This window comes from Pseudomonas sp. XP1 (assembly GCF_053557675.1).
Map to the genome: position 1 here is coordinate 110,886 of NZ_JBNRIJ010000001.1, position 52,609 is coordinate 163,494.

General features: G+C 64.6%; 41 protein-coding genes and 1 pseudogene. 23 read left to right on the forward strand and 19 right to left on the reverse strand.

Going from position 1 to position 52,609, the window contains the following annotated elements; genetic code table 11:
• Window positions 1-8 precede the first annotated feature (8 nt).
• The 5 genes from ACK1U9_RS00450 to ACK1U9_RS00470 form a co-directional block, all read right to left on the reverse strand.
• Complete coding sequence (locus tag ACK1U9_RS00450) at window positions 9-1,298, reverse strand: MFS transporter (RefSeq protein ID WP_371916245.1); 1,290 nt, start codon at window positions 1,296-1,298, stop codon at window positions 9-11.
• Between the two features lie 226 nt (window positions 1,299-1,524).
• Complete coding sequence (locus ACK1U9_RS00455; protein WP_108480517.1) at window positions 1,525-3,204, reverse strand: FAD-dependent oxidoreductase; 1,680 nt, start codon at window positions 3,202-3,204, stop codon at window positions 1,525-1,527.
• 34 nt (window positions 3,205-3,238) lie between these two features.
• The gene (locus ACK1U9_RS00460; protein WP_046613952.1) at window positions 3,239-3,559 is read right to left on the reverse strand and encodes an NIPSNAP family protein; all 321 of its coding nucleotides are present in this window, start codon (window positions 3,557-3,559) and stop codon (window positions 3,239-3,241) included.
• A complete protein-coding gene (locus tag ACK1U9_RS00465; protein ID WP_153670583.1) occupies window positions 3,544-5,277 on the reverse strand; it encodes an FAD-dependent oxidoreductase in 1,734 nt (577 codons plus the stop codon). Before ACK1U9_RS00465 ends, ACK1U9_RS00460 begins: the two co-directional genes overlap by 16 nt.
• Before the next feature lie 4 nt (window positions 5,278-5,281).
• Window positions 5,282-6,091: a shikimate dehydrogenase family protein gene (locus tag ACK1U9_RS00470; RefSeq protein WP_108480515.1), complete on the reverse strand. Its 810-nt coding sequence runs from the start codon at window positions 6,089-6,091 to the stop codon at window positions 5,282-5,284.
• A 155-nt stretch (window positions 6,092-6,246) separates the two neighbouring features.
• Between ACK1U9_RS00470 and ACK1U9_RS00475 the strand changes: the two genes are divergently transcribed.
• Window positions 6,247-7,017, forward strand: coding sequence for an IclR family transcriptional regulator (locus tag ACK1U9_RS00475; protein WP_085601375.1), 771 nt, complete (start codon window positions 6,247-6,249; stop codon window positions 7,015-7,017).
• Between the two features lie 211 nt (window positions 7,018-7,228).
• On the opposite strand, the gene ACK1U9_RS00480 is transcribed toward ACK1U9_RS00475, so the two are convergent.
• From ACK1U9_RS00480 to ACK1U9_RS00510, 7 genes are read right to left on the reverse strand one after another with little or no spacing between them, the layout of a single operon-like run.
• Window positions 7,229-8,272: an ABC transporter substrate-binding protein gene (locus tag ACK1U9_RS00480; RefSeq protein WP_108480514.1), complete on the reverse strand. Its 1,044-nt coding sequence runs from the start codon at window positions 8,270-8,272 to the stop codon at window positions 7,229-7,231.
• Window positions 8,269-9,402 (reverse strand): NAD(P)/FAD-dependent oxidoreductase, encoded by a 1,134-nt coding sequence (locus ACK1U9_RS00485; RefSeq protein WP_108480513.1) that lies wholly within the window; start codon window positions 9,400-9,402, stop codon window positions 8,269-8,271. The genes ACK1U9_RS00480 and ACK1U9_RS00485 overlap by 4 nt, the downstream gene beginning before the upstream one ends.
• Window positions 9,399-10,757 carry an FAD/NAD(P)-dependent oxidoreductase gene (locus ACK1U9_RS00490; RefSeq protein ID WP_108480512.1) on the reverse strand — a complete coding sequence of 453 codons (1,359 nt, stop codon included), beginning with the start codon at window positions 10,755-10,757 and terminating at the stop codon, window positions 9,399-9,401. The genes ACK1U9_RS00485 and ACK1U9_RS00490 overlap by 4 nt, the downstream gene beginning before the upstream one ends.
• Entirely contained in the window at window positions 10,754-11,044 is a 291-nt protein-coding gene (locus ACK1U9_RS00495) for a (2Fe-2S)-binding protein (RefSeq protein ID WP_108480511.1), read from the reverse strand. Before ACK1U9_RS00495 ends, ACK1U9_RS00490 begins: the two co-directional genes overlap by 4 nt.
• Before the next feature lie 14 nt (window positions 11,045-11,058).
• Window positions 11,059-11,853 carry an ABC transporter permease gene (locus ACK1U9_RS00500; protein WP_025339622.1) on the reverse strand — a complete coding sequence of 265 codons (795 nt, stop codon included), beginning with the start codon at window positions 11,851-11,853 and terminating at the stop codon, window positions 11,059-11,061.
• A gap of 4 nt (window positions 11,854-11,857) precedes the next feature.
• Complete coding sequence (locus ACK1U9_RS00505) at window positions 11,858-12,727, reverse strand: ABC transporter permease (protein WP_108480510.1); 870 nt, start codon at window positions 12,725-12,727, stop codon at window positions 11,858-11,860.
• Window positions 12,724-13,743, reverse strand: a complete 1,020-nt coding sequence (locus tag ACK1U9_RS00510) for an ABC transporter ATP-binding protein (RefSeq protein WP_108480509.1) — start codon at window positions 13,741-13,743, stop codon at window positions 12,724-12,726. Before ACK1U9_RS00510 ends, ACK1U9_RS00505 begins: the two co-directional genes overlap by 4 nt.
• A gap of 248 nt (window positions 13,744-13,991) precedes the next feature.
• On the opposite strand from ACK1U9_RS00510, the gene ACK1U9_RS00515 reads away from it, so the two are divergent.
• Window positions 13,992-14,819 (forward strand): IclR family transcriptional regulator, encoded by an 828-nt coding sequence (locus ACK1U9_RS00515; RefSeq protein WP_039613319.1) that lies wholly within the window; start codon window positions 13,992-13,994, stop codon window positions 14,817-14,819.
• 103 nt (window positions 14,820-14,922) lie between these two features.
• Here ACK1U9_RS00515 and ACK1U9_RS00520 read toward each other — a convergent pair whose 3' ends face one another.
• Window positions 14,923-16,776: an ABC transporter ATP-binding protein gene (locus ACK1U9_RS00520; RefSeq protein ID WP_046613943.1), complete on the reverse strand. Its 1,854-nt coding sequence runs from the start codon at window positions 16,774-16,776 to the stop codon at window positions 14,923-14,925.
• A gap of 354 nt (window positions 16,777-17,130) precedes the next feature.
• On the opposite strand from ACK1U9_RS00520, the gene ACK1U9_RS00525 reads away from it, so the two are divergent.
• From ACK1U9_RS00525 to bcsC, 9 genes are read left to right on the forward strand one after another with little or no spacing between them, the layout of a single operon-like run.
• A complete protein-coding gene (locus tag ACK1U9_RS00525; protein ID WP_085601380.1) occupies window positions 17,131-18,612 on the forward strand; it encodes a BcsE family c-di-GMP-binding protein in 1,482 nt (493 codons plus the stop codon).
• Complete coding sequence (gene bcsF / locus ACK1U9_RS00530; RefSeq protein ID WP_085601381.1) at window positions 18,609-18,794, forward strand: cellulose biosynthesis protein BcsF; 186 nt, start codon at window positions 18,609-18,611, stop codon at window positions 18,792-18,794. The genes ACK1U9_RS00525 and bcsF overlap by 4 nt, the downstream gene beginning before the upstream one ends.
• Window positions 18,787-20,406 (forward strand): cellulose biosynthesis protein BcsG, encoded by a 1,620-nt coding sequence (gene bcsG / locus ACK1U9_RS00535; protein WP_108480508.1) that lies wholly within the window; start codon window positions 18,787-18,789, stop codon window positions 20,404-20,406. The genes bcsF and bcsG overlap by 8 nt, the downstream gene beginning before the upstream one ends.
• Complete coding sequence (bcsR, locus tag ACK1U9_RS00540; protein ID WP_025339608.1) at window positions 20,403-20,621, forward strand: cellulose biosynthesis protein BcsR; 219 nt, start codon at window positions 20,403-20,405, stop codon at window positions 20,619-20,621. The genes bcsG and bcsR overlap by 4 nt, the downstream gene beginning before the upstream one ends.
• Window positions 20,618-21,325, forward strand: coding sequence for a cellulose biosynthesis protein BcsQ (gene bcsQ / locus ACK1U9_RS00545; RefSeq protein WP_108480507.1), 708 nt, complete (start codon window positions 20,618-20,620; stop codon window positions 21,323-21,325). The genes bcsR and bcsQ overlap by 4 nt, the downstream gene beginning before the upstream one ends.
• Complete coding sequence (gene bcsA, locus ACK1U9_RS00550; RefSeq protein ID WP_108480506.1) at window positions 21,322-23,931, forward strand: UDP-forming cellulose synthase catalytic subunit; 2,610 nt, start codon at window positions 21,322-21,324, stop codon at window positions 23,929-23,931. Before bcsQ ends, bcsA begins: the two co-directional genes overlap by 4 nt.
• Window positions 23,931-26,210: a cellulose biosynthesis cyclic di-GMP-binding regulatory protein BcsB gene (gene bcsB / locus ACK1U9_RS00555; protein ID WP_375136300.1), complete on the forward strand. Its 2,280-nt coding sequence runs from the start codon at window positions 23,931-23,933 to the stop codon at window positions 26,208-26,210. Before bcsA ends, bcsB begins: the two co-directional genes overlap by 1 nt.
• Window positions 26,210-27,325 (forward strand): cellulose synthase complex periplasmic endoglucanase BcsZ, encoded by a 1,116-nt coding sequence (gene bcsZ / locus ACK1U9_RS00560; protein WP_449109593.1) that lies wholly within the window; start codon window positions 26,210-26,212, stop codon window positions 27,323-27,325. Before bcsB ends, bcsZ begins: the two co-directional genes overlap by 1 nt.
• Window positions 27,313-30,831 (forward strand): cellulose synthase complex outer membrane protein BcsC, encoded by a 3,519-nt coding sequence (bcsC, locus tag ACK1U9_RS00565; RefSeq protein ID WP_449109594.1) that lies wholly within the window; start codon window positions 27,313-27,315, stop codon window positions 30,829-30,831. Before bcsZ ends, bcsC begins: the two co-directional genes overlap by 13 nt.
• Before the next feature lie 58 nt (window positions 30,832-30,889).
• On the opposite strand, the gene ACK1U9_RS00570 is transcribed toward bcsC, so the two are convergent.
• Window positions 30,890-31,807 carry a LysR family transcriptional regulator gene (locus ACK1U9_RS00570; RefSeq protein WP_046613933.1) on the reverse strand — a complete coding sequence of 306 codons (918 nt, stop codon included), beginning with the start codon at window positions 31,805-31,807 and terminating at the stop codon, window positions 30,890-30,892.
• 120 nt (window positions 31,808-31,927) lie between these two features.
• Between ACK1U9_RS00570 and ACK1U9_RS00575 the strand changes: the two genes are divergently transcribed.
• From ACK1U9_RS00575 to dapA, 10 genes are all read left to right on the forward strand, one after another.
• Entirely contained in the window at window positions 31,928-32,686 is a 759-nt protein-coding gene (locus ACK1U9_RS00575; protein ID WP_196173386.1) for a 5-oxoprolinase subunit PxpA, read from the forward strand.
• Between the two features lie 90 nt (window positions 32,687-32,776).
• Window positions 32,777-33,664, forward strand: a complete 888-nt coding sequence (locus ACK1U9_RS00580; RefSeq protein ID WP_108480501.1) for a 5-oxoprolinase subunit B family protein — start codon at window positions 32,777-32,779, stop codon at window positions 33,662-33,664.
• Window positions 33,661-34,632, forward strand: coding sequence for a 5-oxoprolinase subunit C family protein (locus ACK1U9_RS00585; RefSeq protein WP_108480500.1), 972 nt, complete (start codon window positions 33,661-33,663; stop codon window positions 34,630-34,632). The genes ACK1U9_RS00580 and ACK1U9_RS00585 overlap by 4 nt, the downstream gene beginning before the upstream one ends.
• A 220-nt stretch (window positions 34,633-34,852) precedes the next feature.
• Window positions 34,853-35,725, forward strand: coding sequence for a type IVB secretion system protein IcmH/DotU (gene icmH, locus ACK1U9_RS00590; RefSeq protein ID WP_108480499.1), 873 nt, complete (start codon window positions 34,853-34,855; stop codon window positions 35,723-35,725).
• 14 nt (window positions 35,726-35,739) lie between these two features.
• Window positions 35,740-37,818, forward strand: a complete 2,079-nt coding sequence (locus ACK1U9_RS00595) for a type VI secretion system Vgr family protein (protein ID WP_108480498.1) — start codon at window positions 35,740-35,742, stop codon at window positions 37,816-37,818.
• Window positions 37,818-38,741, forward strand: a complete 924-nt coding sequence (locus tag ACK1U9_RS00600; RefSeq protein ID WP_108480497.1) for a hypothetical protein — start codon at window positions 37,818-37,820, stop codon at window positions 38,739-38,741. The genes ACK1U9_RS00595 and ACK1U9_RS00600 overlap by 1 nt, the downstream gene beginning before the upstream one ends.
• Entirely contained in the window at window positions 38,738-41,965 is a 3,228-nt protein-coding gene (locus tag ACK1U9_RS00605; protein ID WP_449109595.1) for a T6SS effector BTH_I2691 family protein, read from the forward strand. The genes ACK1U9_RS00600 and ACK1U9_RS00605 overlap by 4 nt, the downstream gene beginning before the upstream one ends.
• Window positions 41,952-42,770 carry a DUF6708 domain-containing protein gene (locus ACK1U9_RS00610; RefSeq protein ID WP_449109596.1) on the forward strand — a complete coding sequence of 273 codons (819 nt, stop codon included), beginning with the start codon at window positions 41,952-41,954 and terminating at the stop codon, window positions 42,768-42,770. Before ACK1U9_RS00605 ends, ACK1U9_RS00610 begins: the two co-directional genes overlap by 14 nt.
• The gene (locus tag ACK1U9_RS00615; protein WP_196173383.1) at window positions 42,767-43,024 is read left to right on the forward strand and encodes a PAAR domain-containing protein; all 258 of its coding nucleotides are present in this window, start codon (window positions 42,767-42,769) and stop codon (window positions 43,022-43,024) included. Before ACK1U9_RS00610 ends, ACK1U9_RS00615 begins: the two co-directional genes overlap by 4 nt.
• A 387-nt stretch (window positions 43,025-43,411) precedes the next feature.
• Window positions 43,412-44,278 (forward strand): 4-hydroxy-tetrahydrodipicolinate synthase, encoded by an 867-nt coding sequence (gene dapA / locus ACK1U9_RS00620; protein ID WP_108479772.1) that lies wholly within the window; start codon window positions 43,412-43,414, stop codon window positions 44,276-44,278.
• Between the two features lie 201 nt (window positions 44,279-44,479).
• Here dapA and ACK1U9_RS00625 read toward each other — a convergent pair whose 3' ends face one another.
• Window positions 44,480-46,156: a M24 family metallopeptidase gene (locus ACK1U9_RS00625; protein ID WP_449109597.1), complete on the reverse strand. Its 1,677-nt coding sequence runs from the start codon at window positions 46,154-46,156 to the stop codon at window positions 44,480-44,482.
• Window positions 46,157-46,234: 78 nt separating this feature from the next.
• Here ACK1U9_RS00625 and pdxR point away from each other — a divergent pair, with 78 nt between their 5' ends.
• Window positions 46,235-47,734 carry a MocR-like pyridoxine biosynthesis transcription factor PdxR gene (gene pdxR / locus ACK1U9_RS00630; RefSeq protein WP_108479795.1) on the forward strand — a complete coding sequence of 500 codons (1,500 nt, stop codon included), beginning with the start codon at window positions 46,235-46,237 and terminating at the stop codon, window positions 47,732-47,734.
• A gap of 275 nt (window positions 47,735-48,009) precedes the next feature.
• Here the strand turns inward: pdxR and ACK1U9_RS00635 are convergent, their stop codons facing one another.
• Both ACK1U9_RS00635 and ACK1U9_RS00640 read right to left on the reverse strand, forming a co-directional pair.
• Complete coding sequence (locus ACK1U9_RS00635; RefSeq protein ID WP_108479796.1) at window positions 48,010-49,254, reverse strand: DUF1835 domain-containing protein; 1,245 nt, start codon at window positions 49,252-49,254, stop codon at window positions 48,010-48,012.
• Between the two features lie 189 nt (window positions 49,255-49,443).
• Window positions 49,444-49,776: a tetratricopeptide repeat protein gene (locus ACK1U9_RS00640; protein WP_230386317.1), complete on the reverse strand. Its 333-nt coding sequence runs from the start codon at window positions 49,774-49,776 to the stop codon at window positions 49,444-49,446.
• Window positions 49,777-50,097: 321 nt separating this feature from the next.
• Here ACK1U9_RS00640 and ACK1U9_RS00645 point away from each other — a divergent pair, with 321 nt between their 5' ends.
• A complete protein-coding gene (locus ACK1U9_RS00645; protein ID WP_046613919.1) occupies window positions 50,098-51,723 on the forward strand; it encodes a methyl-accepting chemotaxis protein in 1,626 nt (541 codons plus the stop codon).
• A 112-nt stretch (window positions 51,724-51,835) separates the two neighbouring features.
• On the opposite strand, the gene ACK1U9_RS00650 is transcribed toward ACK1U9_RS00645, so the two are convergent.
• Window positions 51,836-52,156, reverse strand: a complete 321-nt coding sequence (locus ACK1U9_RS00650) for a hypothetical protein (RefSeq protein ID WP_015270018.1) — start codon at window positions 52,154-52,156, stop codon at window positions 51,836-51,838.
• A gap of 135 nt (window positions 52,157-52,291) precedes the next feature.
• A pseudogene (locus ACK1U9_RS00655) lies at window positions 52,292-52,609 on the reverse strand (hypothetical protein); the annotation flags it as partial.

Consider the following 52,609-nt stretch of genomic DNA (forward strand, 5'->3'; position numbering starts at 1 on the left):
TAGCGCGTTCAGGCGCTCTCGATCTTGCGCGGCGCCATGAAGTACATCCACACCAGCGCCAGGAAGTACATCGCCGGGATCATGGTGAACAACACGGCATAGTTGTTGTTGGTAGCGGTCAGCACGCTACCGACAATCTGCGTCATGAACATCCCGCCAATCGCAGCGCACATGCTGCCGAAACCGAACACCGTGCTCACCAGGTGCTTGGGCGTGTAGTCCATCACCAGGCTCCAGATATTCGCCGTCCATGCCTGGTGTGCGCCCACCGCCAGCGAGATGGCCGCCACCGCGACCCACAGGCCACTGGCGTTGGCGGCAAAGATGACGCTGACCATGGTGCAGGCGAAGATCAGCATCGACACCAGCCGCGCCGTGGTAGCGCGCACGCCACGGCCGATGAGCCAGGAAGACAGGATGCCGCCGCCAATGCTGCCGAAGTCTGCCGTCAGCCAGATGATGATCAGCGGGATACCCATCTGGGTCACGTTGATGCCCAGGCTGTACTGCTGGTTGAGGAACGGTGGCAGCCAGTACAAATAGAACCAGAACACCGGTGCGGTAATCGCGTAAGCCACCGCGAACGCCCAGGTGCCACGCAGGCGCAGGATGCGGCTGAACGGCACGCGGGTCGGCTCGGGCTCGTCATCCTGCTGGATGTACTCCACCTCGCTCTGGCGCACGCGCGGGTGATCTTCAGGGTTGTAGTACTTCAGCACCCACAGCACCACCCACACCAGGCCCAGGCTGCCCATGGCGATGAACGCGGCCTGCCAGCCCCACACAGCCAGAATCAGCGGCAGCAGGGCGGGGGTGACCATGGCACCGACGTTGGTGCCGGCGTTGAACAGGCCGGTAGCGATGGCTCGTTCGCCAGCCGGGAACCACAGGCGCACGGTCTTCACGCAGGCCGGGTAGTTGGCGGCCTCGGTCAGGCCGAGGATGAAGCGGCAGACCATGAAGCCAGCCGCCGAGGTGGCCAGGCCGTGAGCGCCGGTGGCCAGGCTCCACAGCAGCACGGCGAAGAAGAACGCGCGTTTTACCCCGACCTTGTCGATCAGCCGGCCTTGCAGCAGGAAGCCGACCGCGTAGCCGACCTGGAACCAGAAGTTGATGTTGGCGTAGTCCATGGCCGTCCAGCCCATTTCCTTGGCCAGGACGGGCTGCATGATGCCGAGCGCGGCACGGTCGATGTAGTTCAGGGTGGTGGCGAAGAACACCAGGGCCAGCATGCCCCAACGGGTCTTGCCGACGCCGAAGGCGCCGCGAAGCTTGTCGCCGATCGAACCCTGGTGCATCCGGGGGGCGGCGGGGGTGATCTTGGAGTGGTTCATAGACTGCTCGTTTCTTGAAATTGTATTAGCTGCGGTGCTACAGGTGCGTGACTAAGTCCCAGGCAGGGGGCACGCAAGGCCGGTGCATGGTGAGCAGTGGAGGCGGCAGCGTCAATTCGAGGTAGGGGCTAGTGTTCGGTTACCGAACGTTTGCGTTGGGCCTGCGGGCGAAGCAAGGGGCAACGTAAACTCAGGTGGTCAAGGTACTCAACGCTCTTGCGGCCAGATAACCGAATGTCATCCCCGGCCCCAAGGTAATACCGCCACTCGGGTAATGCCCGCCCATCACACTGTCCATGTCGTTGCCCACCGCATGCAACCCGGGGATCGGCCGCGCATGGCGGTCCAGTACCCGGGCCGAGGCATCCGTGCCCAGGCCGGCGAAGGTACCCAGGCTGCCCGGCAACAGTTTCACTGCGTGGAACGGACCGTGCAGCAGTGGCCGCAGCGATGGATTGGGGGCTTGCAGCGGCTCGCCTTGGGCACGGTTGTAGGCCGATACACCACGCCGGAAAACCGGATCTTCACCCTGGGCTGCATGGCGGTTGAAACCGTTCACCGTGCGCTGCAACTGCGCGGCGTCGATCCCGCAGCGCTGCGCCAGTTCCTCCAGCGTGCGACCGCTGTGCAGGTAACCGCAGCGTTGATAGTGGCGGGTGGGGAAAGGGAAGGGCTTGGCCCAGCCGATACCATAGCGACGTTGCGCGGCATGGTCGCAGATCAGCCATGCTTCCGGCGCTTCCCCCTGCGGGGTGGCGGCGAACAGCGCGTTCATGAAGTCGTGGTAGCAATCTGCCTCGTTGACGAAGCGCCGGCCATCGCGGCGCACGGCGATGAAACCGGGCTTGGCACGATCGATCAAGTGCGGGAAATGGCCGAAACTGCCATCGCTGCGCGGCACCCGCGACACAGGTGCCCAGGCACCCGCATGGGGCGCAGTCACCTGGACCAGGCCACCGGCCTGTTCGCCCAGGCGCAGGCCGTCACCGCTGTTTTCCCTGGGGGCTGCGGAGTAATGCTGGGTACCTTCCGGCGCATGCGGCATCAGTTGCGCGATGCGCTGGCGATCATGCGCAAAGCCACCGCAGGCCAAAACCACACCGCGGCGGGCGTTGATCATCTGGCCATCGGCAAACTGTGCGCCGCTGACCCGGCCATCGCCCAGCAGGCGACTGGCCGGCTTGTCGGTCAGGAGCGTCACGCCAAGGTCCAGGGCGCTGCGCAGCAGCCGTGCCACCAGGGCATTGCCATTGACCAGGTGCAGGCCGCGCCGGTGCAGCAGCAGGTCGCGACCATGGCGCAGCAGGCGTTTGCCCACATGCAGCGCGGCCGCGGGCGAGCGCGTGGCGTTGAAGAAGGCGGCCATGTCGGCGCCGCCGGCAATGCCCATGCCGGCCAGGCTGACGATGTCCAGCGGTGGGCGCAGCTTGTGCAGCCAGGGCCCGAGCAGGCGCCCGTCGTATGGCAGCGCACACAGCGATCGGCCACCGCGCGCGCTGCCGTCGCCTTCGCGCATGTCGGGCATGCGGCTGCCGCACTGGAACTGTACGGCGGTATGTTGCTGGAAGAACGCCACCATCTCCGGGCCATGGTGCAGGAAGGCGCGCTGGCGCGGGTCCAGTTCGCTGACGTGGGTTTGCTCACGCAGGTAGCGCTCCGGGGCATCGTCGGTCTCGACGATGCCTTCGGCAATGGCCAGCGGGTTGCGCGGTATCCACAGCCAGCCCCCCGACCAGGCGCTGGTGCCGCCCAACTGGCTGGCTTTTTCCGCGACGATCACCTGCAGGCCGTGATGGGCGGCAGTAACGGCGGCAGCCAGGCCAGAGGCGCCGGAGCCGATGACGAGTACGTCACATTCGAGGGGTTGCATGTTGGGGTCCGCTCAGGCGTAGGAGGAAGAGGTTTTACTGCAGCGGCGAAAAACCGGTGGGCCGCAGCAGGCGTGACTGCAAGTGCAACACCGCGCCCAACTCGCGGTTGCGCCTTGAAAACTCTGCCCAACGCGGGTCCGCTGCCATGGCTGCGCGGCGTGCCATGCGTTCGTCGAGGCTGGCATAGCCCCAGACATGCACCACCTGGTTGACTTCGCCGAACTCGCTGGTGAAAAAGCCGACCAGGTTACCCAGGTGCTCGCGTTGCACCTCCAGCGCGTGGCTTTGGTACAGGCTCAGCCAGTCGGCCATTTTCAGTGGGTCGAGGGTGTAGGTTCTCAGTTCGTAGTACATGCTGGAGTCTCCATGTGGGTGGTTGGCGCCTGCAGGCGCGCGGCGATGTGGTTGGCAGCGAGCCAGCCGAAGGTGAGGGCAGGGCCCAGGGTGATACCGGGGCCAGGGTAGGTGCCTTTCATCAGTGAGTTCATGTCGTTGCCGACTGCATACAGCCCGGCAATCGGCTGGCCATCGCGGTTCAGCACGTTGGCTTGAGCGTTGGTCACCAGCCCGCAGGCCGAACCGAGGTCGCCGGTGTGGATGCGGATGGCGTAGAACGGGCCGCTGGTCAGCGGCGCGAGGCATGGGTTGGGCATGTGTTGTGGGTCGCCCATGTAGCGGTTGTAGCTGTTGCCGCCTTTGCCGAACGCGCGGTCGATGCCGTTGCGTGCGTCGGCGTTGAACTGCTCCAGGGTCTGCATGAACACCTGTGGGTCGACGCCAATGGCCTTGGCCAGGGCCTGCGCTGTTGCGGCGCGGTACAGGTAGCCGGCGTCGATCAATGCCTGGTTGTCCACCGGCTTTGGCCGCGCCAGGCCCAGGCCGTAGCGGTTCATCGCCTCGGCGTCGCAGACCAGCCAGCAGCTGGCGATGCCTTTGGCGAACATGGTCTGCACGAAGTGGTGGTAGGAATCGGATTCGTTGACGAAGCGTCGCCCGTCCGGGCTCACCGCGATCACGCCTGGTTTGGCGCGGTCGGTGACCAGGTGCGGGAAGCGTTCATGCTCGCCACTGGCATGCCGCAATTCGGAAACCGGTGCCCAGAAGAAGTTGGCCACCAGGCCTTCGCCCTGGGCCGCGGCCACGGCTTGGCCAAGGCGCAGGGCAGCGCCGTCATTGGTGGGCGGTGACATGGTCAGGTGCGGCGCTTGCCGGGCCGGCCGGTAGCTGTCGGCGAGCGCGCCTGCAGCGAACCCGCCCATGGCGCACACCACTCCACCCCGCGCCAGCACCCGCTCACGGCGCCCTTCGCGTTGCACCACCACGCCGGTGACCACGCCGCGTTCGACGATCAGTTCCAGGGCTTCGCTGCGTAACCACAGCTGCGTGCCATGGGCGAAGGCGCTGCTGGCCAGGCGGGCGATCAAGGCGTTGCCGGTGGTAAGCCGCGTGCCGCGCGGGTGGCTCAGGCGGTCCCGCGCATAACGCGCCATCAGCTTCAGGCAATGCCACAGCGACCGGGGCGAGCGGCGGATACTGAGAAAATGCTGGATATCCACGCGGTTGACCATCATGCCGCCAAACAGCAGCATGCCGGGCGGCGGCATCTTCAGGTTCTTGAAGTGCTGCCCGAGCTGCTTGCCGTCGTACTCGACCATTTCCAGCGCCCGGCCAAACTGGGTGGCACCCGGGGCGTCCGGATAATAGTCCGGCGAGTGCGGGCGCAGGGCATAGCGCAGTTCGGTGTTCTGCTCCAGCCAGCGCAGCGCCTGGTGGCCATGCTCGATGAAGGCGTCGGCCAGGGCGGGATCGTAGCCGTCGCCGATGACCTGCCTGAGGTAGGTGCGGATGGCCTCGGGGGAGTCCACCGCACCGGCGGCGCGGGCTTGATCGGTACCGTAGAGCCACACCGCCCCGCCGGAAATTGCCGAGGTGCCGCCAAAGTGTTCGGCCTTTTCCACCACCAGCACTTTCAGCCCATGGCGCGCGGCCGTGGCGGCAGCGGTAAAGCCACCGGCGCCACTGCCCAGCACGACCAGGTCAAAGTTGTGTTGCGCATGTTCATGCGTCGGCATGGCTTCAGATCTCCAGCGGCGTGACGCCCATGAAGGCGCCCAGGTGCCCGAGTTGGGCGAAGGCCATTTCCGGGCCGGTCTGGACTGTGCAGCCAACCTGGCGTGCCCGGTTGAGCAGTGGGGTGATCTCGGGCGAGGTGACCACGTCGGCGACCAGGGTTTCGGGCTGCAAGGTGGCGAGCAGGGCGGCAGGCAGCGGCAGCTCCGCGCTACCGCCCATGCCGACAGGGGAGGCGTTGACCAGCAGGTCGAAGCCTTCCAGCCCGTCGACCCGGGTGGCGAGTTCGACCTTGGGGAAGGCATTGCCGAGCAGCTCGCAAACAGCGCCCACGCGTGCGGTGCTGGGGTCGCTGAGGGTGACGCTGGCGATGCCGGCCTCGCCCAGTGCATAGGCAATGGCACTGCCGACCCCGCCACAACCGATCACCAATGCCCGCTTGCCTTCCGGCTCGAAACCATGTTTGCGCGCAGCACCGAGGAAGCCGGCGCCGTCCACGTTGTCGCCCAGCAGGCGACCGTCACGCTCACGGCGAATCACATTGACCGAGCCCAGCGCGGCTGCACGTTCGCTCAGGCCATCAAGGCGGCTGGCCAGGGCCTGCTTGTATGGCACGGTGACCACGCACCCACGCAGGTTCTGCCAGCCGCGCAGGGTACCGGCGAAGGTATCCAGTGCAGCCTCATGCAGGTCGATGGGCAGCATGGCCAGGTTGCAGTTGTTGTTGGCGAACCAGGTGTTGAAGTTGTCCGGGGACTTCACCTGGGCAATGGGCGAACCGACGATGGCGACCAGTTCAGTGGAACCACGAATCATGCTGACCTCCTTATTGGCGTTGTTATGGAGGCCAAGGGTGAGGCAAGGGGGTCGTTGGCAACAATGCGCTGATCGGGCGTTTAATGCGATAATCGCATCCTTGATCCGGTTATCGCGGTAATCGGCTGTTTTTGCCCTGCTTGCGAGTCGAATAGATGAACACCCCCGCTATCCATCCTCGTGACTTGATCGCCGGCTTGCAGAAAGGCCTGGCGCTCATGCAGCTGTTCAGCGCCGAGCAGCCGCGCCTGAGCGTGCCGCAGGCGGCCAGGCTGTCCGGCCTTACCCCCAGTGCCGCGCGGCGGTTTCTGTTGACCTTGGTGCACGAAGGGTTTGCCGAAACCGACAGCCGTGAGTACTGGCTTACGCCCAAGGCGCTGCGCCTCGGCCAGGCGTATGTGGACTCGGCGCAATTGCCGCGCATGCTGCGGCCGATCGTCGAGCAGGTGGCGAGGCAGACGCAGGAGCATGTGTCGGTGGGTACCCGTGATGGTGACGAGATCATCCACCTGGTACGCAGCCGCTACAGCCATGTGGCCTCGTTGTCGATCCGGCCGGGTTCGCGGGTGCCGATGTATTGCACCGCCGGCGGGCGTGTCTGGCTGGCCTGGCTGGATGAGGGAGAACGGGATGCCTACTTTGCGCGTAACCCGCTGCGGGGGTTGACGCCTTATACGCAGACGGACCGGTTGCAACTGGAGGCGGAGTTGCTGCGGGTGAGGGAGCAAGGGTTCTGTATCGTGGACCAGGAGTATGAAGTCGGCATGCGCGTGCTAGGTGTGCCACTGCTGGACCGGGCCGGCCGGCTGAAAGCGACATTGACAATCACCACCCATGCTTCGCGGTTGAGTGTGGATGAAATACGCTTGCGGTATCTGCCGACCCTGTACGAGGCGCAGGCGTTGTTGCGGCCGGTGCTGGATTGAGGTGTTAGGGTTTGGAGGCGTGTTGCCTTCTTCCCGGGAAACTAGATCTCATAGAACTGAACATGATTCATTGAGCTAGCCGGGACCCTGTGGGAGCGGCTTCAGCCGCGAACACCGGCGCAGCCGGTGCCATGCACCGCGCTGGATTCTTCGCGGCTAAAGCCGCTCCCACAGGGTACGCAAAGGGGTGGGAGCGGCCCAGGCCATCGGCTTATCTTTCGATCTGGCGGTTCCAGCGCGCGTTCCACTCGGGGCGCTGGGTATTGACCTGTTCCCAGTCGATGGTCACGGCGGTCTGCAGGTAGGTCTGCATGGCTTCGACCTGGCCACGGGTCTTGTCGCTGGTGGGCGTGTTGGGGTTGGACGGGATCTGGTCACCCAGCTCCAGTGCCGGCGACTGCGCCTCGGGGCTGAGCAGGAACTCGGCGAGCTTCTGCGCAAGCTCCGGCTGGTCGTTGTTGGCCGTGACGCATTCGGCCTGGTTGAGCACCACGGCACCTTCCTTGGGCGCGGCGTACTCCACCGGGATGCCTTTGAGCTTCAGCGCCGTCACCTGGGTGGGGGTGAGCGGGAACAGCGCGGCTTCGTCGGTTTGCACCATTTCCGAGAGCTTGGCCGAGTTGGGGATGTACTCCAGCACGTTCGGGCCCACGTTCTTCTGCCAGGCGGCGAAGCCCGGGTTGACGTCGGTATCGCTACCGCCGTGCAGGCGGTTGTACATCAGGAAACCATGCAGGCCGAAGGTGGACGATGCCATCGACTGGAATACCACCTTGTCCTTGAAGCGCGGGTCGGCCAGGTCGTTCCATGAGGTAGGCGCTGCCCAGCCATTGGCCTTGAACAGGCGGCTGTTGTAGGCAAGCCCGGTCACGCCCAGGCTGACTGCGGCGGCCTTGTCCTTGATCAAAGCCTTTTCCGGCAACTGGGCCAAGGTCGGGTTGGGTTTGAGCGTGCTGCACAGGCCCATGCCGATGGCGCGGTACATGATGCCGTCATCCAGCACCATCACATGGATCGACGGCTTGTTCGGCGTGGCCTGGACCTTGGCCAGGATGTCGGCCGAGGTGCCGGGAACGATCACCACCTTCACCCCGTTGGCCTGCTCGAACCTTGGCAGGATATTGTCGCTGAACAGCCGCTCCATGGTGCCGCCGTTCATGCCCAGGTACAGCGTGGGTTGGGCCATGGCGGGCAGGCAGGCGAACAGGCCGGGCACGGTGCAGAACAGGGCGAGCAAACGTTGCTTGTGCGTCATGACAGGTTTTCCTTGTAGTGGTTGGGCTGAAAGCGGTTGATGGAAAAAGCCGCCAGGCTGAGTGCCGGCGCGCCGTGCAGGATGCATTGCGCCAATGCTTCACCAGCGGCCGGGCCAATCTGGAAGCCGGCACCGGCAAAGCCGAAACCATGCAGCAGGCCAGGCTGGCGCAGGCTGGGGCCGAGCACCGGTTCGTCATCGGGCAGGTAACCCTCGGTGCCGCTCCAGGTGCGTATGGCCTGGGCGCCCGCCAGTGCCGGGTACAGCTCGGTGGCGTTGCGCAGGATGTCGAGTACTGCGGCCTGGCCCGGGCGTGCGGTGGTCGGGGTCAGGGCAAAACCGCGCCCGCCGCCCAGCACGCAGTTGCCACGCGCGACCTGGCGGGCGTAGATGCCGCCGCCTTCGACCCCGGTGCTGGCGGTCATGAACAGCGGCAGCGGCTCGGTAACCAGCATGGCCGGGTGGGCCGCGGTCAGCGGCACCGGCTCGCCGAACCGCTCGGCCAGTTGCGCCGACCAGGCGCCGGCGCAATTCAACAACCAGGGCGCCTTGAAGCCTTGGCCGCTGCTGGTGTGTACGCTGAAGCGGTAGCCGTCGTGACCCACCTCCAGCACCTTGCACTGCTCATGCACCTGGGCGCCGCTGCGCCTGGCCGCCTGGGCGAAGGCCGGTGACACCAGCCGTGGGTTGGCATGGCCGTCTTCGGGGCAGTACGAGGCGCCGACGGCGATATCGCCCACCCAGGGGAAGCGCTGGCGCAGTTCGCGTCGTTCAAGCAGTTGCAGGCGCAGGTCAAAAGCCTGGGTACGCCGGGCATAGGCCTTCAAGGCATCGAAGTCGGTTTCGCTGCGTGCCAGCTTCAGGTGGCCGCTGCGGGCGTATTCGCCATCGATGCCGATCCACTCGCGCAGATTCCCCCAGATGGCATGGGCGCGCATCGACAATGGCAGCTGCGCCAACGAGCGGCCCTGACGGCGCACACCGCCGTAGTTGACCCCGCTGGAATGCGAGCCGCAGAAGTCGCGTTCCAGCAATGCCACTTGCCGACCAGCGCGGGCCAGGGTCAAGGCAGCGCTGCTGCCGACGATGCCGCCGCCGACGATGATGGCATCCACTTCGATCAGCTTCATGGTTTTATCTCCAGGCCAAAGGGCAGGGGCTTGACCGGAGCCTGGCCACGCAGGCGCCCGACCTGGTCAATGGCCCGACCGCTTTCGCAGGCGATCAACTCGGCGGCAGCAGCACCGCACACGCGGCCCTGGCAGCGGCCCATACCGACTCGGCACATGGCTTTGACCCGGTTGATTTCCCAGTGCCCGGCACGCACGGTGGCGCGGATTTCCCCGGCGCTGATCTGCTCGCAGCGGCACACGGTGAGCTGGTCCGGGGCTTGCCGTGCCCACTGCTCGGGAAACGGAAAGGCCTGCTCCAGCCCCTGGCGGAAGCGCTGCAGGGTGGCCAGGCGCCTTTCCAGTTGCTGCTGGCGCTGCGGGTTGCCGGGCTTGCTGAGGTCGGCCAGCAGTGTCAGGGCGGCCAGTTCACCGCTCATCTCGGCACCGTCGGCACCGAGGATGCCGGCACCGTCGCCTGCCAGGTATACGCCGGGGCTGCTGGCCCGGCCCTGGGCATCACGTACCGGTAGCCAGGCGCGGTTGAGCGCGCTCCAGGCGAACTGGCAACCCAGCAGGTCGGCCAGTTGGGTTTCACTGCGCAGGGCGTGGGCGAATGCCATGGCGTCGCACGGCAGGTCGTGTTGCTGGCCATTGCTCAACCAGCGCACACCGCTGGCGCGTTGCTCGCCGTCGATACCCAGCAGGGTCACGCCCTGGTGCACGGGCACACCCTTGCGGGCCAGCCAGGCTCGGTAGTACAGGCCCTTGGCAAAGGTGCCCGGTTGCAGAAGCAGGCGTGGCAGGGCACGCACCTGGGCGCTGAACGGTGAGGTGTCGAGCACCGCGCTGACCCTGGCACCGGCCTTGGCATACTGGTAGGCCACCAGGTACAGCAGCGGCCCGCTGCCGGCCAGCACCACCCGCTCACCGATCGCGCAGCCCTGGAACTTCAGGGCGATTTGCGCAGCGCCCAAGGTATAGACCCCAGGCAGGGTCCAACCGGGTATCGGCAACACCCGGTCGGTGGCACCGGTGGCGACGATCACCCGGTCGAACGCCAGGCGGTCGGCCAGGTGGCCCTGTTGCAAGGTGTCCAGCACTTGGTTCTCGGCGTTCCAAACCAGGGTGTCCGGGCGGTAGTCGACCTGCCCGCGCAGTTGCTCGAGGGTGTTGTGCAGGGCTTGGGCCTTGCCGGCCTCGAAGCCGTACAAGGCTTTGGCCGAGCGGCGAAAATTGGCCGGCTGCTGGCGGTAGATCTGCCCGCCGCCGCGGCTGGCCTCGTCCAGCAGCACCGGGCGCTGGCCGTGGGCTACGAGGGTTTGCGCGGCGCGGATGCCGGCCGGGCCGGCGCCGATGATCACGATCGCACTCATGGCTGGCGCCCCGGGTCGCGGGTCACGCACTGGCCCGGTTCCAGAAAGGTCGAGCAGGCGCGTACCCGGCGGCCATCCTGCAGGCGTACCCAGCAGTCCTGGCAGGCGCCCATCAGGCAGAAGCCGGCGCGTGGTTCGGCGTTGAAGTCGCTGCCGCGCAGGTGCTCGGCATTGGTCAGGATGGCAGTCAGCAGGGTATCGCCGCTCATGCCTTTGGCCGGTTGGCCGTCGAGCAGGAAAGGCACAGGCTCGCGGTCGTGTTCGGCCACGCGCTTGAACAGGGGCATGGGAGCGTTCCTTGTCATTGCTTGCCCACCAGCACGCGGTCCAGGCCATATACGCGGTCCAGGGCGACCATGGTCAGGGCGGTGACGGCGATCACCAGCGCCGAGACGGCGGCCATCATCGGGTCGATGGATTCGGTGGCGTATACGTACATGCGCACTGGCAGGGTCTGGGTGGCAGGCGAGGTGACGAAGATCGACAGGGTCACTTCGTCGAAGCTGTTGATGAAGGCCAGCAGCCAGCCGCCGGCTACACCGGGCAGGATCATCGGCAGGGTGACCTTGCAGAACAGCGTGACCCGGCCAGCGCCCAGGCTTTGCGCAGCCTGCTCGGCACTGCGATCGATTCCGATGGCTGCAGCCAGTACCAGGCGTAGCACGTAGGGGGTAATCACCACGACATGGGCGAACACCAGCCAGGCGAAGCTGCCATTGACCCCCAGCAGGGCGAACAGCCGCAGCAAGGCCACACCCAGCACCAGGTGCGGGATGATGATCGGCGATAGCAGCAGGCCGTTGAGAAAGCCTTGGCCGGGGAAGCTGTAGCGGGTGATCGCCAGGCCCGCCGGCACGGCGATCAGAGTGGCCAGCGAGGCAGCCAGGGCCGCGAGTTTCAGGCTGTTGTAGAACGCATCGAGGAAATCGGCACGCTCGAACACGGCGCTGAACCAGCGCAGCGAGAAGCCGGCAGTGGGCAGGCTCAGGGTGTTTTCCGGGGTGAATGCCACCAGGCACACCACCACCAGCGGGGCGAGCATGAACAGCATCACCAGGGCGTGAAAGGACAGGGCCAGCGGGCCGTTACGGGTCATCGGTTCAGACTCCAAGTGCGCGTTTGTAGCGGCGTTCGACCAATCGGTTCCAGCTGAGCATCACCAGCAGGTTGATCAGCAGCAGGGCCACGGCGATGGTTGCACCCATCGGCCAGTTCAGTTCGGCCAGGTACTGGTCGTAGATCATGGTGGCGACCATCTTCAGGCGGCGACCGCCCAGCAGGCCTGGGATGGCGAACGAGCTGGCGGCCAGGCCGAACACGATCAGCGTCCCCGACAGCACGCCGGGCATGATCTGTGGCAGCACGATGCGGCGGAACACCGTCCACTGGCTGGCACCCAGCGAGAGCGCAGCCTGCTCGGCAGCCGGGTCGAGTTTCTGCAGCGAGGTCCACACCGGGATGATCATGAACGGCAGCATCACGTGGACCAGGCCGATGATCACTGCAAACGGCGTATACAGCAGCTTCACCGGCTGCCCGCCGAGAGCAGTGATGCCCTGGTTGACCAGGCCGTCGGCGCCTAGCAGCAGGCTCCAGCCGAAGGCTCGCACCACCACCGAAATCAGCAGCGGGGTCAGCACCAGGATCAGGAAGATCGAGCGCCACGGCGCGCCCATGCGGCTGAGCACCAAGGCCTCGGGGATGCCGATCAGCACGCAAAGCAGGGTGACCAGGGCACTGATCCAGAAGGTGCGGAAGAAGATCTCGTAGTAGTAGGTGTCGGTCACCAGGCTCAGGTAATGGCCGAGGGTGTACTGGCCGGCCTGGATGCCGCTGCTGTAGTCGAACGCGTTGAACGACAGCAGCACGGTCAGCCCCAATGGCACCACCAGCAAGGCCAGGAACAACAGCAGCGCCGGGCTGCTCAAGCCATAGCCCCAGGCGCTGCTGCGCAGCTTTGCCGTGCTCATGCCGCCACCTCGCCAGCGTTCAGCACCCGCAGCAGGGCATCGTTCCAGTCCAGGCCGACCTGTGTGCCTTCATCCAGCGGTGTGTTGCCGTCGTTGGCACGCACCACGGCCAGGTTGCCCAGGGCGGTGTCGACCCTGTACAGCCATTGGCTGCCGAGGAAGTAGCGGCAGCTGATGCGGCCTGCGAGCTTGCCGCTGCCGGCCGGGCCGAGGCTGATCTTTTCCGGGCGCAGGCTGAGGGTCAGCGGGCCCTGGGCATCCGCCTGCGGTTGCCCGCCGGGGCCGGTTACGCCGCGCAGGCGGTTGGCCTTGCCGACAAAGTCGGAAATGAAAGGCGTGCCCGGGTGTTCATACAGGCGGTAGGGGTCATCGACCTGGGTAATGCGCCCGGCTTCCATCACCACCACCCGGTCGCTGATCGACAGCGCCTCGGCCTGGTCGTGGGTGACCATCAAAGTGGTGATGCCGACCTCGTTCTGGATACGGCAGATCTCGAACTGCATTTCTTCACGCAGGTGGGCGTCCAGGTTGGACAACGGTTCGTCCAGCAGCAGCACCGGCGGTTCGATCACCAGTGCACGGGCCAGGGCCACCCGTTGACGCTGGCCACCGGAGAGTTCGCGCGGGTAGCGCTCGGCATGTTTGTCCAGGCGCACCAGCGCCAGGGCCCGGTCGACCCGGCGGGCTATGTCGGCGTTGGCCACCTTGCGCATGCGCAGGCCGAAGGCGACGTTGTCGCGCACGGTCATGTGCGGGAACAGCGCGTAGCTCTGGAACACCACGCCCAGGCCTCGGCTGGCCGGCTTGGCGTGGGTGATGTCGCGGCCGTCGAGGACAATGCGGCCGCTGGTGACCTCGACGAAGCCGGCAATCATTTGCAGGGTGGTGGTCTTGCCGCAGCCCGAAGGGCCAAGCAGGGAGACGAACTCGCCTTTCTCTATGGCCAGTGACGAGCTGGCCACTGCCTCCGTGGCGCCATAGCGCTTGCAAAGCTTGTCGATCAACAGAAAGGTCATGGCTGTGCTCCATCGCAAACGGAACCGGAGTAAACCGGCAGTTTCAGGGTGGGCAGAGCGCCAGCGGCGAAAAGCAATGCTTTACGGACGTTGGCGCTCGCTGCTGTGGCGGCGGCCGATGTTGTGATATCGCCCTATGGACCGGAGAGTAGGGCAATGATTAGGATGGCGACAAAGGGTAATTTCACTGGGTGACAGCTATTTTGAAATTATTCCGCTGACTGGAATTTTCTAAGGTTTGACGAAAAATGGATTCCGATAAACGAAATGAGCAGGCCAAGGAAGTAGGCGTCAGTGCAGTGTCGCGTTTGTTCGCCGTGTTGCGTGCGCTGGGAGATTGCGGTGGCGAGGGCGAGAAGGTCAGCCAACTGGCGCAGCGGGTTGGCCTGGCGCAACCCACCACCCACCGCCTGCTGCGCAGCCTGATTGAAGAAGGCATGGTCGACCAGTGCGCGACCAGCAAGCGCTACCGGCTGAGCCTGGATTTTTTTGCCTTGGCGGCCAAGGCCGGGCAAGCCGGCAACCTGCGCGATGTGGTGCGCCCCAGCCTGCTGCGGCTGTCGGCCTCGCTGGGCGATTCGCTGTTCCTGCTGGCGCGCTCAGGGTTCGATGCGGTGTGCCTGGACCGCAGCGAAGGGCCATACCCGATTCGTACCTTCACCGGTGATATCGGCGGCCGTGTGGCCTTGGGGGTGGGGCAGGGCAGCCTGGCAATCCTGGCCTTTCTGCCGGAGGAGGAGCGCGACGAGGTGATCCGCTACAACCTGCCGCGGCTGAAGGATTTCCACCATTACGACGAAGTCATGCTGCGCGCCGAAATCGACAATGTGCGCAGCCTCGGTTATGCCGGGCGCAATACCGGAGTGCTCGATGGCATGGCCGGCCTGGCGGTGCCGATCCTCGATCGTAACGGCCATGCGGTGGCGGCCCTGAGCGTGGCGACCATCAGCGATCGCCTGGGGCCCAACCGCATGCCGACCGTGGTAGCGCTGCTCAAGCGCGAGGCCGCGGCGATTGGCGAGCGGGTCAACCCGTTCGACCCGGTGCTGCGCCGGCCTTCGCATGTGTTTGGTTGAGGGCCGGGATTGAGCTCAGTCCATCGTCGTGATGGAAAACTGATGGAGGTCGACGCATGGCACCGGCTTTGCCGGTGTTCGCCGGGCCCGCTCCCATACAGGCCTACTCCATCGCCTCGGCCACGCCCTGGTCCTCACCCAGGAACCCGCCGCTCTGGTGCTGCCACAACCGCGCATAAGTCCCATTCTTCGCCAGCAGTTGCGCATGGGTGCCTTGTTCGATGATGCGCCCTTCATCCATCACGATCAGCCGGTCCATGGCGGCAATCGTCGACAACCGGTGGGCGATGGCGATGACGGTCTTGCCTTGCATCATTTCATCCAGGCTCTCCTGAATGGCCACTTCCACTTCCGAGTCCAGCGCACTGGTGGCTTCGTCCAGCAGCAGGATCGGCGCGTTCTTCAGCATCACCCGGGCAATGGCGATGCGCTGGCGCTGACCACCTGACAGCTTGATGCCGCGCTCTCCCACCAAAGTGTCGTAACCGGTGTTGCCCTGGCGGTCGCTGAGCTGGCTGATGAAACCATCGGCCTGGGCATTGGCCGCAGCGGCGCGAATCTGCGCTTCGGTGGCATCGGGGCGGCCATAGGCGATGTTGTCGCGAATCGAGCGGTGCAGCAGCGAGGTGTCCTGAGTGACCATGCCGATGGCGCTGCGCAGGCTGTCCTGGGTGACCTTGGCCACGTTCTGCCCGTCGATGCGGATTTCCCCACGGTCCACGTCGTAGAAGCGCAGCAGCAGGTTGATCAAGGTGGACTTGCCGGCCCCGGAGCGGCCGACCAGGCCGACTTTTTCGCCCGGGCGGATGTGCAGGCTCAGGTCGTCGAGCACCTGGCGCTCGCCGTTGTAGTTGAAGCCGACCTTGTCGAAACTCACCGCGCCGCCCTTGGTTACCAGTTCGGTAGCGCCGGGCGCATCCTTCACCTTGGGGCCGCGGGTGAGGGTGGCCATGCCGTCCTGCACGGTGCCGATGTTCTCGAACAGCGAGGTTATCTCCCACATGATCCAGTGCGACATGCCGTTGATACGCAAGGCCATGGCGGTGATCGCCGCCACCGCCCCGGTGCCGACCTGGCCCTGGTGCCACAACCACAGGGCATAGCCACCGGCAGCCATGATCAGGCCCACCACCAGTGCCTGGTTGACGATTTCGAACTGGCTGACCAGACGCATCTGGCGAAAACCGGTCTGCTTGAAATCCTCCATGGCTGCGCGTGCGAAATGCGCTTCGCGGTTGGCGTGCGAGAACAGTTTTACCGTGGTGATGTTGGTATAGGCGTCAGAAACCCGCCCGGTCATCGATGATCGGGCGTTGGCCTGCTCCTGGCCGACCTTGCCCAGGCGCGGCACGAAATACAGCATGGCCAGGCCGAACAGCACGACCCAGGCAATGAATGGCAGCATCAGCTTCAGGGCAAAGCCACCGGCCAGGGCGATGATTGCGATGAAGTACACGCCGATCCCGGGCAGGATCTCGATGAGGGTGAACAACACATCGCGAACCGCCAGCGCCGTCTGCATCACCTTGGTGGTGACCCGGCCGGAAAACTCGTCAGAAAAGAACGACAGGCTCTGGCGCAGCATCAGCCGGTGAAAGTCCCAACGCAGGCGCAGCGGCAAGTTGATCGCCAGTACCTGGTGCTGAAGCATGGTGCGCAGCGCCACCAACCCGATGCTGACCAGCAGGACGATGCCGATACCCCAGAGCACCCGGGTTTCTTCGGGGCCGATGTTACCGCCGGCCTGCCAGGCCGAAAGCAGGTCCACGACCTGGCCGAGGAAGGCGAACAGCCAGGCTTCGTAGATCGATACCCCGGCACTGAGCAGTGCAAGTGCCAGGATGTAGCCGCGCGCCCCTCGGGTGCAGGCCCACATGAAGCGCAGCAGGCCAACGGGTGGCGGAGGTATCTCGTCGGGTGGGAAAGGGTCGAGCCAGCGCTCAAAGATACGAAACATGCTTGTCTCCGGAAGATCAATTCTTGCCTGGCCGGTGGCCATGACCCAGCGATGCATTCGCTGTCGACAAGCCGGGCGTGGGCTGCAGGGCAGCCCCGGCAAGCCGACAGACCTTAACTGACTGACACTGGCCCAACGCTTGTTGTTAACAAAAGTTTGCAAATTATTACATTTCCGCTTGATTTCATTTTGCCTTACTGCTGTAGAATTGACGGCTTTTAAAGATAGATGTCTTGTTTGCCGTTTTTTTGACGTGCGTCATGTGCGCTCAGCGGCAGGCAAGTCAAAGTTTCCCTTCAACCCGCCTCAATTTACTTTTGCAGAGCCAGTGTTTTGACGAACGGAACGCCGTGGTTGGCTATCTCCGGCTTAGACGCCGAAAGCAACCAGCTTCATGTACAAGGACTGTATTGGTTGGCCTGTGATAACGCAGAAGACGCCACCTTGCTATGCCGCCAAGTGGTCGAGGGGCTGCCGGAGCACGCGCGCGCAGCCCTGATCGCCGATGCGCAAGCGATCGGTGATGTGCTGGGTGCGCTCGATGCCGCGCAGGGCCCCGGCGAACTGGCGCTGTACGAAGCCAACCCGCAAGCCGCCCGGCACCTGGTCGATGACCTGCCGCGTATCGACGCCGCCGGGCGTGTGCTGGTGCTGCTGGCGCCTGCCGAGGTCTGGGGTGCTGGCAACATCGAAGGCTGGTGCAACGCGCTGCGCCCGGTCCTGTTGGCCGAGGCATCGCTGTTGCTGGTCATCAGCAGCGGCCAGAGTGCCGGGCTGGTAGAACGCCTGCGTGCGTTCAACCAGGGCGTCGATGGCCTGGCCCAGGTGTATCGCGGCAAAGGCGGGGTGCGCTACCTGCAGCATTTCTGGAGCAACCCGCTCGGCAAAACCGGTACGCGCGACGTGGAACTGGCGCGGCTTGAAACAGGCTTCGCCGCCGCCGGGGCGCCGCAGGCCCCCAGCGACACCGGTGGCGACGAGCTGTTGTACCTGGCCCAGCGCCCGGTACTGGAAGGTGCGCCAGCCTTCTCCGAGCACTGGCAGGTCTGCGAGAGCCTCGAGGAACTGGGGGCCAAAGCTGGCAGGGCGGTTTCCGCCACGGTCATCTTCGCCATGGACGGCGGGCAGCGCCTGGATAGCCTGGCGCGCCAGTTGCACCACTTGCGCCAATTGCGTGGCAATGCCCTGAAGCTGGTGGTGCGCGAGATGGCACCGACCCTGCGCTACCAGGATGAACAACTGCTGCTGGCCTGCGGGGCCAGCCAGATCGTGCCGTTCGGTGCCAGCCTGTCGCGCTTCCTGACCATGGTCGAGAGCATCCAGGGTTACCTCTGGCGCCGGCGCCTGCCAAGCGATTTCGATGCCTTGCTCGCACGCCTGCGGCCGCTGGCCATTTGTGGTCTGGTGGCGCCGCGCGCGTTCGCCGAAGCCGTGCAGACCATGTGGCACGGGGTGCGCAACGGCGAAATCGCCCACCAGTTGCTGGTATTGCGCCCGGCCCCTGGCCTGACCCCGCTGCAAGCCTGCTCGCGCACGGTGTTCCGCCGTGACGGCGACATCGCCTGCGTGGTGGGCGATGTGCTGTTCCTGTTCCTTTTCGCCTGCCGCTCCGAAGGCGTCGAGCAAGCCCTTGACCACATCTTCCAGTTGTCGTGGAAAGAGTTGTTCATCAGCCAGGAGGTGCTTGCCGGTGTCGACAGCCTGGCCACCCCGGCCTTCCTCGACGACCGCGTGCCACAGCCACCCCGGCTTGACGCGGCGGCACAGTTGACCGCCCAGGCCAGGCCGGCCCTGGCGCCGCGCCGGGTGGCCCTGGGCAAGCGGGGTACAGCATGAACTTCGCGCAACTGCTGCAAGTGGTCGGCATTACGGCGCTGGTCACCTTGGCGCTGGCCCTGCTGCTGTTACGCCTGCGCGCCACGCTGCGCGGCTGGTTGCGCCGCCGCCTTCCACCCCGTTACCTGAAACCGCTGGGCGTACGCCACCGCGCTGCACGCCAGGAACCCCGTAATGACTAATTTATCCGCCACCCTCCCGGTACCGGCCCGCTGGCCTGGACTGGGCGGGTGGAACCTCTATTTCCTGGCCAAGTTCCTGTTGGTCGCCCTTGGCATGCTCGACTTTCAGGCGCTGCCGAACCTGTTGTTCGCCGCGTTTCTGCTGGTGCCGCTGCCAGGCAGGTGGCTGCGAATCGCGCGGCAACTGGTGGCCGTACCGGTTGGCATCGCATTGTTCTACCAGGACACCTGGCTGCCACCCTTCAGCCGCCTGCTGGCGCAGCCGGGGGTGTTCGATTTCTCGTGGGACTACCTGCTCGAACTGCTCGGCCGCTTCATCAACTGGAACTTGCTGGGCGCGCTGGCACTGTTGCTGGTGGGTTACCTGTACCTGCGCCATTGGCTGCGGCTGAGTACCCTGAGCCTGCTGGGGCTGGCGTGGCTGGCGATCGGCGGCCTGCCAGCGCTGGGGTTCCACCCGGGCCAGGCGCCTGGCACCGCGGCTGCCAGCCCCACCGAGCAGGCGCAGGCCACCGTGGTTGCCGACAATGCCACGCTCGACAGCTGGCTCGAGCGGTTCTTTGCCAGTGAGCGTGAACGGGTGACAGCATTCCCGGCCGTGAAGGCCGATGAGCAGCCGTTCGATCTGCTGGTGATCAACATCTGCTCGCTGGCCTGGGATGACCTGTCTGCCGTGGGGTTGCGTGACAACCCGTTGTTTTCGCGCCTGGACGTGATCTTCGACCAGTTCAACTCGGCCACGTCCTACAGCGGGCCGGCGGCCATCCGCGTGCTGCGTGCCAGCTGCGGGCAGTCGTCCCACGCCGGCCTGTACCAGCCTGCCCCGGAGCAGTGCCTGTTGTTCCAGAACCTGGCCAGGCTCGGCTTCCAGAGCAACACCTTGCTCAACCACAGCGGCCGCTTCGACAATTTCATCGGCGACATCACCCAGCAGCACATGCCTCAACCCGGCCTGCGCAACACCGATTTCCCGCGGGCACTGGTCGGCTTCGACGGTTCGCCGATCGCCAGCGACCTGGAGGTGCTGCGCCGCTGGTGGGGCCAGCGCAAAGGCGCGCCGGCCGAGCATGTGTCGCTGTTCTACAACAGCATCAGCTTGCATGACGGCAACCGGATCGTCACCGCCGACGGCGGTACCCGCGTGGCTGATTACGCAACGCGCGCCACCCGGCTGTTCGGTGAGCTTGGCAGTTTCCTCGATGAACTGGAGCGCAGCGGCCGCCGCGTGGTCGTGGCCATTGTCCCGGAACATGGCGCCGCGCTGCATGGCGACCGCATGCAGCTGTCGGGCATGCGTGAAATCCCCACCCCATCGATTACCCATGTGCCGGTCGGCCTGAAGTTCATCGGCATGGGCCAGCCTGCCCGCAACGAGCCGCTGCACGTCTCGGCACCCACCAGCTACCTGGCGCTGTCCGAACTGATCTCGCGCGTGTATGCGGGCCTGGGCCAGCAGCAGGTGCTGGATGTGCCCAGCCTGCTGAGCGACCTGCCGACCACCGAACAGGTCGCGGAAACCGCAGGTGCGCAGGTAATGAACTACCAGGGGCGTGCCTACATGCGCCTGCAAGGCCAGCCCGACTGGCAACCTGTTCCGAAGGAGCGCCAATGATCACTGGCAAGGCAGACCCTGCCGACCGCAGCGACGATATCGCCCAGTTGCGCCAGCATCTGGACATGCCGGACCTGAACTACCAGGACATTTCGTTGCTGGTGGGTGTCCAGCAGGCTTTGCAGCGCTGGCCGCTGCTGGGTGAAAGCTGCCGGAGCAGCGCCCAGGGCACCTTGTACACGGCGGCGCCGCGGCGCCAGGTACTGTCGCCATGACCAGCCTGGCGTTGCACGGCGTTCGCGGTGGCCTGGGGCGCAGTGCCTTGCTGGCGGCACTGGGGCATGCGTTGCAGGGCGTAGGTGAGCGGGTGCTGCTGGTCGACCTGTGCCCAAGCAACCTGCTCGGCCTGCACTTCAACCTGCCCCTCGACACGCGCGAGGGCTGGGCGCTTGCCGAGCGGGAAGGGCGGCCATACATCGATGCCATGTATGAGGTGCTCGATGGCCTGTGCCTGATGCCGTTCGGCAGTCTGCCTGCCGGCAAGCGGCTGCCTTTGCCCGACGCTGAGGCCTGGCGCGCGCGCCAGGCCGAGCTGGCCGAACACTTCGACTGGTTGCTGTTCGACCTGCCGCAACTGCCGACCGATGCCGCTGGCCAAAGTGTCGAGACTGACGTGCGTGTGTTGGTGGCCGAGGCCGAAATGGCCAGCCACCTGCTGCTCGGGCGCCGGCAGGTCGAGCACTACGACCTGTTGCTGGTCAACCGCTACGACCCCGCCAGCCGCTTGCAGAGCGACCTGCTGATGGTGTGGCGCGACCTGTTCCGTGATCGCCTGCCGATCCAGGTGGTGCACCGCGACGAGGCGTTTCTCGAAGCCCTGGCGCACAAGGCACCGCTTGGCCACTACGCGCCGCAGAGCCTGGCTTGCCGGGACGTGCAGAGCCTGGCGGTGCGCTGCCTGACGAGGCGCCAGTCGTGACCCTGACCCCTCTGTCGGCCTACGCCTGGTTCCGCACACGTGGTGCGCGGCAGCCGGTCGCGTGGCTGTTTACCCTTGGCGTGTGGCTGGCCTTCCTGCTCCTGCGCCTGGAGTCGCCTGCCTGGCAAGCCCTGCTGGCCGAGCGGCAGCGGCTGTACCCGCAACTGGCGGGCAAGCGCCCCAGCCTGGGCGACCCGCTGCGCCTGCTGATTCAGAGCCTGTGGCTGCTGGTCCGGCGCCAACCGCTGCCTCGCCAACCAGGGTTTTCCCGCCGTGCCTGGGGGGCAGTGCAGGCGCAGCTGCGCGGTATGCGCCAGGTGCTGCGCCGCCACCATGGCCTGCTGATCGACCGCCTGCAGCAGCTGCCTGCGCGCTACCGCGCCAGCGCTTTCAGGCAGCGAGCCTCGGCACGCCTGCGCGGCTTGAGCGTGTTCGCCCGGTGGGTTTTCTACGGTGTGCTGACCCTGGGCGCCATCGGCCTGGCCGTGTTGTGCGTCACCGAACCGTTCGGCTACCTGGCGCAGCTGGTGTTCATCTGCCTGTTGCTGGGCATCGCCCTGCTGGTGCGGCACATGCCGGGTCGTTTCCCGACCTTGATGCTGATCGTGCTGTCGACCCTCATCTCCTGCCGCTACCTGTGGTGGCGCTATACGTCGACCTTGAACTGGAACGACACCACGGGCCTTGTGTGCGGGGTGATCCTGCTGGCGGCAGAAACCTATTCGTGGTTCGTGCTGATCCTGGGCTACATCCAGACCAGCTGGCCGTTGCAGCGCAAGCCGGCGAACCTGCCGGCTAATCCGGCGCACTGGCCGACCGTCGACCTGATGATCCCCACCTACAACGAAGACTTGTCGGTGGTACGCACCACGGTGCTCGCTGCCCTGGGCCTGGACTGGCCGCGCGAGTGCCTGCGCATCTATATCCTCGACGACGGCCGGCGTGAGGCGTTTCGTGCGTTCGCCGACGAAGTGGGGGTGGGCTACATCGTGCGGCCGGACAACAACCACGCCAAGGCCGGCAACCTCAACCATGCGCTGGGCGTGACCGACAGCGAGCTGATCGCCATTTTCGACTGCGACCACGTGCCGGTGCGTTCCTTCCTGCAAATGACCGTGGGCTGGTTCCTCAAGGACCCGAAGCTGGCGCTGGTGCAGACGCCGCACCATTTCTTCTCGCCCGACCCGTTCGAGCGCAACCTGGGCTCGTTCCGCCGGCGCCCCAATGAAGGCGAGCTGTTCTACGGCCTGATCCAGGATGGTAATGACATGTGGAACGCGGCGTTCTTCTGCGGCTCGTGTGCCGTGCTGCGCCGTACCGCGCTGGAGAGCATCGGCGGCTTCGCCGTCGAAACCGTGACCGAAGATGCCCATACCGCCTTGCGCATGCACCGCCAGGGTTGGTCATCGGCCTACCTGAGCATTCCGCAGGCGGCCGGCCTGGCCACCGAGAGCCTGTCGGCGCACATCGGCCAGCGCATTCGCTGGGCCCGGGGCATGGTGCAGATCTTCCGTACCGACAACCCGCTGTTCGGCCGTGGGCTGAGCCTGTTCCAGCGGGTGTGCTATGCCAACGCGATGCTGCACTTCCTGGCCGGCCTGCCAAGGCTGGTGTTCCTGACCGCGCCGCTGGCGTTCCTGTTGCTGCATGCCTACATCATCTACGCACCGGCGCTGATGATCCTGCTGTACGTGCTGCCGCACATGATCCACGCCAGCCTGACCAACTCGCGCATGCAGGGCAAGTACCGGCAGACCTTCTGGGGCGAGGTCTACGAGACCGTGCTGGCCTGGTACATCGCCCGCCCGACCACGGTCGCGCTGTTCGCGCCGAAGAAGGGCAAGTTCAACGTCACCGCCAAGGGCGGCCTGATGGAGCAGGAGCAGTTCGACTGGCGCATCGCCCAACCCTACCTGTGGCTGGCGGCGCTCAACGTGGCGGGCCTGGGTTTCGCCGTGTGGCGCCTGTTCACCGGCCCGGCGGCGGAGATCGGCACGGTGATCGTCAGCTCGCTATGGGTGATCTACAACCTGCTGATCATCGGCGCCGCCGTCGCTGTGGCTGCCGAAGTGCGCCAGGTGCGCCGCGCCCACCGGGTGCAGATGCGCTTGCCGGCCGGGCTGGTGCTGGCCAGCGGTCACGCCTACCCCTGTACCTTGGTCGACTACTCCGACGGTGGTGTCGGCCTTCAGCTGCACCGGGGCCTTGAGTTGCAAGCCGGGGAGCGGGTACGCCTGCTGCTCAACCGCGGCCAGCGCGAGTTCGCCTTCCAGGCCTGTGTCACCCGTACCGTCGGGCAACACGTTGGCCTGGTGTTTCACGACCTCGGCCAGCAACAGCGTATCGACCTGGTCCACTGCACCTTCGCCCGCGCCGATGCCTGGCTGGGCTGGAGCGAGCAGCACGAAGTCGACCGCCCGCTGCGCAGCCTGGTCGACGTGCTGAAGCTGGGCGGTGTCGGTTACCTGCGGCTGGTCGAGCACTTGCCGCCATGGGTGCGGGCGTGGCTGCGCCCACTGCACGCGCTGACGAACTGGCTGGCCAGCTACAGGCCGCGCACACCGCGGCCTGTCCCTTCCTTGAACCCTGTTGATCGAGACGCATGATGACTGGTTATCCCGCGCGTACCTGGGGCCTGGCGATGGCGCTGCTTGCTGCCTTGTCGCAGAGCGCCGCTGCCGCCTCCGTAGCCCCGCTTGCCGAGCCAGCCGTACCCACGGTACCGAACTGGCCGGTTGCGAAAACCTTCGAGCAGCTCGGGCATGCGTCCGACAGCCTGTTGCTGGGGGTGCGCAACAGCGAGCATATCGAATTCGGCCTGCGGCGCGACCGCCTGGCCACCGACGCCAGCCTGCAGCTGGACTACACGCCATCGCCCGCGCTGTTGCCGAACCTGTCGCACCTGCGCGTGTACCTCAACGATGAACTGATGGGCGTGGTGCCGGTGGAAAAGGACCAGCTTGGCCAGCGCGTGCGCCGGCAACTGCCACTGGACCCGAAGCTGCTCAGCGATTTCAACCGGGTACGCCTGGAGTTCGTCGGGCATTACACCGACATCTGCGAAGACCCTGCGCACAGCGGCCTCTGGCTGAACCTGAACCGCAAGAGCCAGGTACAACTGCACGAACAGGCCCTGGCCCTGGACAACGACCTGGCGTACTTCCCGCTGCCGTTCTTCGATGTGCGCGACACTGGCAAGGTAACCCTGCCGATGGTGTTCAGCGGCGTGCCGAGCCTGGGCGAGCAGCGTGCGGCGGCGATCCTGGCGTCCTACTTCGGCAGCCAGGCCGGGTGGCGCAAGGCGACCTTCCCGGTGCTGTACGACAGCCTGCCGGCCCGTGGCGACAGACCCACGCCGAGCATCGTGTTTGCCAGCAACGATCGACGCCCGGCCTTCCTCGCCGACTTGCAGCAGTTCCCGCCGGTGGACGGCCCGGTACTGCAGATGATCGACCACCCGGACGATCGCTTCAGCAAGGTGCTGCTGGTGCTGGGCCGCAACGACGATGACCTGGTCAAGGCCGCTTCGGCGCTGGCGGTTGGCAACAACCTGTTCCGCGGTGCCCGGGTGAAGGTCGAGCAGATGACGGCACTGCAGCCGCGCCAGCCCTATGATGCACCGAACTGGACACGCACCGACCGCCCGGTACGCTTCGCCGAGCTGCTCGATTACCCCGAGCAGTTGCAGGTCAGCGGCCTGCAACCGCGGCCGGTGACGCTGGAGCTGAACCTGCCGCCGGACCTGTTCGTGTGGCGCAACCAGGGCATTCCGCTGCGTACGCTGTACCGCTACACGGCCCCGGCAGTGAGCGACGAATCGCGCCTGAGCATCAGTGTCAATGACCAGTACATCACCAGCATGCCGCTGGTGGGCAATGACCGGCGCGGCGGTACGCTCGAGGAAATGCGCCTGGCGGTGCTACCGGGTGACAACAGCGCATTGACCGAGAAGTCGCTGGTACCGGCGTTGAAGATCGGCGACCGCAACCGCCTGCGCTTCGATTTCAGCTTTGCCAGCACCCTGGGCAGCGCCCAGCGCGACCGCTGCCAGACCTCGTTGCCGGTGGATGTGCGCGCGGCGATCGACGAGAACTCGACCATCGACCTGTCCGGTTACCACCACTACATCGCCATGCCCGACCTGCGCGCATTCGCCCGCAGCGGTTTCCCGTTCAGCCGCATGGCCGACCTTTCCGAAACGCTGGTCGTCATGCCGGCCAAGCCCACGGCGATGCAGGTGGGCACCTTGCTCGATGCGGTCGGCGGGCTGGCCGGGCAGATCGGCTACCCGGCGCTTGGCCTGCGGCTGGTCGATGACTGGGCGCAGGCCGCAGCGGTCGATGCCGACTTGCTGCTGCTCGGCAGCCTGCCCGAGGCCCTGGGGGATTCGCCAAATCTTGGTCTGCTGCTCAGCGCCCAGCGGGACTGGCTGCTGCAGGGCCGCAGTACCGGGCTGCCGGGCAGCCAGCGCTTCGATACCGCAGCGGTCGCAGCGAGCAGCCGTGTGGCCGTCAGCGCGCAGGCGCCGATTGCCGCCATCACCGGGCTGAAGTCACCATTCCACGAGCAGCGCAGTGTGGTCGCCCTGTTGGCCAACAGCGATAGCGACCAAGCGTTGCTGCGCGACGTGCTCGGCGATGTGGGCAAGCTCGATGCGGTGGCCGGTTCGGTGACGCTGGTGCGCAGCAGTGGCGTCACCAGCCAGTTCGTCGGCGAGCACTACTTCGTAGGCGCGCTGCCGTGGTGGCTGCTGCTGTGGTTCCACCTGTCCGAGCACCCGGTGCTGCTGGCGGCGATCGCGGCCATTTGCGTGGTGCTGTTCGCCTTCCTGTTGTGGCGGGCACTGCGCTGGGCAGGCAAGCGCCGCCTGGGTGAGGCGGGGTGATGATGCGTCAGTTGCTGGTAGGGCTGGTCGCCTTGGGCCTGCCCGTTGTCACGAGTGCCGCACCGGCTTGCCCATGGCCGGCATGGGACCGCTTCAAGGCCGAGCTGGTGAGTGTCGACGGTCGGGTCATCGACCGGAGCGACGAGCGCCTGATCACCACCTCGGAAGGGCAGAGCTATGCGCTGTTCTTCGCCCTGGTGGGCAATGACCGGCAAGCCTTCGCGCAGTTGCTGCGCTGGACCGGCAACAACCTGGCGGAGGGCGACCTGGCCCGGCATCTGCCCGCCTGGCTGTGGGGCCGCAACGGCCAGCAGCAGTGGCAGGTGCTGGATGCCAACAACGCCAGCGATGCCGACCTGTGGATTGCCTACAGCCTGCTTGAAGCCGGGCGCCTGTGGGACGAGCCGGCCTACACGCAACTGGGTCAGCGCCTGCTGTGGCGTATCGCCGCGCAGACCGTGCGCAAGCTGCCGGGCCTGGGGGTGATGCTGCTGCCGGGGGACTACGGCTTCGAGGATGCCCGCGGTGCCCGCTTGAATCCCAGCTATTTGCCGCTGCAGTTGTTCGATCGCTTCAGCCTAGTCGACCCGTTGTGGGGCGAGCTGGCGGCCAACACGCGGCGTCTGTGGCTGGCTTCGTCGCCAAAGGGCTTTGCCCCGGACTGGCTGCTGTGGACGCCCGCCGGTGAACTGGCTGCGGACCCGCAACATGGCAGTGAAGGTGACTACGACGCCATCCGCGTCTACCTGTGGGTCGGCATGCTGGCCAAGGACGCGGCGCAGCGCGCCGAACTGGTGGCCCATTATGCCCCGATGGCGGCATTGACCACGCGCCAGGGGCTGCCGCCAGAGCATGTGGATGCGCACAGCGGTGTTGCCAGTGGCCATGGCCCGGCAGGTTTCTCCGCGGCGCTGCTGCCGTTGCTGGCAGCATCGCCGGAGCACGTCGCGGGCCTGGCGGCCCAGCGTCAGCGCCTACGTGATCAGCCAGTCGAAGCCAAGGCCTATTACAGCCAGGTGCTGGCGCTGTTTGGCCAAGGCTGGGACCAAGGCCGTTACCGTTTCGACTCGCGTGGCCGCCTGTTGCCGGCCTGGAGCGCGCCATGCAGCGAATGATCGGTGTGCTGATGCTGGCGGCAGTGACCTGCCAGGCCACCGCGCAACCCAAGGATGCCGATGAACAGCGCCAATGGCTGCTGGACCAGGTGCGTCGTGGCGAGGCGCTGCATCGTGATGACCTGGTGCGCGATGCACTGGGGCGGTTGCAATTGCTCGAGCCGCGCAACCCGGATGTGTTGCTGGCGGCCCTGAGCCTGGCATTGCGCGAAAAGAACAGTACCGATGCCGAGCAGTTGAGCGCCCGGATCAGCGCTATCGCGCCTGGCAGTCTGCAGGCTCGCCAGGCCAGGCGCCTGCTCGAGCTGCAGCAGCCTGAGCGCGTGCGGCAATTGCAGCAGGCTCGCCTGCTGGCGGTCACCGGGCGCAATGAAGAGGCGCTGGCGGCCTATGAACAGTTGTTCGCTGGTGAACCGCCAAGCCTGGAATTGGCCCTGGACTACTGGCGCGTGCGCGGCAACCTCCCGGGCCAGCGCCCCGAGGCGATCAGGCAGTTGCAGCAGCTGGACCGGCAGTACCCCGGCAGTGCCGGGTTGCGCCAGACCCTCGCCGGCTGGCTGTTCGCCGAAAATCGCGACCGTGAAGCCTTGGCCTTGCTCGACCAGCTGTCGCGCGACCCCGGCGCACGGGATGCCGCTGCCCAGCGTGAGTTCGACTACCTGTCCGGGCAAGCGGTGAGCGCCGCCAGCGCGGCGGCCTGGCAAGCGTTTCTCCAGCGTTACCCGGCCTCACCGTTGCAGGCGCAGGCCAGCGAGACTCTGCAACAGCAGCGCAAACTGCTGGCCGACCCGTCCTGGCAGGCTGGCCGACGGGGCTTGGCATTGCTCGACAAGGGCCGCAACGCTGAAGCCGAAGCACAACTGCGTCGGGCGCTGCGCCAGTATCCGGATGATGCCAGCCTGCAGGGGGCACTGGGCTATGCGTTGATGCGCCAGAGCCGCTACGAAGACGCCAATGCGGCGTTCCGGGCGGCAAGTGCCAAGGAACAGGACACTTACTGGATCAGCCAGTGGAAGGACCTGGAGTCGTCCAGCCAGTATTGGGCCCTGCTCGGCAAAGGGGAGCGGGCACTGCAGGCGAAAGACCTGCGCGCGGCCCGCGCCTTCTACCAGCAGGCTCGCCAGCAGCGCCCGAAAGAGGAATACGCCCTGCTGGGCCTGGCGGATGTCTCGCTGGCCGAGGGCGATACCGCTGCCGCCGAGCGGCAGTTCCTGCAGGTTCGGCGCATGGCACCGGATAACGAAAGTGCCGTGCGCGGCCTGGTGCGTGTGTACCAGGCGCAATCGCCCGACAAGGCGCGGGCGTACCTCGACAGCCTGCCGCTTCGGCAGCAGGCACAGTTCGCCAGCCTGCGCCGCAGCCTGGAACTCGCACGCCTGCGCCAACAAGGTGACCAGGCCATGCAGCGTGAGGACTGGGCGGCAGCCAGCCAGATGCTGGGCCAGGCCACGGCCTTGGCACCCGATGAGCCATGGCTGGTCTATCAGCTGGCCAACAGCTTGCGTCACCTGGGGCGCACTGCCGAAGCCGATGCGGCATTCGCCAGGATCGTACAGCGCCAGCCGGGCGATCCATCTACCCGTTATGCCCATGGCCTGTTCCTGGAGTCCAGTGACCGCGATGCGCTGGCTTTGGACAGCCTGGGCGCGGTGCCGCAGGGGGCCTGGAACGCTGACATGCATGCGCTGGAGCAGCGTATCCGCCGCCGCATGACCCTGGCTTCGGCACAGCAGCTGCAGGCACAAGGCCGTACGGCTGAAGCGACCCGCCTGCTCGAGGCCGGCCTGGCGCGTGGCGAAGGCAGCACCGATGACCTGATGCTGCTGGCTGACTGGGCGGCGGCCAATGGTGAGCCTGGCAAGGCGCGCGGTTATTACCAGCGCGTGCTCGCCGTGCAGCCTGGGCAACCCCAGGCGCGCCTGGGCGTGATCGAAAGCGCGGTGGCCGAAGGCAACCTGGCACAGGCCCGGCACATGCTGGCTGTGCAGGTACCGCAACTGGCTGCCGATGACAGCAACGCCCAACGGCGCCTGGCGGCTGTCTGGGTGGCCTTGGGCGAACACGACCAGGCGGCAAGAATGCTCGACCAGATAGCAGCGCAGCAGCCTCGCCCCGATCCCTTGTTGCGGCGCGACGCTGCCCGCCTGGTGGCGCCGGATGACCCGCAACGGGCGCTGGACCTTTACGCTGCAGCGATGGTCGATGCGCAGTTGCTCCAGCGTACTGCCGTGTCGCCACGAGACGACCGTGCACTGACGCTGGCCAGCCGGGAGCAGGATGACGACGACTGGCTGGCACGCAGCCTGCGCAGCGACGTCGATGCGCTGTATCGCCAGCGCAATACCCATGTGACGCTGATGCACGACTACGGTTGGCGCGAGGACGACGGTACGCCGGGCACGTCCGAACTGAGTACCCAGTCGACGTTGCTGCACGTCGATACCCCTTGGCAGGACGGCACCGCCTTTGCGCGGGTGGAGCGCATCGGCATGGATGCGGGCTCGTTCGAGCAGAACGACCAAAGGGGTTATACCCCGGATTTCGGTAGCTGCCAGTTTGTTGGCCGCACCGCCGACGGGAAGTCGCTCCCCGCCTGCGATGGTGGTTCGCAGACGGCGGACGGCAGCGTGCTGGCGCTGGGTTGGCAGGGCAGCCGCTGGGCCTTTGATCTGGGAACCACTCAGGGTTACGCCATCAACAACTGGTTGGGTGGCGCGACGGTCAATGGCGACCTCGGTCAGGTCGGCTGGTCGCTGACCGCTTCGCGGCGGCCGATGAGCAACTCGCTGTTGTCCTTTGCCGGGGCACGTGACCCGCGTACGGGCGTGCGCTGGGGCGGGGTCACGGCCAATGGCGCCACGCTCGGCCTGAGCTGGGACCAGGGCGGTGACAATGGCGTCTGGGCCAGCCTCGGGCACCACTGGCTGTATGGCGAGAACGTCGCCGACAACCAGCGCACCCGAGCCATGGCCGGCTGGTACCACCGCGTGGTGGAAAAAGCCGATGAGCGTGTGCGCGTGGGCCTTACGCTGATGCACTGGCGTCACGACAAGGACCTGGGCGGCTACAGCCTGGGGCAGGGCGGCTATTACAGCCCGCAGCGCTACACATCGGTTGGCGTGCCGGTCAGCTATGCCTGGCGCAACTACGACTGGTCGGTGTTGCTGGAAGGCTCTGTCAGCTGGTCCCAGGCCCACAGCGGCCGTAGCCGCCTGTACCCGGATGCGCACGTCAACCGCAAGGTGCTGGCCCAGTATGACGTTGGCTCCAATATCGATGCCATGAACGACGCCAGCGACAGCAGCGGCCTGGGCTACCGCCTGCGTGGGCTGTTCGAACGGCGCCTGAGCGACCATTGGGTGTTGGGCGCCGGCTTCGACTGGCAGCACAGTGATGACTATGCGCCTAGCCATGGCATGCTCTATCTGCGCTACCTGTTCGAGCCGTGGCGGGGCAACCTGGCGCTGCCGGTGACACCGCTGGAGCCCTATAGCGAGTGGCGTTGATTTCGAATGCAGGCGCTGTGTGTGGGTTTGCCCGTGAAGGCCCAGGCCTGCAGGGCGGTCAGCGCCGTGCCGACAATTGCTGCGGCGCCAGGAATGCACCATGGAAGTAATTGCGCACAGCCTGCATCGCCGGGCTGAACGCTCGTTCCCGGTGCCAGGCCAACCCAACGCTCATCGGTGTCACCGGGTCGCTGATGGTCACTGTCTCGATACGCTTGCCCTCCAGCGACCAGGGCCTGTGCACCAGGTCCGACAGGATCGCCACACCGCTGCCATTGGCGACCATGCTGCGCACGGCCTCCACCGAACTGGTCCGCACCCGTACTTGCGGCCGCTGACCGGCCTGTTCCCAATAGCGCATGGCGCTTTGCTCGGCCTCATCCACGGTCAGCAGGATGAACGGCTCGCAGGCCACGTCGGCCAGGCTTACCGCCGAGCGCTCGCAGAGCGGATGATGGCCAGGCAGCCACAGTCGGCGTTCGGAGTTGAACAGGGTTTCCGAGACGATGTCCGGGTGGGTGAGGTTGGCGGTGAGCACCACTGCCATGTCGAAACGCCCCTCCAGCAACCCTTGCTCGATGGCGCTGCGCTCCTGCTCGTACAGCTCCAGGGTCACGTCCGGGTGCCAGTGTTCCAGCCGTTGCAGGTGATGCGGCAGGAAGTAGCCGATCACCGTATAACTGGCCGCCAGGCGCAGCAGGCCACTGGCGCGAACATCCGGCAGCGGGCTGTTCAGCGCATCGTCCACGCTACGCAGAATCACGTAGGCGCGGTTCAGGAAGTGGCGGCCGGCCTCGGTCAGGCTCATGCCCTGGGCCGAGCGCTGGAACAGCAGCACACCGAGCATCGCCTCCAGCTCCTTGATCGCCGTGGTGACCGCAGACTGCGAAATGTTCAGGTGGATTGCCGCCTGGGAAATCTGGCCGATCTCGGCGGTGGCGACGAAGTAGCGGACCTGGCGCAGGGTCAGTGACACGGTAGGCTCCTGGTGTATCTGATTTTCCGAAGACACCCTATCTGTTTATAGATCTTCCCAAGGGGGTGCGGAGAATCTAACGTGGCTTGCATGCGGTCACAAGCGCCAGGAGAGACAATCATGCAGGTGGTGGATTTCAACTCGGACATGGGTGAGGGCTTTGGCCCGTGGACCATTGGCGATGGCGTCGACAACGAGCTGATGGGCTACATCAGCACGGCCAACATCGCCACCGGCTTCCATGCCGGTGACCCCGGCACCATGCGCCGTACCGTCGAGCGGGCCAAGGCCCTGGGCGTCGCAGTGGGTGCACACCCTGGGTTCCGCGACCTGGTCGGCTTCGGTCGCCGGCACATCAATGCCCCGGCCCAGGAACTGGTCGACGACATGCTCTACCAGCTCGGTGCCCTGCGGGAAATTGCCCGCGCCCAAGGTGTGCACCTGCAACACATCAAGCCGCACGGTGCTCTGTACATGCATCTGGCACGTGACGAGGAAGCTGCACGGCTGCTGGTGGAAAACCTGCGGGTGATCGAGCCGGAGCTGCTGCTGTACTGCATGCCCGGTTCGGTGATCTGCCGGATTGCCCAGGAACTTGACCAGCCGGTAATTCGAGAGTTCTACGCCGACCGCGAGTACGACCTGAGCGGGTCGATCGTGTTCACCCGCAACGTGCGGGGCCATGAGCCCGGGGCGGTCGCCGATCGGGTGTTGCGGGCTTGTCAGCAAGGCGTGGTGCGCACGGTCGAGGGGCAGGACCTAGCCATCGAATTCGATTCCATCTGCCTGCACAGTGACACCCCGGGGGCGCTCGACCTGGTCGAGGCCACGCGCCAGGCGCTGGACGCGGCCGGTATCGTGGTGCGTGCGCCACGCTGAATCCGTGGGGCATCCGGAAGGTATACGCCGGAGCCCGTGCAATTTGCTTTCGCCTGCCTTTCTATAAAGATTCCAAGAAAAGGAACAGTCATGGCCGAACCGCTCGCTACAACCCCTATCCGCTATAGCTTTGGCGCCGACGAGCACCTGTTTGCCGAGGTCAGCGAGAGCATGTCGCTGCAGGCCTTTTTCAAGGGCATGGCCGTCACCCGCGCGGTGGAGCGGCTGGCCCTGGACGGGGTGCTGGATGTGTGCCTGGCCAACGCCTCGTTCCAGATCCGCTTCGACCCGGACCGTATCGCGCCGCAGGCGCTGCTGGAGGCGGTGCGCGGTGCCGAAGCGCAGGCGGTGGCCGAGCGCTCGTTGCAGACGCGGATCATCGAGATTCCAGTGCTGTACAACGACCCCTGGACCCATGAAACGCTGATGCGTTTTCGTGACCGCCACCAGGACCCGGGCAGCACCGACCTGGAGTACGCCGCGCGGATCAACGGCCTGGTCGATGTCGAGGCGTTCATTGCCGCGCACAGCGGCGCGCCGTGGTTCGTGTCGATGGTCGGGTTCGTTGCCGGCCTGCCGTTCATGTTCCAGATGGTCGAGCGCGAGCGGCAACTGCAAGTGCCCAAGTACCTGCGCCCACGTACGGACACCCCCAAGCTCACCCTTGGCCATGGTGGCTGTTTCGGTTGCATCTATTCGGTGCGCGGGGCAGGCGGCTACCAGATGTTCGGCGTCACCCCGGCACCGATCTACGACCCGCAGCAGACACTGAACTACCTGAAGGAGCACATGGTGTTCTTCCGCCCGGGAGACATCGTGCAGTTCAAGCCAATCGACCGCCGCACCTACGACCAGGCGGTGGCGGATGTCGAGGAAGGCCGCTTCGACCTGCGCATTCGCCCGGTGGAATTCTCCCTGGATGCGTTCCTCGCCGACCCGGTCGGCTATCCACGGACCCTGCAGGAGGTGCTGGCATGATCAAGGTACTCAAACCCGGCCTGGCTACTTCGGTGCAGGACCTGGGCCGTGAAGGCTACTACCACCTGGGCATCCCGCCGTCCGGCGCCCTCGACCAGTACGCCCTGAGGGCGGCCAACCACCTGGTGGGCAACCCGGCCGGCGCCGCCGGCCTCGAGTGTGCCCTGGTGGGGCCGGAGCTGGAGTTCCAGCAGGATACGCTGGTGGCGGTTTGCGGTGCGCAGATGCCGGCCTTGCTCGATGGCCGTGAGCAACGCCCGGATACGGCGTTTGCCGTACGTGCCGGGCAGGTGTTGCGTTTCGGCTTCCCTACCGCAGGTGCGCGGGCCTACCTGGCGGTGGCCGGCGGTATCGATGTACCCGAGGTGCTCGGCAGCTGCTCCACCTATGCGTTGGGTGCATTGGGTGGCTTGCATGGGCGCAAGCTGATGGCGGGTGACCTGTTGCCGGTCGGCGTACCCAGCGGCAAGACCCGTGCCGGCGCGAGCCTGCCCATGGCCCTGCGCCAGGCCTTGGGCGGCGAGGTGGTGCTACGAGTGGTGCCGGGGCTGTATTTTCACCGCCTGACCAAGGCTGCCGCGCAAAGCTTTTTCACCGAAGCCTGGACTGTAGGCTCCGAGGCCGACCGTATCGGCTATCGCTACAAAGGCGGCAGTGCCCTGAGCTTCCAGCCACGTGAGCAGCCGTTCGGGGCCGGCTCGGACCCGTCGAACATCGTCGACAGCTGCTACCCGATCGGTTCGATCCAGGTACCCGCGGGGTTGGAGCCGATCATCCTGCACCGTGACGCGGTGTCGGGTGGCGGCTACGCCATGATCGGCACGGTGATCAGTGCCGACCTGGACCTGATCGGGCAGATGCAGCCCAACCAGCAGGCGCGGTTCCTGGAAGTCAGTCTGGAGGACGCACTGGAAGCCCGGCGCTCCTACAAGAAGAAGCTGGGCTTTCTGGCCAGGTTGTTTGGCTGATTGATCTTTTGCAGCGCCGCGCCACCCACGCAAAGGCTGGCGCGGTCGTTGCGCGGGCGGCCTTGTATCGCGAAAGGGCCCCAGATACCGGCATCACAGCGTCCAGACAAGCCAAAAGGAGAAAGTTCCTACAGCGTTTTGGGACGCCCCACGCTCCTCGAAGAATTGATTCCCCGATAGTGTTCATGTCTTCAGCCTACTGGAAGACAAGGACCTCTTCATGCCCGGCCCATCTGCTGTTCGTCCTGGAAAATTCCAGGCCGCCAACGCTGCCCATGACGTAACCGAAAGCAGCCTGCATGCCATGCTCGCTGTCCCGGCGGGCTCCGATTCACCCTATCTGCCCGGTCAAGGCAGGCGCGCAGATCACGAGGGTTATCCGGCCGACCCGGGCTTCCAGCTACGCGGCGGCTTCGCCAACCTGATGCTCGATGCGGCCAACCCGCTGTTCGGCCTGGTCATTCGCCTGCGTACGCTGGATGACCTGCCCAACATCGAACAGGTGCACAAGGCCCTGCAGACCCAGGTCAGCGCCATCCGCGAGGAAATACAGCAGCACGGTTATTCCGCCGTGCACCTGGAAGTCTATTCCTATGCCTTGTGCCTTTATCTGGACGAGGCCGTGATGAGCCGCCCCTGGGGGAACAATTCGTGCTGGAGCCACGAACCGCTGCTCAGCATCTTCCACGACGAAACCCAGGGCGGCGAGAAGATCTTCGTGTTGCTGGAGCGGTTGATGCAGTCGCCCGAGGAGTTCCAGGATGTGCTGGAGTTCCTGTACTTCTGCTTCTGTCTGGGCCTGAAGGGCAAGTACGCCCTGGACCCGAAGTGCGATGAAATCATCAATGCCCTGATTTCGCGCATGCACAAGGTCATTCGTGAACTGCGCGGCCCCACGCCGGAATTCCCGGGCGATCCCTATACCAACGTGGTCCACCGCCCCTACCGCATGCGGCGCCGGGAATGGCCCTGGTGGAGCCCGTTGGTGATCTCCGCCATCGCCATGGTCTGCGCCTACTGCTTCTACAGCTACCGCCTGAGCTTGATCACCGCCGAGGTGCTGGAATCGCTCAACGGCATCTTGCAGCAGTAGCGGGAGGGATACGCATGCCTAGCCAATCCGACTTGCGCTTCACCTTCCAGCCGCTGGCTGGCCAGATTGACTTCGAGGTGGTTTCGTTCGAACTCGACGAAATGATCAGCTCACCGTTTCAGCTGAAACTGGAATTGATCAGTTTTGAAGACGAGGTCGACTTCGGCCAGTTGCTCGACAAACCGGTGCTGTTCACGATCTGGCGCGGTGAGCGCCCCCTGCGCTATGTGCACGGCCTGGTCAGCAGCTTCAGCCAGGGTGAGACAGGGTTCTGTCGCACCCGTTACCGCGCCTTGGTCGAGCCCGTGCTGGCCCGTGCCGGCTTGCGTTCGAACTGGCGCATCTTCCAGCACAAGACCGTGCCGCAGATCCTTGAATTGATGCTCAAGCGCCAGGGCATTGCCCGTTTCGAAATCAAGAGCATGGGCGAGCATCAGGTGCGCGAGTTCTGCGTACAGGCCGGTGAAACGGACCTCGACTTCATCGCCCGCCTGGCGGGTGAAGAGGGTTTTGTCTATCGCTTCGAACACACGCCGAAACACCACCAGCTGGTCATCACCGACCGACTTCTGGCACTGGGGCAGATCAGCCGAAGCGCGCTCAAGGCCGACGACGCAGATGAAGACTTCTTCGACGAAGACGACATCGGCCCCGATCAGGTGCTGTACCGCGCCAACAGCGGTGGCGACCAGGCCAGGCCTTGCCTGCGCCGCCTGCGCTACAGCGAGCAGGTGCGCACCGCACGCCAGGTGCAGCGGGACTACACCTTCACCAACCCGCAGTACCGGCAGGAACATCGCGCAGGTGACAGTAGCATCACCCATCAGTCCCGGGACTATGAGCGCTTCGACTACCCCGGCCGCTACAAGCGCGATGCGGTCGGAGTGCCCTTCACCGCCACCCGCCTGACGGGCCTGCGCCATGACGCCCGTATTGCCGAAGTCAAGGGTGACGATGTACGGCTGCAACCAGGCCTGAGCTTCACCCTTGTCGAACACCCGCGCAACGACCTCAACGCCCATTGGCGCGTGATGCGCGTGCATCACCAGGGCAGCCAGTTCACCAGCCTGCAAGAAGAAGCTGCCGAAGCTGCACAAGGAACGCGCTATTCGCAGGAAGCCGTGCTGGTGCCTGGCCGGATCGAATGGCGTCCGGCACCATTGCCCAAGCCACGCATCGACGGCCCGCACATGGCCACGGTCGTCGGGCCACCCGGGGAAGAGATCTACTGCGACGAGTGGGGCCGGGTCAAGGTGAGCTTCCCCTGGGACCGGGAGAGCGAGAACAACGAGTTCAGCTCCTGCTGGGTGCGCGTGTCGCAAGGTTGGGCAGGCGGCAGCTGGGGGGCGATGGCCATCCCGCGCATCGGCCAGGATGTGATCATCCAGTACGTCAACGCCGACCCCGACCAGCCGATGATCACCGGGCGTACCTATTGCGGCGACCAGCTGCCGCCCTACGACCTGCCCGAACACAAGACCCGTATGACCATCAAGAGCCAGACCCACAAGGGCGATGGTTTCAACGAGTTGCGTTTCGAGGACGAGCTTGGCAAGGAAGAAGTGTTCATCCATGCCCAGCGGGACCAGAACAATGTAGTCGGCAATGATGAGACCACGCGGGTGGGACGTAATCGTGTCGAGCAGGTCGGCAATGATGAGCACTTGAACATCGGCCATGACTTCCGCCAGGAAACCGGGGGTGACCATACCCAGCTCATTGGGCAAACCTGCAACGTAGACATCAAGCATGACTTTATCGAGAAAGTAGGCAACGACCGTAGCGAATCAACAGGGGCCAATCACCAGGCCGTTGTCGGAAAGGATGCCGAGCTTGTCGTCAAAGGTGCGCAAAAGGTCACCGTCGGGCAGGGCATTGAGCAACATACGACGATCTATCAGCTGCGCGCCAGTGAGCGCATCGAGTTCAGAACTGCGGGCGGCAGCATTGTGCTGGATGAGCAGGGCATCACCATCAACGGGCTCAAGCTCGACCTGCTAGGGCAAACCAGCGCGGCTGCGTCCGGGGCTGGAAACAGCCAGCCACTCTCGCTTGTGCCTGATACCAGCAAAAAGTGCGAGGCCAAGGTCTGATGCGCACTGACAACCTGGCCAGGCTCATCGAAAGCCATCATGGGGCGCACCTGTACTGCCATGTGCTGATAGACCCGCTTGCGACTGCTCACAATGGCGACCACGCCGTGCTTGCCCAGTTGCGCAATGCCCTGGGTGAGCATGCATTGACCCGTGTGCACCGGGACGACCTGGCCCATGCCCCTCAACTGCATCCCGTACTGGCCTGCCTGGCTTCGCCCGGCACGGTCCCCAGTCGCTGCCTGCTGGAACTCACGGCCCGAGCAGCGCAAAAGGCGTTGCTTCAGCAACGGCGTTACCTGTGTGGCTGGCTGTTCAGTGAGGCGCCTTCGGTCGCTGTCGCGTCCCATCTCACGGCCTTGTGTCGGCTACCCGATTCCCATCGGGAGTTTGGCTGCTACCCGGTCTACGAACCCGTCCGTCTGGAGTTGCTCGCAGCGGTGTTCGAGCGGCTCGAACAAGGCCCATGGTGGCCGATCAGTGACTGGTTGTTCCTGAGTAGCGGGGGGCGGTTGGCAAGCCTGAAAGGGCAGGGCGGGCAGCGACACCCTTTGCCGGCACCTGCGCGGCGAATTCAGGATGACGTGGGGCTGATCGAGCGTGTGCTGGCTATCTGGCGAGTGTTGCGGGCGGGTTCGCGCCGCGTCAATCAGTGCCAGATCCCACCTTTTGCAGCGGTGCGCGCTTCGAACCATATCGATGATGCACGCCGGTTGGGCTTGAGCGAGACGGAGGACATCGTGGCTTTCGCTCTCCATCACCTGTGCATTCACCCAAGGCTGCATACCGTACCTGTGGTCGGCGAAATGATCGACGCAGCGGCCAGAGGCCAGGCGCCTCTCGCCGCGTTGCTTGCCCGCTACTCCGAGGCGCAATGGCGCCACCTGATCGAATGCCTGCCGAAATCCGAGAGTCGCTCATGACCATCAGTCAACGTATCGCCCTCGCGATCGCCGAAGCCGGGCTCCCGCACGACCAGTGCATGTCCTGCGAGCGCCAGGGCCTGCCGATCCTGCCGCTGCGCCGCGCCCTGGTGCCGGATACCCGCCCCGAGTGTGTTTTCACCGTCGCGGATAACCGGCATATCTCGACAATGATCGGCTTGCGCACCTTGCGTATGGGCTACCTGTATGTCCTGCTCGACCAGCAGGTCTGGCATGCCTATGCCGTCAGCGAGCAGGGCCACCTGCGCCGCTTCAACCCTTACGAGCCGCCAGACGGCCCCCCCTCGCCGCTGCCCGAAACATGCGTGAACGCAGATCACGACATTCCTTCAGCCTTTCTCAACCTCGATACCGACAGGTACGCCAGCGCCTGGCTGGCCTTCTCCAGCGATCCTTGGCCGGTGAGTGTGCTGAACGCCTACAAGAGCGGTGCATCGCCTGCGCATCGCTTCGAGGGCCTGGATCTGATCCAGGCCCGCAACAATCCCGAACTGCTGGGCATCGCCATGACGCCCGATAAGCTTGGGGTCGACCAGCAGGTATTCGAGTACGCCCAGCATGGCTGCGCCCCCTTCGACAGTGCGCATGGCTTCCACAGCCGCTGGTTGCGCCGGTTCGCCCTGCGCGGCTATCTGGTCAATGCGATCAACCGGCACAAGCTGGAAAACGGCGTGCTGGCAGTGGTGCTCGACGACACTGTCGGGCTGATTCAGGAATACAACCATCAGCGCCTGAACTGGGTACTGAAGCGTCAGGCCTGGCGTGAAGAACCGATGCGGGCCTATCAGCTGCAGACCTCGCAGATCCTGCAGATCATTCGAGCCACGCATAGGGAGTGGGCGGCGCAGGAGGTGCCGTCGCTGGAACCGATGACGGTCGATGGGCCGCCAGCGTTCGTCGAGCCGACAGTCGAGCGGCAGCGGTTGGTCGAGCGTGCGCAGCAGGAGAGTGACGAGCGGCTTGAACAACGTTACCACGAGCCGCAGCGGGCCGCGTTCCAGGCTGAATACGACCAGCAGGAGCGCGAGTTTCAGCGCTACATCGACAAGGACGCAAAGGCGTACGTTGCCTTGTTCGATTCGCCCATGTTCAAGCTGGCCGAGGCGTACGACTACGACGGTAATGATCGTGAGTCCGGGGTGGCCTACGCCAAGACCATGGCCTTGTGCCTGGGTGGCGGCGTTACCGAAGCTGTCGTCCCCCGCCTTGAACCGCATGTTCCCGCTTCCGGCACCAGCGAACTGCTCTGGTTGAAATGGCTGCAGGATCCGGACAGCCCGCCCTACCGCGCCTTGCTGATGCGCGACCAGTCATTGCTGGCCGCGCTGCTGCCCAGTTTCGGCGCCACAGAAGCGATCAACTGGAACGACAGCGACAAGCTCTACGGCATGCTGAGCAAGATCATCGCCAGCGATGACGCCGGCCTGCGCATGCGCAATACCCTCAAGCAGGCCATTGCTGAAACGCAGGGTGCGCTCAATGCGGCTAGTCAGCGGCTGGCGCCATGTTTGTCACCTGGTATTCAGAAGGCGGTGCGCCATCTGAACGGCGCCACGCAGTTTCTCTACAACGGCGTGCACCTGATCGAACTGGAAGTGAAGATGAAGCTGGGCGAGTACTACGCCTTGCAGAGTGCGCACCTGCGGGAGTTGCAGCACAAGGCCAATGCGTCGATCGCCGAGGCGCGGGACCGGATGCGCCGCAATATCGATGACTTCGAGTTTGGCTCGATGAAGGCCATGCGCAAGGTGCGGCCGATCATCCAGCACGGCTTGATGAGCCTGGCCGTGCTCGATCCACGGCTCACCAATACGATGATCAGTGTGACGGTGTGGGTCGAAGGCAAGGCTGAGGAAGTGCATGGCCGGTTGTTCAAGGAGGCCAACATGGGGGTAACCCAGGCGAGCAGCGCGGCGCAGCTTGCCCTGGTGGATATCTCGGTGGCGGCGGGGACGTTGGAAGCCGATGCGCGCAAATTATTGCAGGGGATGAAGATCACGTCGCAGCAGGCGGCCCGATTGGTGAAGACCGGTTTTTCCGGGTTGCGCGGGATTGCTGGTAGCTGGGAAGTCTTGCTGGCGATAGGTGGGTTGTATTTGCAGCAGGACAGCCTGGGCAGGAATCAGGAAAAGGCGGAAACGGAGATTGGGCCGAAGGCGTATGAGGCCAAGTTGGCGTTGCAAGGATCGTACTTGGGAGTGTTGGGAGGGCATATCGAACTGGTTGGGCTCATGTTGCGGGCAAGTGCCTATAAGGGTATGTCATGGGCCAAAGGTGCTACTGCCATAGGCGAGACCGTGATAAAGATCGGTGCTGTAGTAGGCGCTGTCGTCGGCTTTGTTGAGGCAGCACAGGCAGTTTCTGCTGCTAAACGTGTATCGGCAGCAGGAGATGGTGCAGCAGCGATACGATACTGGTTGGCTGCAGGTTTTTACGGGGCCAGCGCCATTGCCGTCGCTGGAACAGCATTAAGTTCCACTGTATGGGGACCCGTAGGCCTCGCTGTGGTGCTGGCGTTGACTGCCTATACGCTTAGCAAAAGCGCTGAAGAGAATGAGTCATCCGCTCTGGAACGGTGGGCCCGACGGTGCTGTTTTGGAAAGGCAGATGAGACGCCAGTCATTCACTGGAGAAGCCCGGAATACGCAGACATCGCATTTGCGGAGCTCAACGCCGCCACGCTAGGTGTACAGGCAGAATTCCACTTCGAAGCGAATCTGGTAAGCGACCCGGCCACTCCAAGGATCGGAGGGTTGACCGGTCTTGAACGGAAACCAAAAATAAAATTCAAGATAATCCTACCTCAGTACAAAGACGGAATGTCGGCATATCGGTGGTGCCTGACAGTCCATCGTCGAGGTGATGGCCAGTTCCCGGACTACACGGGAGGAGAGACGCTGGTTGTGGATGAGTTTCATGCACGTCGCTCAACTGGCTCTTCCAAGTCGGCCAGCTTCCCTGGCTTTTCTCCACCTAGGCTGCCCGACTATAAAAGCGACTTTAATATTGATAAAAAGTACTCTTCTTTTTCGGAGGGTAATGACCGGTCCCAATTGGCTATCTCAGGCCTTATAGAACTCATGCCGACAATTGGAGCACACTCCATTGTCGCAGCAACATTGCTGGTAATGTATTGGCCGGACCGAGAAATTGAAAGTGCGTATATTGAGGTATGTAACCGGAGGGCAAATGACGACGCATGAGCCAAGAGTGCTAATGAGACGTGCGCCAGGCTGGCGCTACGATCTACCGAGCGCCCACGAAGCACCCACATCTCTCTTGAATTTGAACGATATTAATCCGCCGCCAAACCATGCTGATGATGTATACATGGAGTTGCCTCGATCTACAGTCCGTCTACGAGGTGTATTGGCCTTGCTTGGCATTCCGACGCTGCTGTTCTTGTTTTTTGTAGCTGGACAAGTGTATTGGGGGCTCATTGATTACAGTCAGGCCTTCGATTGGATTATGAAGCTAATCTTGATACTCGGGCCTCTAATCTGCGTATGGGTCGTCTTTTCATTTGTCCGGCTAGACTTGGCACTTCCACGAGACGAACCAATACGTTTTAATCGCTTGCGTCGAAAGATCTATGTTTATCAATTCAGATGCAGCTACCTCTTCCTGTTCAGCCGCAAACACTGGGGCGTCAAACCTGTCGCCTACAATTGGGACGACGTAACCGCCGAAGTCTACCGAGTCTACGCCCCCGGCTACGGTGGGCTGATCGAAAACGTCATGCTGTCGGTTCGCAACCCGGACACCGACGAAGTCATCGACCGCGTGTTATTCACCCACGACCTCTACCACGGAGAAGCCTACTGGGCTATCGCCCGGCTATTCATGCAGCAAGGCCCCGAAGCCCTGCCGAAATTCGTGCACCCACCCCGCGACTGGAACGATGACGATGGCCTCAGCCACATGCACTGCCTGGCGCCGAAGGTTGATTGGCCTCAGGAAATGGACCGTGAATCGCGTACTGGGCCATCAGAAGGAGAAGCTCAATGAACCCTGTCGTACTTGTAGGTCATCGACATGTCTGCCCGCTACATGGCACCAACCAGGTAGAAAGCGGCAGTGCCACGTACACCTTCAATGGCAGGGCGGTTGCCAGGGTGGGGGATCGGACCACGTGCGGCGCCGTGATCGAAAGTGGGGCTGAGCATTTCCTGATCGAAGGCGCGGCCGTGGCGCGTAAAGGTGACAGGACGGATCACGGGGGGGGGCTGGACGAGGGCGATGCCGGGTGGCTGCTGGATTGATCAAATGCCTCTTGTGCAAGATCGGACCTGCAGGGTACGTGCACCGCTTGTGAATTCACTTCCCTGGGCAAAAGCGCAGCCCAATGGGTTGGCGATCTCGGTGTTGACACCGGGTACGCCGCGCCACCATTATCCAGCCATATCCACGCAACGGGCTTGCCGGCATGTCCATTTCCAACCACGCCATTTTCGCTTCGGGCTTCATCGCCCAGGCAGGCGCGTGCGTTGCCGTTGCCAAGAAATCCAAGAAACAGCCGCTCATCTGACCGAGGCGCGCTGTCTCGTCAGGTGGGCTGACGAGACAGAAGGCGCCAGGTATCCCTGCCAGACCACTTCGACTCTTCGCCCTGCTGACGCTGACTTTCGGTCAACATCAGGAGTTTTTGCATGTCGAATTTCCGTGGTATCTGGATCGCCCTCGTCACACCAATGCGCGCCAATGAAATCGACTTCGCCGCCCTGGAAAAGCTGGTGAAGAAGCTGCTCGAAGATGGTGTGGCCGGTTTTGTGGTATGCGGTACCACGGGCGAGGCTGCGGCGCTGTCCAAGGCCGAGCAACTGGCCATGCTGGATGCCGTGCTGGCCTGGGTGGAGCCGGGCAGGGTGGTGATGGGCCTGTCGGGCTACAACCTGCGCGAGCTGTTGGCCTTCCAGGCTGAAATCCAGCGGCGCGACATTGGCGGGCTGCTGGTCCCTGCACCGTGCTACATCCGGCCTTCGCAGGCCGGCATCGAGGCGTTCTTCAGCACCGTGGCGGATGCCGCCAGCGTGCCGGTGATCGTCTACGACATCCCCTACCGCACCGGGGTACGCATCGAGCGTGAAACCCTGCGCCGCATCGTGCGCCACCCGCGCATCGCGGCGGTGAAGGACTGCAGCGGCGACAGCGAGACCACCATGGCCCTGATCCAGGACGGCCACGCCCAGGTGCTGGCCGGTGAGGACGCGCAGATCTTCAACAACCTGTGCCTGGGTGGTGCAGGGGCCATTTCGGCTTCGGCGCATGTACGCGCCGCCCTGTACGTGCGCATGCTGCAGCAGGTCGACCATGGCGACTGGTTAGCCGCGCGCGGCACGTTCTACCAGTTGCTGCCGTGGATGAAGATGGCCTTTGCCGAGCCGAACCCGGCTGTGGTCAAGGCGGCCTTGCAGCTACAGGGGCTGATGAGCGACGAACTGCGCGAGCCCATGCAGCCGTGCACCGAGATGACCCGGGGCAAGCTGCAAGGCGTGCTGGATTCGCTCGGTGCTTGAGATAGAAGGGCATATGACTCATTGAATCAGCAGGGCCCCTGTGGGAGCGGCTTTAGCCGCGAACACCGGCGCAGCCGGTGCCATGCAGCGCGTTGAATTCTTCGCGGCTAAAGCCGCTCCCACAGGGTATGCGGATCGCTTGCGAATTCCGTTCTCTACTCGACAGCGCAGCCCAAAGGGCTAGCCAGGGCCTTGCTGAATCTATGAGAGCGGCCTGGCCTCGCCAATCAGGATGTCTTCGAAAAACGCTCCGACCGGCTCGCTAGGGTGGCACAGCTGGATCTCCAGCACCCACACCACTTCGCTCGGGACGATTTCCACCTCGGCCAGTTTGTCCTGCCCATACAGCACATGCGGGAAGTCGGCGATGCGATGCCCGGCCAGATTGCGCTCCAGCTGCCAGCCTTTTGCCTGGGCACTGCGCTCGGCGAAGTCGTACAGCTCGCGCCCGGTCAGGCCATGGCCCCAGGCCTGGCGGGTTTCGTCGAACACTTCATGCAGTGCCTTGACGCAGGCGTGGTGCAGCTCGTGTTGGCCGAACACGAAGGTGTCGCCATAGTCGCCCTCATAGCCATCCCATACCGGGCCGACATCGACCACGACGATATCCGTGTTACGTAATACACGTTGCAGATCAATGCCTTGGCGTGGCGTGCGCACGGTGTCGTCGCCAAAGCGGATGTAGGTCGGGTGCCAGGTGTGCGATGCGCCCATCGCCTGCAAGGTTTGCGCGGCCATCTCCAGCGCCTGGGCGGTGGTCATGCCGACTTTCAGCTGGCTGGCGATAGCCGTCACGGCCCGTACCGACTGCTCGCGGGCAGCGAGCATGCCGTCCAGCGAGTAGCGCGGGCCGACTTTTTCCAGCTCCGGGTGCAATGGGCTGGCTGTTGACGCCTCGGGCGCCTGTGCGCCGCTGGCAACGAAAGCCTCCGCGACAAAACGATGGGGCTGCAGGCCTGCTGCTAGGCACTGCTCGCGAACCTGGCTGATCATCGTGACATTGCCGCAGGCATAGACCTGGGTGTCGGCCCAGCGATGGGCCTGGGCCAGCGCCACCTGCTGCACGCGCGCCTGGTCCGACAGCACCGGGTGCCAGCGAAAGTGAGCGTGTGCACGGCTGGCCTTCTCGAGAAACTCACGGTCATAGAAGTCGGCGTCCGATCTGCCGCCCCAGTACAACGTGACCTCGGCATCACCTGCCAGGGCGGTCAGCAGCAATGGCTTGATGCCGGCGTAACCTGTGCCAGTGGCGAACAGCACCAGGGGCCGCTGGTCCTCGTGCTGCCAGGTGCAGGCGCCCACCGGCCCTTCAAGTTTCAAGGTGTCACCTGCTTGCAGGGTTGGCAGCAGGCGTTCGGTAAACAGGCCGCCGCTTACCTTGCGGATGTGAAACACCAGTTGCCCTTGGTCCTGGGCAGGGAGGTTGGCTATGGAAAAACAGCGGCTATCACCGTTGTCGAGCCGAAAGCGTACGTACTGGCCAGCCCTTGCCGCCAACGGCTGTGCAGGCTGCAGCACCAGTTCGATGATATCGGCGCTCAGTTCGCGTTTGCCATGAACCTGCGCGTGGATTTCCAGCACCTGGGTTTCCAGGGACCAGCCGGGGATCTCCAGGCGCATGTCGCTGCAGGCATGGCTCTGGCACAGCAACATTTCGTCGGCGGCGAGGGGGTAGCAGGGCGCGGGCATGTCTGCCGTCCGCTGCTTGTGCCGATACTGCCCTGCCACCACCTTGACCTTGCAAGACCCGCAGGCGCCGCGGCGGCAGGAGAAGGGCACCGGCAGGCCGCTGGCGAGCATGGCATCGAGCAGCAGCTCCTGGCTGGCGTCGAAGGTTTTGCCCGAGGGCGACAATTCAATCACGTGGCGGTTCTGCATGGGCACCTCGGGGCAAGTGGAGGTTCGATTGTTGCTATAGTCCAGGACCAGTAGAACCTCCAGTTTCGGTTAATTCACATGGTCCAGCTTCGCAAATGGCAGCCACTGCTCAAGCTCGACGGGGCGCAGCCGCAGGCTTCGTACAGGCAGATCGTCGAGGGTCTGGTAGCCGCGATCTCCGAGGGCCGCCTGCGCCCCGGCACGCCGTTGCCCGGCACGCGGGAAATGGCGCAACTGCTGAACGTCAACCGCAAGACGGTGATCCTCGCCTACGAGGAAGCCGAGACCAAAGGCTGGCTGGAAAGCGTGCAGCGCCGTGGCACCTTCGTCAGTCGGCAGCTGGCGGCTGGTACGCTGGCCGAGCCCGATGCAGCGCAGCCCTTTGCCCTGGTGCTACAGGAGGAGCCTGCCGTTGCCTACTTCGCGGCCAACGAACAGGCTGCCGCGCAGCAGAATCGGCCGGGTGCGCTGTTCTTCGACAACGGCGCCTGTGACCACCGCCTGCTGCCGCAGACCGTTCTGCACCGTTATTACCGTAATGCCTTGCGCAACAGCTTTGCCGCCAACACCGTGCGCCATGGCAGCGCGTGCAGCAGCCACTCCCTGCGCAGCGCCTTGGCCGACATGCTGCGGAACAATCGCAGCCTGAACGTTGGCGCCGAGCATATCTGCCTGACCCAGGGCGTGCAGATGTCGCTGTACCTGGTGGCCAGCGTGCTGCTCAAGCCCGGTGACGTTGTGCTGGTCGAACGCCTGAGCTATCCGCCCGCGTGGGAGATCTTCCGCCAGCTGGGCGCCCGGCTGGTGACCGTGGAGCTGGATGACGAGGGCTGCCGGGTCGAGCAGATCGATGCACTTTGCCGGCTGCACCAGGTGCGCATGCTGTACATCACTCCCCATCACCAGTTCCCGACCACGGTCAGCCTGCCTGCCGGGCGCCGGCAGCAGTTGCTGGAGCTGGCGCGGCAGCACGCCTTTTGCGTGGTCGAGGAAGACTACGACCATGAGTACCACTTCGCCGGTCGGCCTTACCTGCCGTTGGCCAGCGACCGTCAGCAGCGGCACGTGATCTACATTGGCTCATTGTCCAAGTCCCTGGGCAGTACGTTCCGTTGCAGTTTCATCGTGGCGCCGGCGGAGGTGGCCGCGGCGCTCGAACGCAGGGCGACGCTGACCCTGGGGCAGGGCGATGCGGTGATGCAGCAGATGCTGGCGGACTTGATCAATGATGGCGAGCTGAAGAAGCACTTGCGTCGGGTTAACCGGGAGTATCGCCGACGTCGAGAGACCCTGCTGGCTTGCTTGCGCGATGCCTTTGGCGAGCAGGTAACCGTGCGCGAGCCGGAAGGTGGGTTGGCGCTGTGGGTGAGGTTTGCTGACGGAATCGATGTGGATCAGTTGGTTGGCAAGGCGTTGGAGTTGGACCTGGTGGTACGCAGTGGCCGGCAGTTTTCGCCGTTTGGTCATGCGGAAAATGCCTTGCGCCTTGGTTTCGCCTCGCTGGACATGGATGAAATCCGGCTGGCTACACAACGTTTGGCGCAAGCGGCGAAGGCGATTGCAACATCGGTCCCGTAGGCGCGACGGTGTTGCTCAAGCTCTGAAAGCTAGATCGCCCAGCCCTTTGGGCTGCACTGTCGAGTAAAGAACTGAATTCGCAAGCGGTCCGCGTACCCTGTGGGAGCGGCTTTAGCCGCGAAGAATCCAACGCGCTGCATGGCACCGGCTGCGCCGGTGTTCGCGGCTAAAGCCGCTCCCACAGGATCCCTGCTAATGCAATGAGTGATGGGCAGTTCCATGAGAGCTGACTTGCCGGTGCCATCCACCGCTTTACCTGATCAGGCTCGAGCGGGCTATTTGCGCTGCCATACTTCGCCCTGTTCGCTGACCACCCAGGGCTTGTCCGCGGCATTGATAAGCACTCCACCCACCCATCGCTGCGCAGGGTTGTGGTCAAGCCAATGCGCCTGCCCCGCGAGCAGCTGCTCGGCAAGAGCGGTCAGCCGCAACGGCCGTTGTGCCCAAGACTCGCCCGGGCCTTCCAGCAGCAGCGGGTGCGGTGCATGGATCAGGGGCTGCAGCAAAACATGGAACATCATGTCGCCCAGGTAAGGCAGGGGTTCATCCTGCATCATCAACTGGGCAAACGCACGTCCGGCCGGCAGCTCGCCGTGTGACTCCAGAACGCGTAATAGCAGGCGCTCGGTGAGGCTCAAACCGTCGTTCGCCCCCGGCAGCTCCTGAAGTTGCCGCGCAAGGGCCCGGCCCAGCGATGGCAAGGCGGCATGCTGGATGTCCGCCAGGGCAGCCCAGGCCCTTGGGTCAGGCGCGGTATAGGCCGCCCATGTCTGCCGGGCCAGGGCCAGCACGTCCTCACCCAGCGCGCGACGTTGTGGCCATAGCCAGGCGAGCAGGTCCGGGGCCAGCTGGCCGATACCGATGAAGCGCTCGACGCCAGGTACTTGGGTGATTTCGATCAGCTCCAAGCGGCGCGGCAGGCTGGGCAGGCTGGCGAGTACGCGGATCAGGAACAGCTGGTCGTAAGCGTCACCCTCGCACCACAGCACGATCTTGCTGTCGCTGTTCAACCCGGCCAGGGCGGTGCGTTGCGCCGCTAGGCGTTGCTCGACGTCCTGGATGCTCAGGTTGAACGCCTGCTGTATGTAAGCGGCCCGAACCTGCCAATACTGTTCCTCGGGCAGTGCGCAGACGGGCCCCATGACCATGGGGTCGTCGAACATCTGGAACGCACCGGCAAAACCGGCCGTGCGCAAGCTGTGGGCGATGTCGTTGCCGCAGCGCCAATGCTGCACGGCTGCTTCGTCATCGGCGGTGAAGCCAGGGTGGCGTGCCGCGAAAGCGACGGCATCGGCATGGGCCTTGAGCTTGGGCCAGCTGGCAAAGCCGGCCTGGCGGGCCACCAGCCATTGGGTATCGGCAAGCCGGTAGTCAGGGCCGGACAGGCCGAGCGCGCGCAGCTGCTCGCGGGTGTCGTCGGCCTCGTCGTTTTTCAGGGCGGTGAGCAAGCGTTTGGCACGTTTGCGCAAGGCGGGCAGGTCGAGCAGGCCGTGGTGGCGGGATGCATTGATGGCGGGCATGCCAACTCCTTTGGGGCTCGGTCCGCCGACAAGCCGGGAGCTGGTATGGAAATATGATGACGCATGGCTCGGGAAACCCCTTGGCGCGGACCGCAGGCGCAGCCAGCGCCCTGGCGCCGACTTTACCGGGTAATGCGCGTGGGTGCAAAGCAGGTCGATGGTGGGCTGACGCGCAGCGTCTGATCACCGTCAGTGTGCAGCCGTCGGCAGCATGCCGGAGCCTTGGGCCTTGTGCGCGGCTTCTATCAACTGCAGGTTGCGGCTGCGCAGGGCGTGATTGTTGCCCACCCGCAGGTTGGAGCGCAGCGCCAGCGTTTCGGCCTGTTCATACTGCCCTTGCTGCAGGCGCAAAACGCCAAGGTAGTGCAGCGTTGCCGGGTTGTTCGGCTGAATGTGCAGCGCGCGCTCCAGGGTGGCCGCCGCCTTGTCCAGTTGGCCGTCGGCATACTGTTGCGAGGCGGTTTCGATCAGCACGGTCGAGGCATTGTTGCTGCGTGCGGGCGCGTAGCGTTCACCAGCCAATGCGCCCTGTGCCGTGATTGTGCTGAATAACAGGAGCAAGGTCGACAGAACAGGTGTGCTGGGCATCGGCGGCAGACTCGGCAGGGCTTGGGCAAGCCCTTGGCTTGAGGGCGAGGGGATGTTATCGACCGAGTCCGAGCGTTGAAGTTCCCGCCTGGTCGATTTGTTGCCTGTAGCCCGGTCTTTGCCTCGACAACATCTGTTCGGTTACCGCCCAAAACCGCACTCCGGCGCCTCAAGCCTGGGGCAGTACCTCCGATAGCAGCACACCCACCGTCGAATCATCGACCAGAAGTGGTGCCAACAAGGAGTACTGCCCGCATGCTTGCCAACCTGAAGATCCGCACCGGAATGTTCTGGGTGCTGTCGCTGTTCAGCGTGACCCTGCTGTTTTCCACCGTCAGTGCCTGGCGGGCTGCGGTGGGTAGCGACCAGCAGATCAACGAACTGGACCAGACCGCGCACCAGTCGGACCGGTTGAACAATGCGTTGCTGATGGCGATTCGCGCCAGCGCCAATGTATCTTCAGGCTTCATCGAGCAGTTGGGTGGCCATGAGGAAAGTGCCAGCAAGCGCATGGCGATGTCGGTCGAGCTGAACGACAAGAGCCAGAAGCTGGTGGACGAGTTTGTCGAAAACGCCCGCGAGCCTGGGCTGCACGCGCTGGCAACCGCCCTGCAGGCCACCTATGGAGAGTACGCCAAGGCGGTCGCGGGGCAGCGTGAGGCAACCCGTCAACGTTCGCTCGAGCAGTATTTCAAGGTCAATACCGACGCCGGTAACGCCATGGGCCGGCTGCAGGCTTTGCGCCAGCAACTGGTAGGGGCATTGAGTGAGCGCGGTCAGCAGATCATGCTGGAATCCGACCGGCGCCTGGCGCGTGCGCAATTGCTGAGCCTGGGGCTGTTGGGCGTGACGCTGTTGTTGGCGGTGCTGTGCTGGGCCTTTGTTGCCCAGCGCGTGCTGCACCCGCTGCGCGAAGCAGGGCGGCACTTCCAGCGCATTGCCGGTGGCGACCTGAGCGTGCCGGTGCAGGGGCAGGGCGGTAACGAGATCGGCCAGCTGTTCCATGAACTTGAACGCATGCAGCAGAGCCAGCGCGACACCCTGGGGCAGATCAGCAGCTGTGCCAGGCAACTGGACGCAGCTGCCGCGGCGTTGAATACCGTCACCGAGGAAAGTGCCAACAACCTGCGCCAGCAGGGCCAGGAGCTTGAGCAGGCCGCCACCGCCGTCACCGAAATGACCACGGCCGTGGAGGAGGTCGCGCGCAATGCCATCACCACCTCGCAGACCACCAGCGAATCCAACCAGCTGGCAGCGCAAAGCCGGCGGCAAGTCAGCGACAACATCGACGGCACCGAGGCCATGACTCGGGAAATCCAGGCCAGCAGCGCTCATCTGGAGCAACTGGTCGGGCAGGTGCGGGATATCGGCAAGGTGCTGGAAGTGATTCGCTCGGTGTCCGAGCAAACCAACCTTCTGGCGCTCAATGCCGCCATCGAGGCCGCCCGTGCCGGCGAAGCCGGGCGCGGCTTTGCGGTGGTGGCCGATGAAGTGCGTACGTTGGCGTACCGCACGCAACAGTCGACCCAGGAAATCGAGCAGATGATCGGGCGCGTGCAGGCGGGTACCGAAGCGGCCGTGGCCTCGATGCAGGCCAGTACCAGCCGCGCCCAGTCGACACTGGACGTGACCCTGGCTTCGGGGCAGGTGCTGGAGGGTATCTACAGTGCGATCGGCGAGATCAACGAGCGTAACCTGGTGATTGCCAGCGCAGCCGAAGAGCAGGCCCAGGTGGCGCGAGAGGTGGACCGCAACCTGCTGAACATTCGCGAGCTGTCGACATCCTCGGCAGCGGGGGCGCAGCAGACCAGTGAGGCGAGCAAGGCGTTGTCGGGGTTGGTGGGGGAGATGACGGCGTTGGTAGGGCGGTTCAGGGTCTGAGGTCTGGCGGGCACCAGACTGCAGGCGCGGGCGAGCCCCCGAACACCGGCGCAGCCGGTGCCATCCACCAACCGCATCGTCCGGTTCGCGGGCACGCCATGTGCGCTTTCAGTTATCGATCATGCTTCGAAGAGGAGCGCCCGGCCTTGTTGTGTTCCTTGGAATGGGCAATACCGGACCGGGTAGTGCCACGGCCGTTGTCATCATTGCGCAGGCTGCCATAGTGATTGCCGCTCTCGCCATGGTTGCGGGTGGCCTTGCCGGCATGATCACTCTCGTAGCCGGCGCCATTACCATTGAACCCACCTTTGCCGCCGCCATTGCCATTACCTTTGGCATATGCGGAACCAATCGGCGAGACATCGGCAGGCAACAATGCAGTTGCGCCGAGCGCCAGGGCACAAGTAAAGACGGCTACCAGGGTTTTTTTCATGTTTGTTTCGCCTCCAGAAGGCGCAGGGGGGAGCTTGAGTGCGGATACGACATAAGGTTGCCTTTTAAGTTCCGCGGTGCGCAGCCGTTCGACGAAGCGGCTGCCAGGCCCATTCAGTACCTGGCAGCCTTCAGTTCATCGATCATTCTTGGAGGAGTTTTGTACCGCGCCGCTCAGCCCCTTGGCATTATGGTCACCGGGCGTAGTCCCCGAGATAGCGGTAGATTTCGTCAAGCCGCGAGTATCCTTGGACTGGGCAATACCTGAGGTGGTAGTCCCATGGCCGTTGTCCTGGTTACGTGAGCTCCCATAATGATTGCCGCTCACACCATGATCGCGCGTAGCCTTGCCGGCGTGGTCACCCGCGAGGCCCGCACCATTGCCAGTGCCATTGTGCCCACCCATGCCGGCGCCATGTCCACCGCCATTGCCGCCGCCGTGGCCACCACCACC

Excerpts from the sequence above, each read along its gene's own strand:
- ACK1U9_RS00500 (WP_025339622.1), bottom strand. The coding sequence starts at position 11,853 with ATGACCCGTAACGGCCCGCTGGCCCTGTCCTTTCACGCCCTGGTGATG.
- ACK1U9_RS00610 (WP_449109596.1), top strand. The coding sequence starts at position 41,952 with ATGACGACGCATGAGCCAAGAGTGCTAATGAGACGTGCGCCAGGCTGG.
- ACK1U9_RS00495 (WP_108480511.1), bottom strand. The coding sequence starts at position 11,044 with ATGCCCCTGTTCAAGCGCGTGGCCGAACACGACCGCGAGCCTGTGCCT.
- ACK1U9_RS00600 (WP_108480497.1), top strand. The coding sequence starts at position 37,818 with ATGCGCACTGACAACCTGGCCAGGCTCATCGAAAGCCATCATGGGGCG.
- ACK1U9_RS00485 (WP_108480513.1), bottom strand. The coding sequence starts at position 9,402 with ATGAAGCTGATCGAAGTGGATGCCATCATCGTCGGCGGCGGCATCGTC.
- ACK1U9_RS00585 (WP_108480500.1), top strand. The coding sequence starts at position 33,661 with ATGATCAAGGTACTCAAACCCGGCCTGGCTACTTCGGTGCAGGACCTG.
- pdxR (WP_108479795.1), top strand. The coding sequence starts at position 46,235 with ATGGTCCAGCTTCGCAAATGGCAGCCACTGCTCAAGCTCGACGGGGCG.
- ACK1U9_RS00465 (WP_153670583.1), bottom strand. The coding sequence starts at position 5,277 with ATGCCGACGCATGAACATGCGCAACACAACTTTGACCTGGTCGTGCTG.
- bcsB (WP_375136300.1), top strand. The coding sequence starts at position 23,931 with ATGACTGGTTATCCCGCGCGTACCTGGGGCCTGGCGATGGCGCTGCTT.
- ACK1U9_RS00450 (WP_371916245.1), bottom strand. The coding sequence starts at position 1,298 with ATGCACCAGGGTTCGATCGGCGACAAGCTTCGCGGCGCCTTCGGCGTC.
- ACK1U9_RS00580 (WP_108480501.1), top strand. The coding sequence starts at position 32,777 with ATGGCCGAACCGCTCGCTACAACCCCTATCCGCTATAGCTTTGGCGCC.
- bcsR (WP_025339608.1), top strand. The coding sequence starts at position 20,403 with ATGATCACTGGCAAGGCAGACCCTGCCGACCGCAGCGACGATATCGCC.
- bcsZ (WP_449109593.1), top strand. The coding sequence starts at position 26,210 with ATGATGCGTCAGTTGCTGGTAGGGCTGGTCGCCTTGGGCCTGCCCGTT.
- ACK1U9_RS00515 (WP_039613319.1), top strand. The coding sequence starts at position 13,992 with ATGGATTCCGATAAACGAAATGAGCAGGCCAAGGAAGTAGGCGTCAGT.
- ACK1U9_RS00480 (WP_108480514.1), bottom strand. The coding sequence starts at position 8,272 with ATGACGCACAAGCAACGTTTGCTCGCCCTGTTCTGCACCGTGCCCGGC.
- ACK1U9_RS00595 (WP_108480498.1), top strand. The coding sequence starts at position 35,740 with ATGCCTAGCCAATCCGACTTGCGCTTCACCTTCCAGCCGCTGGCTGGC.
- ACK1U9_RS00490 (WP_108480512.1), bottom strand. The coding sequence starts at position 10,757 with ATGAGTGCGATCGTGATCATCGGCGCCGGCCCGGCCGGCATCCGCGCC.
- ACK1U9_RS00635 (WP_108479796.1), bottom strand. The coding sequence starts at position 49,254 with ATGCCCGCCATCAATGCATCCCGCCACCACGGCCTGCTCGACCTGCCC.
- icmH (WP_108480499.1), top strand. The coding sequence starts at position 34,853 with ATGCCCGGCCCATCTGCTGTTCGTCCTGGAAAATTCCAGGCCGCCAAC.
- ACK1U9_RS00575 (WP_196173386.1), top strand. The coding sequence starts at position 31,928 with ATGCAGGTGGTGGATTTCAACTCGGACATGGGTGAGGGCTTTGGCCCG.
- bcsQ (WP_108480507.1), top strand. The coding sequence starts at position 20,618 with ATGACCAGCCTGGCGTTGCACGGCGTTCGCGGTGGCCTGGGGCGCAGT.
- ACK1U9_RS00470 (WP_108480515.1), bottom strand. The coding sequence starts at position 6,091 with ATGATTCGTGGTTCCACTGAACTGGTCGCCATCGTCGGTTCGCCCATT.
- ACK1U9_RS00475 (WP_085601375.1), top strand. The coding sequence starts at position 6,247 with ATGAACACCCCCGCTATCCATCCTCGTGACTTGATCGCCGGCTTGCAG.
- bcsG (WP_108480508.1), top strand. The coding sequence starts at position 18,787 with ATGACTAATTTATCCGCCACCCTCCCGGTACCGGCCCGCTGGCCTGGA.
- ACK1U9_RS00625 (WP_449109597.1), bottom strand. The coding sequence starts at position 46,156 with ATGCAGAACCGCCACGTGATTGAATTGTCGCCCTCGGGCAAAACCTTC.
- ACK1U9_RS00455 (WP_108480517.1), bottom strand. The coding sequence starts at position 3,204 with ATGCAACCCCTCGAATGTGACGTACTCGTCATCGGCTCCGGCGCCTCT.
- ACK1U9_RS00650 (WP_015270018.1), bottom strand. The coding sequence starts at position 52,156 with ATGAAAAAAACCCTGGTAGCCGTCTTTACTTGTGCCCTGGCGCTCGGC.
- bcsF (WP_085601381.1), top strand. The coding sequence starts at position 18,609 with ATGAACTTCGCGCAACTGCTGCAAGTGGTCGGCATTACGGCGCTGGTC.
- ACK1U9_RS00460 (WP_046613952.1), bottom strand. The coding sequence starts at position 3,559 with ATGTACTACGAACTGAGAACCTACACCCTCGACCCACTGAAAATGGCC.
- ACK1U9_RS00605 (WP_449109595.1), top strand. The coding sequence starts at position 38,738 with ATGACCATCAGTCAACGTATCGCCCTCGCGATCGCCGAAGCCGGGCTC.
- ACK1U9_RS00505 (WP_108480510.1), bottom strand. The coding sequence starts at position 12,727 with ATGAGCACGGCAAAGCTGCGCAGCAGCGCCTGGGGCTATGGCTTGAGC.
- ACK1U9_RS00645 (WP_046613919.1), top strand. The coding sequence starts at position 50,098 with ATGCTTGCCAACCTGAAGATCCGCACCGGAATGTTCTGGGTGCTGTCG.
- ACK1U9_RS00520 (WP_046613943.1), bottom strand. The coding sequence starts at position 16,776 with ATGTTTCGTATCTTTGAGCGCTGGCTCGACCCTTTCCCACCCGACGAG.
- ACK1U9_RS00510 (WP_108480509.1), bottom strand. The coding sequence starts at position 13,743 with ATGACCTTTCTGTTGATCGACAAGCTTTGCAAGCGCTATGGCGCCACG.
- bcsC (WP_449109594.1), top strand. The coding sequence starts at position 27,313 with ATGCAGCGAATGATCGGTGTGCTGATGCTGGCGGCAGTGACCTGCCAG.
- dapA (WP_108479772.1), top strand. The coding sequence starts at position 43,412 with ATGTCGAATTTCCGTGGTATCTGGATCGCCCTCGTCACACCAATGCGC.
- ACK1U9_RS00615 (WP_196173383.1), top strand. The coding sequence starts at position 42,767 with ATGAACCCTGTCGTACTTGTAGGTCATCGACATGTCTGCCCGCTACAT.